This window comes from Mycolicibacterium monacense (assembly GCF_010731575.1).
Taxonomy (GTDB): Bacteria; Actinomycetota; Actinomycetes; order Mycobacteriales; family Mycobacteriaceae; genus Mycobacterium; species Mycobacterium monacense.
Genome location: NZ_AP022617.1, coordinates 3,946,514 through 4,004,184, shown reverse-complemented (window position 1 = coordinate 4,004,184; position 57,671 = coordinate 3,946,514). Strand labels below are relative to the sequence as shown.

Here is a 57,671-nt window from a genome sequence, read left to right as displayed (position 1 = left end):
TCGAAGCGCTGGTAGCCGTAAGTCACTGCGACATAACCGATCCCGCCCGCGCCGATGGTGCCGGCGATCGCGGAGTACTCGATCATCGCGATGATGTTGATGGTCAGGCCGCCCAGGATCGACGGCACGGCCTCGGTGAGCTGGGCGGTGCGGATGATCTGCACCCGCGATCCGCCCGCGGCGCGGGCCACCTGGACCACCGACGGCGGGACCGAGCGCAGCGAGTTCTCGACGATCCGGGTGAAGAACGCGATCCCGGCCAGCGACATCGGCACCACGGCGGCGGCGATCCCGATATTGGTGCCGGTGATGAAACGGGTGAACGGCATGATCGCGGCCATCAGGATCAGGAACGGCAGCGACCGTCCGATGCTGATGGCCCAGCTCAACGCCGTGTGCAACCCGGGGTTTTCGAACAGGCCACCGGGCGCCAGGTTGTGGACGAGCGCGCCGAGTGGGACGCCGACGAGCACCACGATGGCTCGTTGCAACCGACGCGGCAGGCGAAGGCCTGAATCTGCAGGCAGCACACCTCATGGTGAATTACGACCTCCCATGGAACCCGAATCGCATTGAGCAACGGTTCGGCCGTATACACCGGATCGGTCAGAAGAATGTCTGCCAACTCTGGAACATGGTCGCGCGGGACACTCGCGAAGGCGAAGTGTTCCGGCGTCTCCTCGACAAGATTCAAGAGCAACGAGCTGCGTACGGCGGCAAGGTCTTCGACGTCCTCGGAACCCCGATGGTGAACATCAAGCTCGCCGACCTCCTCCGAGATGCGATTCGCTACGGAGAGCGAGAAGAGGTGCGGCAGCGGATGCAGAAGACGATCGACGCAGGCATCGTCGAAGGCCTCCAAGAGCTCATCGCTGATCACGCCCTCACGCACGACGTTCTGCCGCCGGACGATCTTGACAAGCTCCGAGAGGAAATGGAGGAAGCACGCGCCCGACGCCTGCAGCCTCACTTCATCCGTGACGCATTCACGGAGGCGTTCCGACAACTGGGCGGACGAATCGACACCCGCGAAAAGGAACGGTATGAGATCACGCATGTGCCGCCGCGGATACGTGAGTCTACGAGAGCTCCTATCGCTCGCCGCTATCACCGCGTGAGCTTTGACCTGACAAAGCTCGAAGGGCCAGGCGTCGAGCGCGCCGAGCTCCTAGCGCCCGGTCACCCACTTCACGATGCGGTACTTCGCCTCACCGTCGACCGGCTCCAGGACGCGCTCGAGCACGGCACGGTTCTGGAAGCCGACAATATCGAAGAGCCGTCGCTTCTAGTGGGTGTGCTGAACGCCGTGCGGGACGCAACGGGCACGACGATCGCACGAGGCTTCGGATACGTAGTCACCGACGCCAAAGGGGCGGTTGTCGACGCTGGACCAGCCCCCTATCTGGATTACAAGTCTCCTGTGGGACCGAGGATCGAAGACGAGTCATGGCTTGCGCAGGCTGAAGCTACCGCTACTTCATGGGTGATCGCCCACCAGTTACCTTCATTCGCCGAACATGCCGTCTCACGTAGGACGACCGAGTACGAACGCCTCACTGCCGCAGTGAAGGAACGACTAGGGCGTGAGATCAGCCGTCTTGAAACAGAGGCGTCTCGCACCGACTCAGCCGCCGAGGACGGGAGGCGTGTCCGCACTTCTGGGGATGCATTACGCCGGCGGGCCGACGACTTGATTGCGCGCCTCGAGCTACGGCTTGCGCAGATCGATAGACAACTCCGAATGAACCCACTGCCGCCGAGAATCGTTTCGGCGGCGCTCGTCATGCCGGCACCCACGGCCAATTCAGGACCCTCGACGCCCGTCGACGCCGCAAACCGTAAAGCCATCGAGCGTAGAGGCATCGAGGCGGTACTCGCGGCGGAGCGTTCGCTCGGTCGCACTCCTGTCGAACAGCCTTTCAATAACCCCGGTTTCGACATACTGTCCGAACGCGCCGGGGACGTGAATCTGCGGATCGAAGTCAGAGCGCGCATTACGGGAGCCGACACGTTCACCATCACCCGTACCGAGGTTCTGCTCGCGCTCAACGCCGCTCCAAATCACCGACTTGCGCTGGTATCAGTACACCCGGACGGACCTCACCTCGATGAAGTACGCTACATCGCGAACGTGTTCTCCGGTTCAGAACCCGCCTGGCTCAACGAATTCGGCGTCGTGAGCCAAAACCTCTCTTGGACTCATTATTGGGAGACCGGATCTGCACCGTTCTAATTGCGCTGCAGTTCTGACGACTATTGTCAGCAGGCTTGACGGCATCCTGCGGTACCCACACCGATACGCATGATGGCGCCTGCACCGGCCGGCTCAGTTATCCGCCGATTAACCGATCGGTCTGACGCTAACCTGATCAGCGATACACGGCTCCGTTGGGGAGCCGTCGGGCAGGGGCGTCATGAACGGGCCGAAAGCAGACATCGCCTGGGCAGCCTCGGCCGAAGTGGCCAACAAACCGCGGTTAGTGTTCGTAGGCGACGAACTGCGGTACGCGCAAGGGGCTAACCAACGCGACGTCGAGCTTGATGGGTTCGTCAACTACCATTGGCTAACGAGTCCCGGAGGCTTGGGATTACCGAAGGTCATGCTCGAGGCGGGCATCAATGCACCAGCGGAAGTGGTCGGTCCGGACCGTTCCAGACGAGCTCTGATTGCCATCCGATCCAGCCCGTGGAAGGCCGGCCACGAGACGAATCCATGGCATGACGAGTTCGACCTTGATCACGGACACGTTCGATACTTCGGCGACCACAAGCCGTCTACCGTTGGGCTGCCCGGAGAGACCAAAGGCAACCGATTACTGCTTGAAGCGGCCCGCCTGCACGCGGGGACTACCCGAGAGGAGCGGCTGCTGGCGCCACCACTGTTCCTTTTTCGTGCGGTCACTGTCCATCGTGCCGGTCGAGCGGTAGTGAAAGGACATGTGGAATTCTGCGGAGCCGCGATCATTGAGCGCTTGGAGCACGTCGTTCAGCGCGATCCCGAGACGGGCCGCAGTTTTCCCAATCTCTCGCTCGATCTCGCTGTCGTATCGGGTGGCGAAATCGATGGCGTCGACTTCCGCTGGATCGATGACCGGAGAAACGCTGCCCTCGCCGCTGGCGAAACCCTCCGCCATGCGCCGGAGTCCTGGATTCGTTGGGTCAGACAAGGGCGGCTCGCCATCCCCGGGATCCGACGGCGAGTGCTTGCAAGCGCTGTCCAAAGCAGCAAAGAGCAGCAGCCCGCCAGCGGATCAGCAGAGGCGGCCACCTTACAAACGCTTTACAAGTTCTATGACGGTCGAAAGCACGCGTTCGAGCTGCTGGCATCGAGGGTCGCCGCAGAGGTCTTTCGAGAGTCCGGCGCTCGGTACAAGGAGGGGTGGTTGTCCAGATCGTCAGGCGACGGCGGTGTCGATTTCATCGGTCGAATCGATATGGGGTCTTTAAAGGCCAGTACGCCGGTCGTTGTCCTCGGACAGGCGAAGTGCATCCAGCCGACTTCGTCGGTGTCGCCCGAGCAGGTTGCCCGTGTTGTGGCCCGATTACGCCGTGGATGGATCGGCGTCTACGTGACGACGGGATCCTTCTCGCGTCAGGCTCAGGTGGAGATCATCGACGACCAGTATCCAGTCGTGCTGATCGCCGGGGGAACACTTGCTGCCACAGTGCGTCGGATGGTCCAAGCGAACTACGGCGGCGATCTGGACGCCCTGTTGGCGTCGACGGTCGACGAGTATGGGGCGGCTGTGACACACCGCCGTCCCGAGGAAGTGATTTCCTTATAGAACGGGCGGTCCTCGAGTTACTCGCCAGCGGTCATTGTGCGGTCAATGGTGATCGAGGCCCTTAGCCAGTTCCGCGTCTCGACTCACTACGTTCCACAACCACGTCTTGTATTCGGTGCGCAGCGACCAGGGGGTCCTCGTGTTCCCAGATCCGGACGGTCACCCACCCAGCGTCGGCCAGCTTGCGGTCGGTATCGCGGTCCCGGGCCCGGTTGGCTTCGACCTTCGCGGCCCAGAACTCTCCGTTCGTAACGGCGACGGTGTGGTGATCGGGACAGCCGTGCCAGAAACAGCCGTCGAGGAATACCGCGACCTTCGCGCGTGAGAACACGAGGTCGGCGGTACGCCGTATCTCCTTCACGGGGCGAGTCGACACGCGGTACCGCAGCCCCAACGCGTGCACGGCGGATCGCAGAGCGACCTCGGGCTTGGTATCCCTGCCCTTGTTCGACCGCATGCTCGCCCTTACGCCAGGCGAGGAGGCCCAAGAGTCGGCCATCCATCCACAGTAATCGGTGAGCCTAGCGGTGGTCTGTCGGTCCAGCTGCCTAGCATGTTGGCGTGGCGCAGTCCCTGAAGCTGATCGACCTATTCGCAGGTTGTGGGGGTATGACCGCCGGCTTCAAGCCGCAGGGCTTCGATCCGGTGTTCTCCGTCGAGTTGAACCTCCACGCCGCCGCGACCTACGCCGCCAACTTCGGCGAGGACCACATCTTCTGGGGAGACATCGACGAGGCTCTCAAGGGCGAGGTACCCCACGCGGATGTAGTCATCGGCGGTCCGCCATGTCAGGGTTTCTCGAACTTGGGCAGTAAGGACGTCAACGACCCTCGGAACAAGCTTTGGAAGCGTTATCTCGAGGTGGTCGAACGCGCGAACCCGCGGGTGTTCGTCATCGAGAATGTTCAGCGGTTCCGAAATAGTGCCGAATTCCAACTGCTGTTGGACGAGGCGGAGCACGGAATGATCAGTCGCTACGAATTGACCCACGGGGTGCTTCTCGCGGCCGACTACGGTGTGGCGCAGCGCCGTCCACGCACAATCGTCATCGGCTCTCGGGTCGGAAGAGTCGACCTGCCGCCTCCCACTCACTCGAAGACGCCGACGGTGGACCTCGAACCGTGGATGACTGTCCGCGACCGCATCGGGACGCTTCCTGAGCGGCCCTCGACGACCTCCCTACCCGACGCTCGAACCACCTTCTTCGGCGAAGTCGTACCCGGACCGTTCAAGTGGTTGGATCTACACTTCGGCCGTAGTCCGCGTGAACGGTCCCTCCAGCGTTACGACTGCATTCCCCCGGGCGGCGGAAGATTCGATCTACCCGATGAACTGCTGTCGGCTTGTTGGCGAAACAAGCCGACCGGAACGACCGACGTCATGGGCCGCATGCGTTGGGACGCGCCGTCTTTGACGATCCGCATTGAATTCTTCAAGCCGGAGAAGGGGCAATACCTGCACCCACAATGGGATCCGAGCGATCCGCGGCGACGGGTCAACCGCGTGATCACCCATCTTGAGGCGGCTCAACTACAGGATTTCCCCGAATCCTTTGTTTGGTGCGGCTCGAAGACCGAGATCGCTAGACAGATCGGCAACGCTGTACCTGTTGGTCTCGCAGCGGCGTTGGCACGCCACATTCGCGCAGCACTGGCATGAGACTGAGGGGTGCAGGGTCGGCGCCTATCGGGCGTTCAGCCGGAGTACGGCAAGAATCGCGTCGCGGTCCGCTGCGCTGAGCCCTCGAAGCTTCAGCTTCTTTGCGACGAGCGCCAAAATCTCCGCGTCTGGCAATGGCCGGCCTCCTGAGACCTTGTCGCAGAGGTGACGCAACTCCGCCGGTGGGACGATGTCCACCGTTCGTGGTCCGAGCTGCCGAACATTCGCGGGCACTTGTGTCGGGAGCCTGAACGATCTCGGCTTGTTCCCGGCCCGGTTGAAAAGATTGTCGGAGACGATCATTCCTTGCTTCTCCGCCGCGGAGATCGCACGGTTCAGTAGCCGCGAGAACTCCTCGTAGGTATCGCTTCCGGCGGAACACGACCGGTAGACGTCATGGATACGCCAGCCGGTCACGGGCCCCTCGACCGCCACGATCTTCACGACATTCTTCAGGATCTGATCCGGGGATTCTCGCGAGATGGGCGCCAGGCGCTCCTCGAACGCGAGGTAGGGAGCGAGCCCGTCGGCGTTGGCTGGGCCAGATGTGGCGACAGTCGATGGGGATGTGTGTCCACTGCGCTTCGCTTGCCCCTGAGACGAGGCGGTGCTCAACGGCGGCGCTGAGCGCGAATCATCTAATGGTTGAGCGACAAACGTAGGCGCGGTCGGCGTCGATGGAACAGGACGCGCACGCCTATCACTCACGGCCGACACCGCTGCTCCGGACGCGTTGACACCGTCGCCGTTCGACGCACGCGCCGACCCGCCTAGAAGGCGTTCGCGTTCAGCGGCGATGATGTCGCGCGCCAGTTCGGCTTCGGTGATGTCATAGGCCTCGGGAGCGCTTGCGGCCATGTCGCTCTCCCGCGCGAAGCTCTCGAACAGAAGTTTCTTCGTTGCGAGGATCTCCCGCACTCGTTGATCGACACCTTCATCGGAAAGAAGCCGGTGAACCTGCACGGATTCCAGCTGCCCCATGCGATGTGCGCGGGCGATGGCCTGCCACTCGGTGGTGGGCTTGAGTTGCGGTTCGCAGATCACGACGACGGATGCCGCTTGGATGTTCAAACCCACGCCGCCGGCGACGATCTGAGCCACCAATACAGCGCCCTTCTGTGCGGCGGAGAAGTCGTCGACCATCACCTGGCGTTGGCTGGCGGCTACGGAACCGGTGAGAGGGCCGACGACTCGACCGGGCATGTGCCGTGCCACATCGCTGAGGACGTCAAGGAAGTGCGAGAAGACGACGACGCGGCGGCCGTTATCCTCTGCCTCTTCGACGATCTCGATCAGACGTTGCATCTTCGATGACTTGAGTCCCTGCCTCATACTTGCTTGGCGCATCGCCATGAAGTTGCGTTGCTCCACCGCCGCGCGATACGCCGATGCATCCGCGCCCGACATCGGCACCCACTCCTCGACCTCGACGAGGTCGGGCAACTCGGTGAGTACGTCTTCTTGATTGCGGCGAAGGTAGGCAGGTGCGACTTGGCGACGGAACTTCTTCGGAGCGAACTCGTTGGCGTCCAGTATGAGATCAGGGCGAAGGTAACCGACGAGATTTCGGAACTCGTCCAGCCGATTCTCCAACGGTGTTCCCGTGAGCAGAATTGCTCGCTCGCAGGAACCGATCAGCTGCGAAGTCCTCTGTGTACGAAGCGCATCGGGGTTCTTGATGTAGTGCGCTTCGTCGACGACTACGCAGCCTAGTTGCGGTACTGCAACGTTATCGGTGAGCCAGCGCAGCGTCTCGAAAGTGGTCACGGCGACGCCGCCATTGCGTTGCCAGTTCTTGGCCGCCCACTGCCGGTCAGGCCCGTGTAAACGATGTGCGTTTAGTTTCGACTTGGCGGTTACTTCGCGAATCCAGTTCGTCACCACTGCCGCGGGACAGACAACGAGGAAGTTCTGCTCGCCCTTGGCTCGAAGGTGTGCCAAGGCGGCGATGGCTTCGACGGTCTTGCCCAGGCCCATCTCGTCGCCGATGATCACCTTCCGCTGAACGAGGGCGAACCGCGCCGCGAAGCTTTGGTAACCGCGCAGTGACGCTGTGAGGTGGTCGCACTTCAACTCCAGATCACGTACAGCTTCGATGATCTCCGTGGGTAAGTCGCCGTGGGCTTTCTCGTCGTCCTCAGTGATGAAGCCCAATTCGGCGAGCAGCGCGAAATAGTCTGCCGGGCGTGCGAGGAAGTCCTCCCACGGGTCCCCGCTTACGGCGGAGTCTCGGGCGTCGGCGATGGAACGTGCCACTCGAGCGACGATTTGAATGGCGTCTCGGAAGTCCTCGACGGTCGATGAGGCGGTCGGAATGACGATGGCATGGCTGACCGTCTTGTCGATTGCGGACGCAAGAGGAGCCAGTTCCTGAACGATCGCCATTTCAGCAGTCGAAGCGGAGGCGCGACGCGCGGCATCCCAGGCGCGAAGGCTGCGGAGGAATTCCGTGTGTTCGGAGGTACGGTTCTTAATGTCGATACGCATCGGCATTTCGTCGAATGTGTTCTGCCGCAGTGTTCGCGCCGCCGCCCGGATGCGGGTCGCGGAGGTCTGCCCGATACCGTCGAAGTATTCGAGGACTGCCTCGTTGGCCAACACGTCGAGCACGTTGGTGATGCCGTTGGCCGTCAGAGCGCCGACGCGGATCTTGTCGCGCGTCGCCTCACGGAGCCGTTCGACTGACATGTCAGCCAGCATTCGGTCAGTCTCTTTGTTCCGAACGTTATTGCCGGCGTCGACTGCGGACCTCCGTAGTAAGGCCTCCTCTGCCGCTGCGCGACGGATCACGGCAATGGCGTTCGGGAGTATGGCGAAAGTCTTCGAGTCTTCGATTGCTGCCGTTTCGCCGTTGCTGGGCAACTGGGCCTTGAAGCCCACCCAGTCGGCCAGTGCGTCGCGCGCCGTAAGGGCGCGGATTCGGTCGTCGTCGATCGGCCTCGCTTGTTCGATGGCCGGTCCTATACCGCTGGTCAGGAACCACCGGTGATAGTCGGTGAGGAAGCGAGCGGCCTGGTTAGCCTTGTCTCGTGTTCCTCCGAACAGCAGCAGCCGTCCGAAGCCGGTGACCTTGCGCAAGTCGTCGGTGGCGGCGGCGATCTCGGTGGTGAGGCGGTCAAGTTCACGCTGAACGTCGGGGTGAACCTGCGGGAGGCACGCGGCCCGCGCTAGGCACTGGACGAGCGCCTGGTCATCAAAACGCAGAGGGATGACGTGCCACAGGCCTAGATCGCCCCGCCGTGCCGTCACTGTGCGAGCGCGAAGCGCCGCCGACTGCGCGGCCGAAGAACCAGCAACTTCTTCCCGAGCCGACACCACCGCCTTCGCGGCGTCAACCCATGCGCGTACTTCATCACCGATCGCCGACGTCGACGGCTGTTCTTGGCTAACCATTGTCCCCAAAATCGACTCGCTTCTTGTCGGAGGTTAGCGGATCTAGCGATGTTCGCGAAGTGTCAGAAAATGTCGGTGTGGTCGACTAGCGTGGACCAGCTATCCACAGGGGAGGACGGAAGTGCTGCTGGAAGAGTTGAAGCCTGGGCTGCGCATCGACGGGCTGATTCCGGCCCAAGTGATCACGGTGATCTTCGCCCAGTGGCACGGCACCGACGCCCTCGAGCTGACTTACAAGACGAACGATGGTGCGCTGGGCCAGCAGGTGGTCTTCCGAAAAGATCAGGACAGCCTCACGGTCGCTCAGACCGGCAGCCGTGCGTTCGATGCCAATGCCACCGACTTCAAGATGGTCGCCGAGGCTCAGCGGATCACTCTGGCCGGGCTGTTCGACCCGATGCTTGCCGTGGCCACCAGTGATGTTCGGCCTCTTCCCCACCAGATCCGAGCGGTCTACGGCGAGCTTCTCCCCCGCACCCCGCTGCGCTTCCTGCTCGCCGACGACCCTGGCGCAGGCAAGACCATCATGGCCGGCCTCTACATCAAAGAGCTGCTCTTGCGCGACGACGTGCGGCAATGCTTGATCGTCGCGCCTGGCGGGCTGGTCGAGCAGTGGCAGGACGAACTGTTCTTCAAGTTCGGGCTGCGCTTCGACCTGCTGACCAACCAGCTCATCGATGCCAACGTCAACCTCAACGTCTTCGAAACCCACCCGCTGCTGATCGCCCGGATGGATCAATTATCGCGCAACGAGGAACTGCAGGCCCAGCTCAAGGACACCGAATGGGACCTGATCATCGTCGACGAGGCGCACCGCATGGGCGCCCACTACTTCGGCGGCAAACTCGAGAAGACCAAGCGCTTCCTCCTCGGCGAGCTGCTCGGCCGCATAACGCGGCATCTGTTGCTGATGACCGCGACCCCGCACTCCGGTAAGGAAGAGGACTTCCAGCTCTTCCTCACGCTGCTCGACCGCGATCGCTTCGAGGGCAAGAACACCAAGACCGCCAACACCGACGGCATCATGCGCCGCATGGTCAAAGAGGATCTCCTCACCTTCGAGGGTAGGAAACTCTTCCCGGAGCGTCGCGCCGAGACAGTGCCTTACGAGCTCACGGAACTGGAGTACTCGCTCTACGAGCAGGTCACCGCCTACGTTCGAGAGGGCATGAACCGCGCCGACCGGGTGGGTGGCAAACGCAAGAACACCGTGGGCTTCGCGCTGACCGTGCTGCAGCGCCGGCTGGCGTCCAGCCCGGAAGCCATCTACAAGAGCCTCGTTCGCCGTACCGAACGCCTCGAGCGCAAGAAGCAGGAGATCCTCGACGGGACCTACGCCGACAAGGAACCCACCATCGATCTCGAAAGTCTCGACGGTGACGATTACAACTCCGAACAGATCGAAGAGCTGGAGGAGGAACTCCTCGACGCCGCCACCGCCGCGCAGACGGTGGAGGAACTCGACGCAGAACTCCTCGAACTGGCAGACCTCGTGAAGGTTGCCAGACAGGTTCGCGACTCCGGGACCGACCGCAAGTGGTCGGAGCTGAGCCGCATACTTCAAGACGAGGCGCTGACCGTCGACGCCAACGGGTGGCCGCGCAAACTCATCATCTTCACCGAGCATCGCGACACACTCGACTACCTCGCCGGCCGCATCCGAACACTGATCGGCAAGCCTAACGCCGTCCAAGCCATCCACGGCGGGGTGCGCCGCAGAGAGCGGCGCATGATCACCGAGGAGTTCACAAAGAACCGCGACTGCCAGATCTTGCTCGCCACTGACGCAGCCGGCGAAGGGCTTAATCTGCAAGCCGCCCACCTCATGGTCAACTACGACTTGCCATGGAACCCCAACCGCATCGAACAGCGCTTCGGCCGCATCCACCGCATCGGCCAAGAAGAAGTTTGTCGTCTGTGGAATCTGGTCGCCAGCAACACGCGCGAAGGCGCGGTGTTCGAACGCCTGCTGCAAAAGATCGAAGAGCAGCGGAAGGCGTACGGCGGCAAGGTCTTCGACGTTCTCGGCGAGGCCTTTTCCGAGACACCGCTTCGCGAACTCCTGCTGGACGCGATTCGCTACGGGGAGCGCGATGATGTGAAGGCCAAGATGCACGAGGTCATCGACCATAAGGTGGCTGACGGACTCAAGGAGCTGCTCGACGAACGCGCCCTGGCGTCGGACCATCTCGCCGACGCCGACCTGGCCAAGCTGCGTGCGGCGATGGACGAGGCTCGTGCGCGCCGCCTGCAACCGCACTACATCGAACTCGCGTTCAAGGCGGCGTTCACCCGGCTGGGGGGCAGGATTGCCAAGCGCGAACGCGGCCGCTACGAGATCGCCAACGTGCCGGCGCAAATCAGAGCCAGCAAGTATCAGCCCATCGCGACCAAATACGACCGGATCACCTTCGACCTCGATCACGTGCACTCCGACGAACTCACACGCGCCGACCTACTCGCACCAGGACACCCGCTACACGACGCGGTAATGGACGAGGCGATCCGGCACTTCGGCGGGACGCTCAACAGCGGCACGGTGCTCGTGTCGGCGACGCTGGAGGAACCGCATCTGCTGGTTGGGGTTGTCGAAGAAGTCGCCGACGCCACCGGCGCCGCAGTGTCTCGTCGATTCGGCTACGCCTTCGTCGACAGCCTCGGCACCGTGACGCCCGCCGGCCCAGCACCGTATCTGGATTGTGTGGCGGCGCCCGATACTCCAGCGGTGGCGACAGCGCGCGAACTTCCCTGGCTGGCAGACGCCGAAGACCGCGCCACTAGCTGGATCATCACCACCCAACTACCTGAGTACCTCGCCGAGGTACAGCCAAGACGTGCCGCCGAACTAGCCAAGTGCCGCGACCTCGTTGTCAAAAGACTTGAGGGCGAACGCGACCGAATGCTCCTCGATGCCGCAGTGGCAGCAGAGAAAGAACGATCCGGCGAAAAGCCGAAAGAGTCGGCCGAAAGCCTCAACCGCAAGGCCGTCGAACTTGACGCGCGCCTACGCAATCGCCTCGAGTTGCTCGACAAGCAGTCGCTGATGTCGACCAAACCGCCGCGCATCATGACGGCCGCACTAGTGCTACCGGTTGCCATGGTGGATAGCGAGTTGCCGTCCTCTGCGCCGATCCACGCAAAGGAGACCAAGGAAGTCGAGCGTCGAGGTGTCGATCTAGTGATGGCGACGGAACGAACGCTTGGCCGCACACCGGTCGAACAAGCATTCAACAACAAGGGATTCGACATCCTGTCCTCGGATGCTGGCGGTGATACCTATCGCATCGAGGTCAAGGCCCGATTGGATGGTGCCACTGACTTCTTTGTTACGCACAACGAAGTGATGGTCGGCAAGAACGCGGCACCTCGCTACCGGCTGGCATTGGTCAAGGTTGATCCGCGCGGACCGGCCCATGACGAAGTGCGTTATCTAAACAATCCATTTGCCTCGACCGACCTCGGCGACTTCGACGCCACCGGCGTGCGTGGCGACTGGACCAAAATGTGGAACAGAGGAACTGAGCCATTTTGATGATTTCCGATATCCAGGCACCAAAGCGCAAGCTGATCGAAGTTGCTATGCCCCTCGTAGCAATCAACCGAGAGTCAGCACGGGAGAAATCGATTCGTCATGGCCATCCTTCGATGCTGCATATATGGTGGGCGCGTCGCCCCCTGGCGGCGTGTAGGGCGGTCGTATTCGCCCAGATGGTTGACGATCCGTCTTCGCACCCAGATTCCCGAGCACCGGTACCAACGGCGTGCCCATCGCCACCCCGTTGAGTCGGGTGAACTCGGTACAGTCCTCGTCGCGCACCACCGGGCGGATCAGCGCGGTAATCAGATCCCAAGTACCACTGCTGATCTCACCACTTGTGCAGCCGAGCGACGCCACCTCCCGCAGCGTGTTCCACAGCGCGGCATCCGGGCCGACCGGCAGGTTGTCGCCGTACTTCTCGAAATCGGACTGCAGCACATACAGCGGTCCGCCTCTCGGCCCGACCCGCTCACGGTGGGCGCGGATGAACGCCGCGAACGCCCGCATCGCGCCCACGTTCGTCACCCCCGGCAGATACGAGTACACCCCCGGCAGGCCGTAGCAGCGGGCGTTGTGCGACAACAGCTTGAACAGCGCCGACCCGACAATGTGGTCGACGAACCCCGGCATGTGCGCCGCGCGGCGCTTGCCGTCCCGCTCCAGGAACCACAGGTCGACCGGCTGCGGCTCGTAGCTGCCCTCGGCGATGCTCGCGGCGATGGCGCGAGACAACACCTTTCGATCGGCCGCCGCGTCGAAATACGTCACGCCGTCCGCCACGTCGTGGAAGCCCATGCCCCGCTCGTTGCGCTTGGCGTAGATCCGCAGGATGGTGGACTCGTAGGTCGCCGGGTCGACGAGGCATGCGTCGATGTCGACCGGGTCAAGCGCCATGGACGGCCGCCTCCCGCTCCCACTGGCCGAGCCGCCACGCCCGCAGCGTCCGCAGCCACCGCTGGAACTGCGCCGGCTCGGGATTTGGCGGCAGCAGGAAGATCATCCGCACCTTGTTCTCGTAAAAGATCGGGGACAGCCAGCGCCCGGCCACCGACACCACCAACGCGTCGTCGTCGAGGCTCTTCATCGCAGCCGGCAGGATCGCCGGCACCAGGTCCTCGTCGAGCGTGCGCATGGCCTGCGCGCCCGCGCGGGTGTCCAGATCGGCCACCATCCCGTCGGGGAAGCTGTCGAGGAACTCCGGCGCGAGGCATTCCGGGCTCTGCGGCTCCTGCGGCACGCCCGCAATCCCTTTGAGCCACTGCGCGGTCATGATGCGGTCCAGCGCCGCGCGTCCGTCCGGGGCCGGCTCCCGCCAGAACTGGCCGCGGTTGGCGGCGCCGCCGGTGGCGGTCTGCACCTCGAGATGGGGCTGCCAGTCCGGACCGAAAGACGAACGCACGTAGAACACCAGCGACGTCGCCGAACAGAACGCCAGACTTCCTCTGTCCGTCAACGTAGAACGCATCAGCTCGATCGCGGCGGCGCGCTGCCGCTCCGGGATCCACTCCGGGACGGTGATCGTCCCGGCGCGCACCGGTCCCGGCTCGGCGGCCAGCGTCCGGATCCAGTCGCCGAGCGGCAACTGGGTGGGCGAGGGCGGGATGCGGTCGCGCAGGTGCTGCCGGTTGATGTGCACGATCAGCAGCGTGATCATCGCCGCGGTGAGTTCGACGAGATCCGATGCCGGGTTCGCGTCGATCCACACCAGCGCGAACAGCACCGCCGAGAACGCGATGGTGAGGTTGAGCGCGCGGAACTGCCCCTCGGCGAACAGCCGGACCTGATAAGTGCCGATGAAGCTGCGCACGATGAACAGCGGCAGCAGCGCCAACAGGAAGGTGAACGGGATCCCGGGCAGCACGAACAGCCCCAGCACCACGGCGAGCCCCCAGAAGTACAGGGTGACCACCGGCGTGACAAGCAGCAAGCGGTGAAAGAACCACACCCGGTACTCGCGCAACGCCGGAATGCGCCGCAGCCGAACGAAATCGAAGTAGAAGACCGCGGTGGCCTCGTAGGCGCCGCGCAGCAGCGGCAGCACCAGGTAGAAGAACTGGAAGGCGTCGATGTCGCGCCATGCCTCGAATCCGGCGGTCAGGTCGAAGGACCGGGTGCTGGTGCCGTAGATGCCGGCGATCGCCAGGACGGCGATCGCGTCGAGCCGCAGGCCCAGTCCGGCCACCGCGGCCTCGGCGCCCTGCCGTACGGGGAACCGCGGCAACCGATCGCGCAGCGATCGCGCCGCCCGGGGGCGCGGGGAGACGCCGTTGAGGCGGTAGAGGCGCAGGGCGAAGTGGACGGTGATCCAGATCGACAGCGCGTTGGCGACGATGATCGCGACGACCACGGCGGCGGCGGGGTAGAAGAACACCCCGGCGCCGATGACCACGATCTGCACGGCGGTCGGGGCGAACAGCGTCCACAGCGGCCGGTAGATCCGTCGGGTGGCGTACATGCCGGAATGTAGGACCCGCACCGGCATTCGCAGCGCGAGTTCGAGGACGACCAGCAGCGCGTACAGCAGCCCGCGCGGATCGTCGGTGGAGGGTAGCAGCGACAACGCCACCGCCGCACCGGCGACCGCTACGCCCGTCGCCACAACCAGGGACAGCACCAGCCAGCTGCTGATCTCGCGCTCGACGGCGTCGCGGTCGCGGGTCAGCGAGAGTCCGCGCAGGCGTTCGCGCATCACCTCGAGCAGTCCCCACCAGGCGCCGGTGACGATGAGGCTGCCGACGCGCAGGATCATCACCGTGAACGCCGCGAGGCCACCGAGGCTGGTGAGGATGATCAGGAACTCGGCGACGTGGACGACGAACGTCGCGCCGTCGACGAGCAGCGCGTACCGCAGGCGGTACCGGAAGTACTCGAACATCTTGCCGGTCAGCAGGCACCCGTACAGGGACACCGTGCGGTGCTGGCGGCGGCCGGTGCGCTCGAACCAGCGGTCGATGTCATTCGCCCGGACATCCTTCACCACGGCGGCACCTCCACAACCCCTTTCGTCGACGATCACGCAACGCCGACGCATTGCTGTGGGAGGCTGGTGCGCGAAGAGAGCGTGGAACATCCTGCTCACCCTGGGTAGAAGGGTGCACCATGCGGCGAGGTGACGTAGCCGTATTGTCGATTTCCGCGGCGCTGACCGCGGTGGTCGTCGCCGCTGTGGTCTTCAGCGTGACGGTGCTCGACCGCACGCCGAACCCGGCTGCAATGGTCTCCGATGATTCCGCCTCGAGCTTGCTGGTGCTGACGTGGGCGCCCAGCTTCTGCACGGTCGAGGCGCAGAACCCGGCGTGCGGGTCCGGTGAGGTCGCGAAAAAAGGCCAGACGCTGGTGCTGCATGGTCTGTGGCCTCAGCCGCGCGACCGGCAGTACTGCGGCATGCCGCAAGATCTGCGCGACCGCGAATCCGTCTGGCCGCCAATGCAATTGTCCGACGAGGTGCGCAACCGGCTGCAGTCGGCGACGGTCGACAGTGCATCGCTGGCGCACACGAGTGGTACACCCATGGGACCTGCTCGGGTGTCTCGCCGGACGCCTACTTCGGCGACGCGGTGGCTCTGACCGAGGAGGCGCGCGAGGTCCTCGATCCCGTACTGCGTGATGCGGCCGGCGGGAGGTTGACGTTGGCCGCCGTCCGGGCGCGCATCGACGAGTCCTTCGGCGTGGGGGCCGGCGAGAGGGTGGGCCTCGGGTGCCGGACGGGGCCCGGGGAGGGCGCGGTCATCGTCGAGGTGCGGCTGTCTCTACCGCCGGTCATCGCGCTGCGCGACACCGATGGGACTGTGTCGCTTGCGAAGTCGCTTCCCGAAGGGCCGCCGGTGCCGATGCAGTGCCGGCACGGGAGCGTGCCGTAAGCGCCCCACGACGCTCGCGGCCGACAACTTACGGTGACGACCGCGGGGATCATGTGCGGAAGGTCGCCGACCCGCGAAACAGTGTGAGTAGTCGAACCGCGATTTCGGTGCAGAGAGGCGCCGTAGTAGGCGAAGAGCGGCCACGACCAATGACGGCAAGAACACCGCGCACGCTCGGGTCATCGGGCAACTCGCGAGCCTGGACAAGCGGCTCGGCTCGCATGTCACAGAGTCAGGGCGGCGGTCGGCTCCAGTGTTCGGCGAGCGCGCCGTCGACCAGCCTGCCGAGGTAGCCCGAATCGGCATACTTCTGTTGAATAGTGATGCGGAACATGACGGCGCCGAGCACAGTCGCGAGCAGTTCGTCGGTGTCGGGTCGACTGCTGAGCTCGCCGCTGGCGATCGCTCGGTCGAGCATGTGGTCGAGGACTACGCGGGTTCGGCGGTTCAAGTTCTCACGCAAGACCCGCGCGGCGGGGCTTTGATCGGCGTTTGCCACCATCATTGCGATGAACTGGGACATAACCGGTTGGGTGACCTGCTCGGCTGCGCGGATGAGTTCGCTGTGCAGCCATTGGCGAAGCGGGCCATCGCCTGAGTGCAATAACGGCTGATCAGCCCGCGTCAGGGCTTCAGTCACCAGATCCACTGTCTTAGGCCAGTGCCGATACACGGTGGCGCGCCCTACACCCGCGCGCGTTGCGACACGTTGATGGGTCAACCCCGACGCGCCTTCTTCTTCGAACAGCGACGCGACAGCATCCGCCACAGCCGCACGAGTGCGGCTCACGCGCGCGTCCTCGGCCGCTGTTTCGCTCATCGGCCCCTACATCCCGTCCCAGTTGAAGTCTCATGACATCGGACAAAGCAAGTGTAGTGCTGCCGGTGATGTCCTGACGTCGCACGAACTTTGCACCATACCAAGTTTCACGCACCCTGCTGGGGCCTGCGGTGCGATAGCGCTTCCGGTCAGCGGCCATGTTGACCAAGGCTTTGACGGTCACTCGACCGGCCTGCTTTTCGGTGATCGCCGGCTCCGCTGACGAGAACGCTGCTCGCGGTGGCGTTCGTTGTGGACCGCGGTGCATTTCGGGCAACGACAGCCCCAATACGAATAGCCGCTGACCGTGCCGTGCGCGTCGACTGGTGTGGGCTCGCTGCGCTTGCGTTCGCGCCGCTTCTGATACGTAAGGGCCCAGGCCCGCCGACAGCGCTCGCAGCGGCAGCCCAGATTGGAGTAGCCGTTACCACTGCCATGCCGTGGATCACCGTCGCCTGGACGGATGAGAGGAGTGGGCCGCTCTGATATATCCACCGTCGAACCTCCCGTAGTCTCGGCCTGCGCGAGTCCGCCAACCCGCTCAACGCGCCTTGCCAGGTGAACGATGTTGGGCGACAACACCAGCCGTTCGCCGAGCCGGTCGGCTCGCGCTCCCGACGAGTTCGCGCCCCCTGCGGCGGAATAACCAACGCGTCGAGCCGCGCTCGCTCGGTCGACGGATTGGAGACGTTCATGCTCTGTGCGCGCGAAGAGCAGATTGGCGGTCAGGTTTTTGCAGTTCCGCTGTCGCTGTCGTCGTTCGACGTATCCGTGGATGAGTCGCAGGGGCACTGTGCGTCGGCCTCCCGCTTCGCGGCTGGGCGGTCGATTCGAAGAGTCGGCGGCGCTCAAGTCCCCTGCCGCCCTCGCCGGCAGGCACCGGCGCGTGGTGCGGTGGCCATCGCAGGTGGCGCCACCTGCTCGACGAAGGAGGTCATCGCGTCCCGCCCGGGACGGCTTATCGCCGTTCCGATAATGGAACGACTCGGAGCCGTCGGCTGCTGCGGCGCAGCAACCCACCGCGTGGACGATCAAACTTCCGGCCAAATCCTGCGCAACCCGGTTGACCACTCGAACGCCGATCACACGCGGGGGGTGGCCGCGATCAAATCGGCGGCATCGCGGTGATAGGTGACCAGCACATCAAAAATTTCCCGATCGCGTTGCCGCGCTGAGGCCTCCAGATTCGGGCGAATCGGGGTGAACGACAACGCCGAGCGGTGACCGGAAGACTTCGTTGTCCGCGGCACATCTCCGTTGAACGACGCATGTGTTGAATATTCGGCCAGGGCCGTCACGCCGGATTCGACGAAGTCTGCTTCGAAACGAGAGATGAGCTGCCCGATCGCTCCTGTACTGGTACACAGAACGCGGTGAACGTACGTGGGTGGCTTGTCCCGGTCCACGTTCGTGACCGTGCCGTCGAAATCCGAGGGCTCCCCTGCAGCTTGCAGCCCGGGTGCGCTACCTTCTAGAACCGCCGGACTGTCAGAGCCGCGCGTCAACGCCACACCACCGCGAACCGGGAAAGCTGGTCCGCGGAATCGGCCCCACGGGAGGGACGTACGAAGTTCGCCATCGTCATTCGTGCATACCTTTCAGTGGTGGGCGCTTACCCGCAGAGAGCTTCCTAATCACCGAGAAAAAGTTTGCTGCCACTCGTCACATGTCCCGGTCGGGGGTCTGACGACGTCTTTGGCCGTCACCCATGCGAAGGTCATCTGGACAGCCACAGCGAAGTGTCAGATCCGCGGAAACGAGTTTGCAGGCGGGCGGCAAGGACCGCGGTCGGACCTTCGCAGATCCCGCCAGTTCGTTCGTCGATGCCGGTCCAACGGTGAAGGCCGCCTGTTCGACCCGGTGGTAGCGAATAAACAAGGCGGCGACCAGATTCAGAACCTCGCCGTTGTCATGACGCGACTCGAGCCGGCCCGGGGATAGCCTGGCATCCAGCGCAGACATCAAAGAGGCAGCGGCAGAACATCTCTCATTGACACGGCCTAACCCAGGGCGGCCTTAGGCCCCGGTTCCAGGCAGGCCGCCAAAGCCACGGCAGATACCGCCGTCTTCATGCTGGCAACCTCGCGCCTCCTACACGTCGTGTGGTTGTGAGACATCATGCACCACATCTAGTTATGGGTCAAGTTGTCTCATCCGAAGATGACCGGTTGGCTGGGACAGCTGCCGCACGCCGGCGTTTCTCCACGGGTCAAGGCGCACGCTTGCCAAACGGAAAGTGGCGCTCTACGGTAATCCATCATATGTTTAGCGAGTTTGCTCACAGTGTTGTGGCCTCTGTGAGGGGCAGCGCAATCTCTCGCGAAGGTGCCAACAGGGAGGACGTTTGTTGATGAAGCCGTGGGCTCTGATCGGATCCACTGCTGGAAGGTCCGGCGCGCCAGGCGACCCACACCTCCCAAACGGCGGCTGGCGCCAGGAGTCGACACGTCGACCCCGGGCCGCCTCAGGCCTTATCGACGCGTCGCGCCGGTCTTGCCGCGCTGCGCAGTCCGGGCCTGTATTCCCTGCAACCGCTTTTCCCATGCCGGCTAGCGTGCCGCCTCCGATACCGGTCGCCGTGCCACGCCGGAGTGCACGCGCCCTCGCAAGCGTTCTGACGGTGGTTCATGACCACTCGCGTTGACCACGATCAACCGCAGGGTGAATTGAGTTCGGGCTCAGGCAACGTGCGCCGGTCACGCCTCAAGGCGTACCCGTTCAGCGCAGCCCGGCACGTGGGCATGATTCCAAGGCGCACCGCGGCCACGACAGGTCGTGGTGTCCAGTTGTTCGCGGACGTGCTGCGCTACGTCGTCACCGATGCCATCACCATGAGGCTCGCGGTCGGCGAGGTGTTCGTGCAGGCATGGACCTTGCTGAAGGTGACGACCATGCCCGCACTGCTGATGGCCATTCCGATCGGCGCAATCACCACCATCGTGACGTCTGGGCTCGTCAATCAACTGGGGGCGACCTCGCTGCTTGGCGCCGCGGCCGGTGTGGGTGTCATTCGGCAGGGGGCGCCGCTGACTGCGGGGCTGCTGATGGGTGCCGCAGCGGCTTCGACCATCGCCGCCGACTTCGGGGCCCGCGCGATCCGTGAAGAACTCGACGCAATGCGAGTGATGGGTGTCGACCCGGTGCGCCAGCTGGTAGTGCCGCGTTTCCTCGCACTGCTATTGATATCCCCCCTTCTGTGCATCTTCATCGTCGCGTCGGGAACTGCGTCGGCGTTCTTGATGGCAGTGGGGGCTTCCGATGTTGCACCGGGAAGTTTCTGGATGTCGTTTGGGACGTTCACGAAGGTGGTGGACGTATGGTTCGCCATCGCTAAGACGGTCGTCTTCGGGGCGATCGTGGCAATAGTCTCATCGCTTCGTGGAATGGAGGCGAAGGGGGGCCCGCGCGGTGTCGCAGATGCCGTGAACTCGTCGGTGGTGGTCAATGTCGTTCTAATTGTCTTCGCAAACCTGGCAATAACGCAACTGCAGTCGATGTTCGTTCCGATGGAGGTGGCGTAGTGACTTCGGGAGCTCACGCCCTGGTGCCGAGCCGGTATGGCACGCGCTTGTTCGAAGCGACGGTGGGGATGGTCGGCGGGGTATTCCGTGAGGTCGGGCTGTGGGTGGTCTTCATTGCCAAAGCCTTCAGTTCGGTTCCGGTCGCGGTCTTCAAATATCGACGACAAACACTGCAGCAAATGAACAGCCTCGCTTGGGGTCGCGGTTCGCTCATCGTGGACGGCGGTGCGATAAGCGTATTACTACTCCTCGGCATTGCTGTCGGCGCCTCGTTGGCAGTTGAGGCGTTTGCCGTATTGAACATCATTGGGTTCGGTGGCTTGTCGGGGATCATCGGCGGTATCGGCGGGGTTCGAGAGCTTGGGCCGATCGTGAGCGCTGTCGCGTTCGCCGGACAAGCAGGGTGCCGAATGACCGCCGAGATCGGCGCCATGCGCATCGCCGAAGAGATAGATGCCCTGGAAGCAATAGGCCTGCGGCCCATCCCGTTTGTGGTTGGTACGCGCCTGATTGGCGCGATGATCCTGGTCGTGCCGGGATACCTGGTGGCCCTGATAGCCAATTTCTTCGTCATGGACACCGTCATCCGGGTATTTCACAATCAGCCGGGCGGGACATATAACCACTATTTTGCCCAGTTCGTGACGCCGACAGATCTCGCGTACTCCGTGATCAAGGTAGCTGTCTTCTGCATGGCGGTGACGTTGATCCATTGCTACTACGGATACTTTGCTTCCGGCGGACCGGTTGGTGTCGGTCGAGCGTCCGGCCGCGCAGTGCGGACCAGTCTGATCACGATCATCTTTTTGGATTTGATACTGACCGTGGCGATGTGGGGCCTCCATCCAGTGTTCGTGTTCAAGGGTTAGGTGAGAAGACATGCTCCTGCATGGCTCGGAGGCATCTGAGAAGCGAACATTGACCATCGTCGGCACAGCTGTCGTGCTCTGCGCCGTGGCGATGACAGGCATATTCGTCGGATTCAAGCCATTCGGCGGCCGACCGGACGATGAAATCTCGGTGGCGATCGAGACGCCATACGTCGGACCGGGCGTCGCCAAGGGCACGCAGCTGGTCATGCACGGGGTGAAGGTCGGGGAGGTCACCGCCGTGTCCAGGTTGTCCGGAGGCGGTGTTCTGCTGGATACCAATCTGCAGAAAACGCCGACGAAGGGCTTGACTGACGCAATGGGCATCGATTTCCGGACCATCAACTATTTTGGTGTGACCGGTATCGATCTAGTCGCCGGTACGGGTGGCCGGCCGCTCGCCGATGGAACCCGCTTGACGATCACGCCGAGAGGTAACTCGACACTTCAGGCATTGCTGTCCCGCCTTGGAAAACTCGCCACCGGGGCGCTGACCAACCAGCTCATCCAGGTGGTCGAGAAGGCCACTCGATACACCGATGCGTTGAATCCGCTGGCTGAGACACTGGTGATCTCCGCGAATGCGCTGGCTGAAACTCAAACAGTGAGTACCGCGCAACTATTGACAAATGCGACTGGAATCAGCGTCGCGTTCCCCGGCTTCGCCAATGCGATGCTCGACGCCGGTTACTTCGCAACACACGGTACTAATAAGCTCAACAAAGGTACTTGGAATGCCAGCGAGGAGGAATATCAGACTGTCATTCTTCCGTTCATGCAGTATGTATCCGATAACCTCTTCGGGGCTATCGGTAGGCTGGAATATACGCATATCGACGATCTGACGCCTGTCATCGACAGTGTCCGGGCGATGACTGATGTGGTCCCACCGTTGATGAGACCCCAAGGCATGTCGGAGATGCTCGTGGAATTGCGTACCCGACTCGAGAAGATGTACGCGGGGACCCCTGAGCAGCGCGCGCTTCAAGTTCGCATTCTTCTCGACAGCATGCCGGGTGTGGCGGCGCCAATTGCTGCCGTGGGCGGTGCCCGATGAAGACTGGTGCGGCATTGTGGCGGCTCGCGATCAGCGGCATAGTCGCCATTACCCTGTTCATCTTGTTGGCGAACGTGATCAAGCAGCCCACAGCAGCGGAAACGCGAGCGTATACGGCCGAGTTCACTGACGCATCGGGCTTACATGCGGACGCCGACGTGCGGGTCCGCGGGGTTCGCGTCGGGAAGGTGCAGTCGGTCGACCTCGAGCGAAGGAACGGTCAAAGCATCGCCGTTGTCAGGTTGACGTGCGACCAACGCTATGGCGTGGTGTCCGGCACCCGACTCGCCATCAAGTTCGAGGCGCTCACCGGACTGCGTTACGTCGATGTCGTCGACCCGGCGGAAAATTATTCCAAGGCCGATCTCGTTACTGACGTAACTACGACGATGACGCAACCGTCTTTCGACGTCACCGAATTGTTCAACGGGCTACAACCAGTGATCGCCACCCTGGATCCCGACGAACTGAACACCTTTACAGCGAACGCGGCAACGTATCTCTCGGGTGATGGCGGTGGCTTGGCGCCGATGCTGGAGAGTATCCACAAGCTCACCAGGTTCGTAGCGGACCGTCAGCAAGTCATCGCCACGTTGATGCGTAATCTGAAGGACATCTCCGACACCATGGGCGGACACGGAAAAGATCTGATCCAAATAGTGGATTGGCTCAACAAGGGTCCGGTCGACGGCATGCTTGGGATTCTGGACGAGTTTCGAAAAGCCCACCTCTACGGCGAATTTATGGACGATGCGGCGCAAGTGGTGAAGAACTTGGGATTCCCGCCCGATGGCAACAATGGCGACTATTTCGTCTACGGCCCGGAATCCAACAAGAACACAACCGACGTGGACGACGCCTTGGACCGTGCGTTCACCGTGTTTGACGACTATACGGAGGCCTTCAAGCTGGTTCCGGTCATGTGGGAGAACATTCCGCCGCCGCCTGAAGCTGGTGCGCCCCTGGCGTGTTCCCGGGGGCGGGCTCAGTTACCGGCAGAAATGGACGTATTTCTCAATGGACGAAAAGTGGTGTTGTGCAACCGATGAAAGTGTTACGTAACCCGACTGTCTGGGGTGCCGGCGCCCTCGCGCTCATGACCATCATCGCGCTGGTCATCGCCATGGTTTATGTCAGTCCGCCCGGGCAGAAGACCGTCATCTTCTATACCGACGACGCGGCGGCGATCCGCCCTGGAGACCCAGTACGAATTGCCGGCATCAACGTTGGCAAGGTGAAGGATCTCTCACTGGAGTCGAACCAAATCCGGGTCGAAGCACGGGTCGACAACAGTGCATTCGTCGGTGACCGTTCGCAGGTGCAGGTCCGCATGCTCACCGTGGTGGGGGGCTATTACGTAAGCATCTCGCCAATAGGTGACGCGCCTTTAGGGAACAAACCTATTCCGGTGGAACGGGTGACCATGCCTTACAGTTTGATCCGGACGCTCACGGATGCGACGAAGATCACCGACAATGTCGCCCCACAGCCCATCAACGAATCACTGGACCAGGTGCAGCGGGGGCTTACCGGTACCAACCTGGAATCGGTCTCCGCGGTCATCGATGCGGGCAACAACGTCATGTCGACCATTGAGAAGCAACGCGGGCAGGTGAGCGCCATGCTCAACCTGTCCAATGAGTACCTGCAGGATGTAAACAATTACAAAGATGAGCTCAAAGATTTGATACGCAAAATTTCGATCATTGAGCAGTCACTGACGTTGTACAGCAAGGGGCTCGCCCGCGCCATGGCTGGTTTCGGTGACATCATGGATGGTCTTTCACCGGTCTTCATCTTTTATCAGAATCACCGCGACAAAGCTCTTGTGAAAATTCGCGATTGGTTGGAGAAATCACGAATGTGGTCGGAACGCAACGGTGTAGTCGTTCGGGCGCTGCACCTGGCGCGGGTGAAGATCGAACGGATCCTGGGCGCACAGCAGGCGGCACCAGAGCTTTTGGCCACCGACCTGTGTATGCCAGTACCCGGAAGTCCGTGCTGATGCCCGGGTCAGGTTCGCCTCACCGTCGCCGGGTCGTGGCAATCGCGCTCGCAGCGGCGGCAGTGGTGACGGTTGGCACGTCGTGCGGTGGGCCGCGTGAAGAACGGTCCAATGCCCAATACTGCGCGGTCCTGCCCGACAGCATCGGTCTATACGTGGGCAATCCGGTGACGCAGATGGGCTATCAGATCGGTGAGGTCACCAGTATCACCCCCGGCACGACCGACGTACGCGTCGACTTCAGCGTCACTGAACGGCGTTTGTTTCCCAGTGACGTCAAAGCAATTGTCCGGTCGACGTCGATTCTTGCTGATCGGTCGCTGGAACTCGTTGGCAACGCTGATTCGGGATCCCACCTCGGTGCGGGCGAGTGCATTCCGCTTTCCCGTTCGTGGACCCCGAAAAGCGTGTCGGCGGTGATAGGTTCGGCGACCGATTTCGTCAACGGAATCAATCCGGCTGAATCGACGAATGTCGGCGATGTCGTAAGTCAGCTCGATCAAGCGTTGCACAACAATGGCGCCGGCGTAAACAAGCTCCTAACGACGTCATCGGCTGTAGTCGATAGTCCTGATCAGGTGATCAGCGACATCGGGTCCGTGATCACCAACCTCGCCGAACTGACCTCAGCAGTCAGCGAGATCAGAGGACCGCTGAAAGAAGCTCTGCTGAATGCGGAACAGAACATGTCGGACGTCGCCGTGACCTTGGATGGTGGCAACCGTATGGTCGGAGGATTCATGGGAGCTGTGAAAGCCGTTGTGGACATAGAAGAGAACCTCGGCCCGGAGTTTCAGTTCACGCTTGATGCGACATCGGTTGCGCTGCGGAAACTGAGTGCACACGCGCCGTGGGTGGCAAGTCTCCTGAACCCGGTTCCATGGTGGGTCAATACGCTGGCGGGCCATTTCAACAACCGTGAATTCAATATCAATTACCGTCCGCCGTTGTATCGCATCAGAACCCCCGACGGGTGGGCGCTGTGTGGCATCATGAATTCTTCGACGCCGGGGAGCTGCGCGAACGTTGCCGGGCAGCCATATGCGGTTGATGTTGCGCTGCTTCAGTACGTACTCACCCAGGCGAACCGATGAACCGCCGGATATGGCGGTTGGTCGGGGCGGTCGGCACCGTCATTACGGTGTCCTCGTGTGCTTCGCTCAATGTGAGCTCGTTGCCTGCGCCGGGAAGTACCTATAGCGGTGGGTACGACATCGTCATCGAATTCGCCAATGCACTTAATCTGCCGGATAGCGCCAAGGTGGTCTTGGACGGCACCACCGTCGGGGTCGTTTCACATGTGGCACTCTCCAGCAACGCGGTGGACGTCACCTCGACTATTGAGCGAGGCGTCGCGGTGCCCTCTGACATCCGAGCGGTTCTGCAGCAGGACACGGTCTTGGGCGACATCTATGTCGCTCTCGAGCGACCGGAAACCGATCAGGCGCCGGCGCCCGCGTTGAGTCCGGGTGCCCGCATCCCGCTGGCACAGACCACGTCTCCACCGCAACTCGAGGACACCATCGCCCACCTGGCGAATTTTGTGTCGAGCGGTTCCATCCAACGCGTTCAAGAGTCGATCGCGCGTATCAACCGAATCCAGCCGCCGGGGGGCGAGGAGGGGATCCGCAAAATGGCTTCCCAAGTGGCAGCCGACCTCGGGGACCTGTCGAACAACATGAATCTCGTTGACCTGTGGCTCAACGGCGTGTCCGAGACCATAGATGTCGCACATCGTAAGATCCCGGTTTTGCAGGAGATGTTCTCCGAGGAAGGCATGACCGCTTTTCGTCGGTTCTTGGAGATATTTTCATATGTGGGAACCATCCTCCCCTCTACCGGGAGTATCTACGCCGGTGGTTTCTGGCTGGTGCCGCTACTGAATTCACTGCGAGATGCGGCAGGCGCTACTCAGCAATCCAAGCGGATGTTCGAAGCGGAGGCGCCTGCGTGGCGCCGGCTACTCACTGATTTCTTCCTCCCGCAGGATAAATATCCCGCGATCAACATCACGTCGATAATGAGTCCGGACGGCCGGGAAATTTCGGGGAACGTTCAGGACGTACTGCGGATCTTGGGTGGGACACCATGAAGGGCCGAAATTTCCTGTCGTTTCTGGCGTTTGCTGCGATGATTGTGTTTGCGGTGGGCTACATCGGCTCGCTCGGTGTGCGGCTCAAGCCGCCTGATAACCGAGTCAATCTCTCCATGACGGTGGCTGATATCAATGGCATCGTCGTTGATTCGAATATTCTGTTGCGTGGCGTACCGGTCGGCAAAGTCAGCCATATCGCGACATCTGTCAGCGGAGCCACCATCGACTTCTACGTCGACGACCGCTTCCGTATCCCCGCCGACTGCGATGTGCGGCTCGATAACCTGTCCGCCCTCGGTGAAAGCTATATCGGACTGTTCCCGCGGCGCCAGGACGGTCCTATGTTGCGCGACGGCCAGCACATCTCGACCGAGATGGTGGAGCAACCACCATCGATAACCGAATTGGCGGCAAGTGTCACGCGGCTACTCAATCAGGTCGACCCCGATGCCCTCGCACGCATCATCAGCGAAGCAGATACAGCGTTGCCGGATCCAAACTCGGCACTGCCCAACTTGGCGCACGCCAGCGAGATGCTGAGAAACACCGCAGCGAATATGCACGGCCAGGGCCGGGTCTTGTTGAGCAATTTTCAAACACTGTTACGCAACGCTGGATGGGTTGGGCCCACGCTCGCTGCCACGGCGCCCGATCTCCGAGAGAGCGCCCAAAATGCCTCCAAGACCCTGCAAGGGTTTTCGGTGGGTGCCCTCGAGATAGGCCCGGACGGTATGAAGAAATTCGGCTTCTTCATCAACCGAATCCAGAAGTTGTTGGATGCCAACGGCGGTGACCTCAAAGTGCTGGGCGAAGCATTTCGGCCACGCGTCAGGGCTATCGCCGGTGCACTGTTGAACTTCGACCCCAGTCAAATCTTGACCAACATCCTGGAGACCGTACCCGAGGACGGCGCAATTACTCTGCGCGTAACCGTCCCCCCGAAGTAAATGGGCAGGTATGACTGCCCTAGATCACGAATTGAGGAATACTAATGACGGTCGATAGCGAACGAGACGCGGCCGTGCCGGATTCGGCCGAAATAGATGCTGCCGGATCTGAGCCCGCGGGCGAAAGCACCATCGGAGAGTCGTCGGTGGGCAAAGACGAACCTCAGCGTGAGAAGTCCAGACGAGTGCAACTCTCGGTCTCGCTACGTAGCGCGGTGACCTCCGTGGTGATCGTCGTCCTTGTCGGCGCGGTCGGCGTGCTGTCTTGGCTCTACGTTGGAGCGCGCGGCCAACTCGACGAGGAGGCCCGTCAATCCGAGAACTACGTGCACGCCGAGAAGATAGCCCTGCAGTACGCGGGTGAAGCGGCAGCAATGAACTACCAAGACCTCAACGCCTGGAAGGACAGGCTTGTCGCGGGCACCAGTCCTGAGCTGAAGGACAAGTTGTCGAAGGCCGCCACGTCAATGGAACAGATTTTGGTACCACTTCAATGGAGTTCCACCGCCCACCCGTTGGCGGCAAAGGTTCGGACAGTCACCGGCGGGGCCTATGTCGTCGACGCTTTCGTAAGCGTCCTTACCAAGACTGCGCAAGCGCCGGAGCCACTGCAGTCGACCGCGACATATAGCGTCACAATCGACAGTAACAAGGATTGGCAAATCACAGATGTTGGCGGAGTTGGCGACGCGCTAGCACCAAAGTAGACCTCCGAAAAGGTGATTCATGATGGGTCGAGACAGGCGGCGAGGCTCAGGTGGCGGCTTTCAGGGCCGTCGCCGGGCGGATGGGGCTTCTGCGGCGCAGGACAAGGCGATGCGGAGCCGCCTCAGTCGCGCCGTCGGCTCTTTCACATGCGTTTTCATTGTGTTATCCGGCGTGTCAGTGGCGGCGGGGCCGGCTTCGCGAGCCGATCCGTCCGATTACGACCGGCCTCCCGTGCCATTACCAGTGATCAATCCAACACCTTCGGGCTGGGTGCCGAAATTTCCCTTTCCGTTTGACCAAACCAAAAACAGGGTCACCGAGGCGGACATCAACGCGGAACGGGAGATGTGTCAATGGTTCAACGCACAATATGACGAGCTGATGCGCCAGATCAATAGGCTGCAGTTCCACCGGATCACACCTAATGGACCCGGGGTCTACATGGGTTCGGGTTCCGACTGGGACTACAGCATTGGCGGCCTTCAGCAGCAAGTCGACATAGTCACAAAGAATATCGACCAATCGGTGGGCTTCCTCGCCCCCCGCGCCCAAGCACTTACTCAGTCAACCGACCACGCGGGGGATGTCTACTTCCCCATCTATCAAGGTGAGAGTTTCTACCTACTGTGGCAGCACCTGTCTAATGTCAATGCCGGCATCAAGAGTCATCAACCCGACTGGTTCACAGGTCCATCGGTGCACAGAGTGTTGCGTTGGGGTAGCAGAATCCATCGTTCAAACGTATGCGAGTGAGAGTGCGTCCGGTCACTGACGGTGAGACGGCGAGCGTCCAATTCAGCTCGATCCGTAGCGGAGTCCACGGAATCGAGCGCAGGCGATGAACGATTCTCGACCTCGATTGGCGGGGTCACCACCGGTCGTCATCGCGCTGGCGGCGCCGGGTCCGCTGGGCTTCATTAGTTGAATAAAGGGATTTGGGGAGTGTGGGATGGGCCGACGTCGTTGCCTTTCGCAGCTTGTGGGCTGCTCAAAGGAGGAGCGATTGCATCACCGTGTGCGCCCTTGGAGGTGGTTGGCGGGCATTGCGTCGGCAATCGTATTGATGTTCAGCACCGTGGTTCCGGGACACGCGGAGCCGGCTGGCGATGCCCCAGCGGATCCATTCCCAGACCTGATGCATGTTTTCGCGTGGTATGACCGATTTGAGCCAGACCGGTTCTTCCTCGCTGACCGTCCCGGTGTCTGGTTCCTGTCACCCACTGGACTCAACTGCGGAATCTGGGACAAGGGAAGCTTTGGTTGCAGTGGCAATATCCCGGGCGCGCCCGCGGGGAGCAATCACATCGCGTGGTTCAACGGAAATCGGTCCGTCCACCACGGCTGGACCGCCGCCATTCAATTCCCCCCCGGACAAGCTCATATGACCCTGCCGCCGCGCAGCTACGTCACCTACAACTCAACGACCTGCGCTATACAGCCGGATAGCAGCCTTTATTGCGGGCACGGCGAGTTCAAGTTTTTGATGACGGCGACCGGGACATGGTTCAAGGGCTACGACGAGAGGGCCACGCGTGTGTGCCTGAGCTACGGGTCTTGTTGACGGGAATGTCTCGTTGACGATTCAGGCCGGTTAGCTTCACGGTGCATTGGGTGCAATAAGTAAATGGTTCTGCACGGCTGCGGTGTCCATTTCTGGTTTTGAGGAAGGATATGTAAATGAGACGGCAATCACCTGCTCCGGCCCTACGCCGCGAAGCGACGCCGATACCGTCCAACCGCAGGACGCCGTTCCGATTGGTAGTCGCATGCGCGCTGCTTTTTTCTGGTGGCATGGTGGTGACACCGTCAGCTCTCGCGGATCCGGTGGCCAACGTAAGGGATGCGATAGTGGCTGCGCGCGGTGGAACGTCATGCCCGCCGTTCACCTTCAACCCGATTGCCGAGAAAGCGGCCGCGATCGTCAATCAGTCGACCGACGACTATATCGACCACATTTCAACATACCAACCGATCACCGACCCAATGCCCGGCCTGAAGGATCTCGGCTACGGCGGCAACAAGGCCGTGTTGCTTCAGGGTGCCCTGAGCAACGAAGCCGACGCGATAAAGGGTGCGTTGTTGCAAGGGCATGCGGCAATCCCCGATTGCTCTTACACGGACCTAGGAATAGACGTGCGACGAAACGAGGCGACTAATAACCTATTGATCGTGTACCTGCTAGCCGGTGCCTAGCAGCAGTGCAACGGGCGCGACATCGACAGGCATTCAACCACCTTGGCGCGAGGGGAGGGTCGTCCGCTCGCGTTCAGCTCGGCAATCGTACGTGCGGGAAGGGCCCTAATGATCCACATGAAGTTTGCGATTATTTTCTCGGTTATATGCCTATTTTCCGGCGTGATGTCGCCGGGTGCTCGCGCGGCGGATACCGTTACGTATGAGGTCGTCTCACACAATGTCGCCACAGCAAACATCCAGTATTTTGACTCCTCCGAGCGAAAAGTCCTCTATGCCGTGCCGCTGCCATGGCGAATGAGCGTAACGGTGGTGAACGCTCGCATTCCGTCAGTCGACGGGGCAGAGGTTCGTGCCGACTGGCGGCCTCGCGTGTGTGACGGGCGCGCCTGGTGCCCAGAGGCCAGGCCCAATAATTGGGTAACAGTACGAATCTCTCTTGGCGGAAAGGTCATCTGCGAAAGCACTCTGGATGTGGGCAATGCCGCCTGCTACGGGAGTACGTCGTTTCGATCCTGACTGCAGATTGGCCCGTGACGCCATGTAGTGGAAACGGGATGCGGCTGTGCGGGTCTCGCGTGGGCGCCGCGAATGAGTCATCTCGCGGATCGAAAAAAGGGAACCGGTGGCTTCGCTGCACTGTTGACACTGCTCGCCCAGACCGGCGACCCCGCGGACTCGAAATCGTAAGTTTCCGTTGGTGCAGCCACATGATCACCGTCGCGAACCCGACGAACCTGATGACCTGGCCGAAGGGGCACAGGGCGTGATGGGATTTCGCTGGTAGCCTGATGCCATGGAGGCTGTTATCGATTCCGGCGGTCGAATCGTCCTGCCCAAGCAGCTGCGCGATGCGCTGGGTCTGACTCCCGGGTCCAAGGTCGATATTTCTGCGTACGGCGGCGGACTGCACGTCGTTCCCGGAGGGCGAACCGCTCGACTCGAGCGGGATGAGGACGGGCGCCTGGTCGCAAGAGCGGATACGGTCGTCACCGATGAGATGATGTTCGCCCTCATCGATTCGGGACGGCGTTGACGCCGGTGCCACTCACGGCGGTCGATACCAGCGTCGCGGTGCCTCTCCTCGTGACCTCGCACCGGCAACACACCATGGTCGCGAAGTGGGCGAAGGCGCGGCCGCTTGGGCTCAGCGGACACGCGCTGGCCGAAACATACTCAGTACTCACGCGCCTGCCTGGCGACGCTCGCGTCACCGCTGCTGACGCGGTCGCATTGATCGACGAGAACTTTCCCGAATCCTTCCAGCTCGGCGCGCGGGCCGCGCGCGCCGCCCACCGCGAGTTCGCCCGACGGGGAATCGCCGGGGGTGCAACCTATGACGGGCTGGTTGCCTTGGCGGCTCGTGAGCGCGGTGCCGTGCTGTTCACCCGAGATGCGCGCGCGAGATCGACCTACGAAGCACTCGGGGTGAGTACCGAAGTGTTGGCCGAACCATGACGATGGCTCCGCCGTAACTCACTCCTTGACCGGCATCCGAGCTCCGTGCGCATCGGCGACGTTCCACCGCCACACGTCCGCTCGGGTTCTCATGAGTGGTCAAACGGTGTCGGCCAGGGCGCTCAGGGGACCCTCATGCGTGCCATTGCGGGCTTTTCGTAGCACTCCCTCGCTACCATCCACAACGGAACCGCGGGTATGGGGGAGGTCGGCATGCCGCTCAGGTTTGGACAGGGGAGTCCGGTCTCGTGACGATCACGCCCGATGAGCACCCTCGTCTCAAAAGCTCCGAGCGCAGCACCTACCAAGCACTGATCGACCAGCTCGAGCCCAACGACCTCGTCGTGCCGGGGCAGCGCGTCACCGACCACCTCAAGGATCACGAGGTCGACTTCGTCGTCGCCATCGAGGGCGCCGGCATCGTCTGCATCGAGGTCAAGGGCGGGGAGGTCTGGCACGACGGCGAGGGCTGGCGCCAGATCCGCGGCGGCCGCGAGTTCCCGATCGAGCCCGTCCGCCAGGCCCGCGAAGCCTGTTACGCGCTGCGCGACTTCATCGAGAAGGACCCCCGCTGGACGCAGGGCCGCCTGCGGTGGGACCACGTCATAGTCCTGCCCAACACTGAGTTGCCCGCCGACTTCGGCCTACCAGACTGTCCCCGTTGGAAAGTCATCGACCGCACCGACCTCCCGAAGCTCGTCGACAAGCTGCGCTACGTCCTCGTCCGCCAGGAGCTCGACCGTCCGTTGCTCACCAAGGACGCCCTCGACCAGCTCACCACCGCTCTGAGTGGTCGTGGCCTCCCACAACGTGATGTCGTCGCCCGCGCGCTGGCCAACGAGGATGCCTCCGACGCGCTCACCGAACACCAGGCCGTCATCCTCGATGCCATCCGACAGCTCAATCGCGTCGAGGTCCGCGGTGGCGCCGGCAGCGGCAAGACCTTCCTCGCCATGGAGCAGGCCCGCCGCCTCGCCCAGCGGGGTCAGCGCGTCGCGCTGGTCTGCTACTCCCACGGCCTGGCGTCCTATCTGGAGCGTATCGCCGAAACGTGGCCGCGCCGTCAACAGCCCGCGTACGTGGGGGAGTTCCACGCCCTGGGAGTGCAGTGGGGCGCCCCGGAAGGCCCCGATGAAGCCGTGCGCACCGAGGAGACCGTCCGGTTCTGGGAACACGACCTTCCCCTGCAAATGGCCGATCTGGCAGCGCAACTGGAACCTGGCCACCGCTTCGATTCAATCGTGGTCGACGAGGCGCAGGACTTCGCCGACGCCTGGTGGGATCCGCTGCTCGCCGCGCTCAGGGATCCGGTCGACGGCGGCCTCTACGTGTTCACCGACGAGGGTCAACGGGTCTTCGACAGGTACGGCGCACCGCCGGTGCCGCTCGTCCCGCTGATCCTGGACCACAACCTGCGCAACACCCGCCAGATCGCCAACGCCTTTCAACCGCTTGTCGATCATCCGATGCGCTACCTGGGCGGTGAAGGGCCTGCGGTCACTTTCGTGGCCTGTTGCCGTGAGGATGCCCTCGACGCCGGTGATGACCAGATCGACCTGCTGCTCGAACAGGGTTGGCGGCCTGAGGATCTCGCGCTGCTCACCACCGGCAGTCGCCATCCCGAGCAGGCCGAGCGGCAGAAGGAAGGCCACAAGGCGTACTGGGATTCGTTCTGGGACACCGATCAGGTGTTCTACGGCCATGTCCTCGGGTTCAAGGGCCTGGAACGCCGATGCGTCGTCCTCGTAGTCAACGAGGAAGGCAAGTTCGAACGCTCGCGCGAGCGCCTCTACGTCGGCCTGTCCCGCGCGCGCGACCAACTCGTCGTCTGCGGCGACCCCGACTTCATCAGCGAGGTCGGCGGACCTGACTTGGCGCGGCGGCTCAACGTGCCGTAGCTGAAGAACTGGGTCCTTTGCGCCACAGTCCCTTCGCGAAGAAGTTGGGGGCCGAACAGTAAGCCCCAGATGTTGGAGGTGAGGCGGACCTTCGCGCCCAGCGGTAGGCGACGATCGGGTCTCACCCCACCGCCCAGCCGTTGTTCGCGAACGACCTATGGTCGCGCCAACGGGAAGTCCGGTCCGATCAAGCGGGCGAAGGCGTCCCGAGACGCGAGCCGGCTCGGCGGCCATTCCTGCTGCCACAGTCGGAGGGGGATATCCGCCAGAGGATCGAAGCTTCTGGCTAGCCGCTGGTATTCGCGCCGGCGCCAAGCACGTAGTCGGTCGTCGCCTCTCCCGAACTCGGCCAGCCGCGCGATCTGTCGAGCTCGGACGTCAGGCTGCGCACTGCTGCGCACGCCGATTCCGTTCATCAGACTGTGGCGTCCGAGGGCAAATGAGCGAAAGCCCCACACGTTCTCGATCGCGGCGTTCACCGAGCGGCAGTCGCCGCAAGCCAACCACGACCAGCGGGAGCGACCCCCGGCCGTGCCCCGGAAGCAGATGATGCACAGATCGTGCTCCCTTGAGACATCGGCGTCCTCCCATCGCACGGGGTGGTCCTCGTCCCCGCACGACTGCCACCGCACCGGCCGGTCCGGTTGTGACGGACTTCGTCGCTGCAGCGGGCCACGTAGACCGCCGCACCGGATGTGCACCGAAAGCTCGGTGATACGCTCGCGCAGAGCCGCATCGGCTGCGCTCAGAGGGTGCTGTGTCATCATTCGCCTTTTCCGGCGACGCCACCGACGGACGTCCACCACTTGCACGTAAGCCGCGCCCGCTCTTCCCCTGGGGCACCGTGCGGTGGTCGCGCGGTTGCCGGGACGACGGGCCAGGTACCCAAACTGCCGTCCGCTCGTGAGCTGGTCTCAGAATAACGGAGCGCGCCGACACGTTGGCGGTTCAGGCGCGCGCACGCAGTTCCCCGCGCAATTCGCGCTCGCCCAACATGCCCGCGCCTAGTTTCCCTTGTAGACCGGGATGGCACCCGCGGTCGTGATCCGGTGCCACTGACCGGAGTAACCCATGCGGCTCCAGGTACCCACGTACACGCCGTCGTCCTGCAGTGAGATGTGGAAGGCGCCGTACATATCGGGCACCGAGAACCACAACGCTCGCCGAGGCAATTCGTGCAGGATGCCCACCGACGGATACCTCAGCACCGACTGGGGATCGCTGTACAACCTTCGAAGCCTGTCATTGATCACCTCGGCGAGGCGCTCATCGAAGACGTCTATTGTGTTCCGCGACAGCGGGGATAGCGGCGGCCGCAGGCAGTGCCGCCCGCGCCCATGCCGTTCCAAAGACACCTCGTACGGCGTGCGCCCTTTCGCATCCTTCAGCGACCGCACCGCACCTCGCTCGACAAGCCCATTCACCACTTCGGTCGACGCGTCATACCACGCCGCCTGGTGCAACACCGTGAACCACGCCGTACCCCCTGGCCGCCACCAGTTGATGTCGACACGCTGCCGCGGGCCGTCCAGCATGGCGAACACCGTCGGCCAATCGCCCGCCTTCGCCGCGTCGGCGAACTGATGCCCTACCGAAACCTTCGCCGGCGAAAGCCGATTCACATCCAGCACACCACGCCATCTGAACTTGCGCTCAGCTGCATCGCGCTTCGGAGTCGCTTCATGCAACCGCCGCAACGCTTCCCGGAACGCCGGGTTCGGATGCGCGTCGGGTAACACGAGCTGAATATCAGCCAGAACGCGATCGGCGCCGACACCCCGCAATCGTGCCCCGTACAACGCACCCACCGTCGGCGTGCGACTGTACGCACCGACGCAGTGCACCAACACCGTTCGTCCCTCTCGACGGAGTTCCTCAACCGCACGCACCGCGTCCAGCAGGACGAAGTCCAGGTGCGGGTTCTCATCCGCATCAACCCGGTCGACCAGCCGCACCTCGACGTGCGGCATGCCCACCGGAACGTCGTCCTCGGCCACCCGACACAGCGACACCACCGCATCGACATCCGCCGGCAGCCGGCGCAGGACACCGATACCGCCCAACACCACGCCGTCGTCGTACGGATGACGCGCGACCGTGTCCACCGGCGAACCGGGATAGGAGAAGTCGAACGGATCCGGCTCACCCCGGCGCTGGATCGCCGACCCCAGCCCCACCAGACCGTGCGCCGTCATCCCCGGCCACCCGTGCAGCAGCGCCCGCCATCGCACCGGCACCGCCGACGCCCCGTACGCCGCGCCGAGCAACCCTCCGGCGATTGCCGCGACGGTGTCGGTGTCATCACCCGCCCGGACTGCCGCGTCGAGCGCGAGCCGCAGATGATCGGCGCGGAACACCCCGGATGCCGGGTCGTCGACAGGCACGGCCGTCGTGGCGATGGCCGACCACGCCGCCTGCAGCGCGGCCACCACCCAGCCGTTGTTCGCGAACGACGACGGCCGCCCCGACTCCGCCGCATCCACCCGCTCCTGCCACATCTTGCGACGACTTCCCGCGATGTGCCGCAATCCGATTCGGACGTCGAGTTGGCCGGTGAGCACGGCGTGCCGGATCGCGCAGCACCACAGCACGCACGCGTCGCCGGCGTCCGGATCGGCGTGGGTGAGCCCGCTGACCGCCCGTGCCGCCTCGACCATCGCGTCCTCGTCGTCGAGGTAGGCCAGCGCCGCCGGCGCCGTGCGCATCAGCGAGCCGTTGCCTGCCGTGCGCCCGGTGCGTTCATGCAGTCTGGCCGACTCCGCACGGGCGCGCGAGGCGGTGACGTCACCCGACCTTGCCGCGGCGCTGAGCACCGACCGGGTCTGGATGCCGACATCCTTGGCGCGCAGTGACCATTCATGCCACCGGGCGACGATCTTGTCCTGCGCCGCAGGGTCACGCAGGTCCGCGCCGGTCGCGGCGACCTCGGCGATGGCGATCGCCATCGAGGTGTCGTCGGTCCATTCGCCGGGCTCCCACACGCCGCCGCCGACCATCTCGACCGGCAGCTCCGGCCCGCGGGCCGGCCCGAACTCGTACGGCGCGCCGAGCGCGTCCCCCGCCGCCGTCGCCAGCAGCACCCCTTCGATGCGATCGTGCAAAGACGTCATGACATCCCCCTCGGATCTCATTTTGCGCGTTTCTGCGCTAATTGAGGTTCACTGTACGCTGAGGCACCGACATGGACCACACCTTTCGAGACGGCAGCGGGCGGGCGCTCACCGACTACCCCCGCCCGTCGGTCGCCGTGGACACCGCCGTCCTCACGCTCGACGGCGACCTTGGGCTGGTGGTGTTGGAGGTCCGACGGCCCAACAGGCCGGGCTGGGCACTGCCCGGCACCTTCCTTCACGAAGGAGAGCGGCTCGCCGACGCCGTCGACCGGTCACTGCGCGGCAAGGCCAACGTCCGCGGTCTGCAACCCCGTCAGCTACAGGTGTTCGACGACCCCGCCCGCGACGACCGCGGCTGGGTGCTGTCCGTCGCGCACGTGCAGGTGGTGCGGGTCGATCAACTCGACTCGCGTTTCCCGGATTCGACGCGGCTGGTCCCGGTCGCCCGCCCCGGGCGGCTGCCGTACGACCACGCCGACATAATCGTGCGGGCCGTCGAGCGCATCCGGTCCCGCTACGCCGACCTGCCCGACCCCGACGGCCTGCTGGGGGAGGAGTTCACGCTGCGCGAGCTGCGGCTGGCGCACGAGGCGGTGGCGGGAAAGCCGTTGCAGCGGGACAGTTTCCGCCGTGCAATGGAGCGCAGGCTCGAGGCGACGGGGGTCACCACGAGCGGGTCACGCGGTCGTCCGGCCGAGTTGTTCCGTCGCGCCGGAGCGTGAATCACGCTGAGGGCCAACCCCTCAACGCCAGGTCGGCGACGACGTGCAGATCGGCGCGGCTGGCTCCGCTGCGGGCCTGTATCGCGATCCCCTGGCACACGGCGGCGACCCAGCGGGCCAGCAGTAGTGTGTCCACGCCGGACAATTCGCCGTCGGCCACCGCTTTGTCGAAGCGTTCGGCGAGCCGGTGCACCGTGGCGTCGCGCCACTCGGCCAGGCCGGGTGCCTCGCCGACGGTCAGGCAGCCGTGCACATCGCCGCTGACCGTGTCGGCCGCACCGTGCACCATCGCCTCGGCAACCTCGCGGGCGGTCGGACACGTCAGCGCTTCGGCCGTGTACGCGCTGGGGCCGGCGAGGTAACGCCGCAGGGCGCGGTCGAACAGATTCTCCTTCGACCCGAACTCGGCGTAAATGCTGCGCCGGTTGACCCCGGTCGCGGCCGTCACGTCCGAGATCGAGACGCCGCCGAAGCCCCGCTCCCAGAACAGCTTCATCGCCACATCCTCGACCTGATCGGGGTCGAACTCCCGCGGCCGCCCGACGGTCATCGCGGACCACCTCCTGTGATGCCGGTCACATCGGGAATGCTGCCCCACGAATACCGGCTTGACCTCAGCGTACTAAGTAACACATCGGTTCGTAAATATGAGGAGGCCATCGAGATGAGCACAGCACCCCTGACCGGACGGCGGGCACTGGTGACCGGAGGGTCGCGCGGGATCGGCGCGGAGATCGTGCGGCGACTGGCCGCCGACGGTGCCGCGGTGGCGTTCACCTACTCGGCGTCCGGCACGAACGCGGAGAAACTCGTGGCCGAGGTGGCTGCGGACGGTGGCACGGCGGTGGCCATTCAGGCGGATGCAGCCGATCCGGCGCAGACTGCGGCCGCCGTCGACCGTGCGGTCGCCGAACTCGGCGGCCTGGACATCGTGGTGAACAACGCCGCCGTCGCGCACATCGCGCCATTCGACGAGTTCCCGGCCGAACAGTTCGACCGTCTGGTGGCCATCAACATCGGTGGCATGTACTGGACCACCCGCACCGCGATCAAGCACCTGGGTGAGGGTGGGCGGATCATCAACATCGGCAGCATCAACGCCGACCGCATTCCCGGGCCCGGACTGTCGGTCTACGGCATGACCAAGGGGGCGGTGGCCTCGTTCACCCGCGGGCTGGCCCGCGACCTCGGCGCGAGCGGCATCACCGTCAACAACGTGCAGCCCGGGCCGATCGACACCGACGCCAACCCCGACAGCGGCGACTTCGCCGAGAGCCTCAAGCAGGTCACCACCCAGGGCCGCTACGGGCACACCACCGACGTCGCCTCGTTCGTGAGCTTCCTGGCCGGCCCGCAGTCCGGATACATCACGGGCGCGAACCTGAACGTCGACGGCGGATTCACCGTCTGACGGCGGTTGGGTTTCGGCGAAAAGCGCTGCGTATCCGGCGATTTGACATCCGTGTTAGCGGGTCCGAACCCCACCGGTGACACGCGTCGCAATGTGTGTCCCGGTGGGCGTTCTGGGTACGGTCGTGATCATGGACGTCTACACACTCGCTTTCGAATGGACGGACACCAACAAACATTGGTTCATCGAGGTCCCCATCCGGATCGTCGCGTACACCGTCGTCGCCCTGATCGCCCGCTACGTACTGCACCGGATGATCGACCGTGCCGCCACCGGCCGCAGCAAGTCCCGCGGCACGTCTGACCTGGAACAGTCCAAGAAGCCGCCGCTGCTGCGCCACCTGCGTGATCGCGCCCCGTCCTCGGTGACCGGCGTGAAGACCGCCGAACGGCGCCAGCAGCGCGCACAGACCATCGGATCGGTGCTCAAGTCGACCGTGTCGATCGTGCTGCTGATCTGGGTGGTGCTGGCCGTGCTCAACGTGGTCGGCGTGAACATCGCACCGTTCATCGCCTCGGCCGGCGTCGTCGGCCTGGCCATCGGCTTCGGCGCGCAGAACCTGGTCCGCGACTTCGTGACCGGCGTGTTCATGCTGCTCGAGGACCAGTACGGCGTCGGTGACACCGTCGACCTCGGCGAAGCGGTCGGCGAGGTGGAAAGCGTCGGCCTGCGGGTCACCACGGTCCGTGACATCGACGGCACGCTCTGGTACGTCCGCAACGGTGAGATCGCCCGGGTCGGCAACATGAGCCAGGACTACGCCGTTGCCCGCATCGAGATGCCTGTTGCGCTGACCGCCGATGTTGCGCAGGCCGAACGGGTGGCGGTCGAGGCCGCCGAGGAGGCCCTCGAAGACCCGGCATTGGCCGCGAAGGTGCTGGGCAAGCCGGAGATGCTCGGTGTGCAGGAGCTCTCGCCCGACCTGTTGACGTTGCGGATGACCCTCAAGACACGTCCGAACGCGCAGTGGTCGGTGCAGCGACGGCTGCGGCGGGAGATTCTGCGCGCCTACGACGAGAACGGCATCGAGCTGCCGTACCGGCAGGGGCGGGTCTACGCGATGGCCGAGGAGTAGGCGCGCCTCGCGTCGTTCAGCGAACCCTCGCTCCCGTCGAAATGTCATACCTGCCTGGAATAATGGGTAGGTGACGCAAACTTCCATCGACCGTCTGCACATAGTCGAATCGACCGACTGGCTGCTCGGTGTGATCGCGCTGCTCGAGTCCCGCTCGCGGTGCCGGCCGTGGCGCTATGGCTTCGGAGAGGCGCGGCGCGGCGACCCCGTGGCGATCGTTCTGAACACCGAACCGGCGTCCATCCTCACCACGCTCGGCAGCATCGGCGCCGATGAAGGTTTGGGCAGGGCGGTCGTCGACTGGACCTTCGTCGAGCCGAAGCTGCTCGACCTGGCCACCCTGGTGCATACCGTCGGCTTCGGGTGGGATCCGCGCCGTGCGTGGCGGCTGGAGGGCGACGACGCAGTCCGCATGGAGCTGGCGCTGACGGAGTCTCACGACCACATGGATCCGTCATTGCGGTTCGGCCACACCTCGGTGGTGCGCGCCCGCGTCCTCCTGCATTCGCGCGGACGGTGCACCGGCTGTGATGACGACATCGACCTGGTCGGGGACGACGCGCGCGACAACTTCGTCTTCCACACCGTCGACGAACCCGCCCGTGAGGCGCCCGAGGTGCTGATCATGGACGACCGTCACGCTTGCAGTTACCTCGAGGACCCCATACCCGCCAGCTGCTGGCGGCCGGAGTTGCCGGAGGACTGGCCGGGTGTGCTGTGCCGGCGCTGCCAGGACCGGATGCGCGAGGGCGGATACACCAACCTGCTCGACTTCCGGTTCTCCCAGCACCCGAAGTGCCTCGCCTGCGGTGCCGGGCGCACCCAACGCGCGCTGTTCGGCATGTTGATGACCTGGGACATCCCGCCGTGGCTGGATGCCCGCGGATGCGTCAGGACAGAACAACACTGGACATGCACCGCATGCACGCGCACGTGGTGAAAGACCCTCAGTGGCCGGTCATCCGGCGCTACAGTCACGCGAGTGGGCCATCTCTTCGTCGCCCAGGGTGACCTGACCAAGCTGGCGTGCGACGCCATCATGATTCCCTGCGATTCGGCCGGGAACGTCAACGCCGTGTGGCGGGACCTGTTGCCCGCAGCGCTACCGGCCTCGCAGTTCGATCCCGGTTGGCTGGTACTTCCGGGCGAACCGAACGAGGCTGGCGTCATCGCCCCAGCGGTCAAGGGCCGTCCGGTGTGGGCATTTGTGACGGTGGACGTCCATCACGGCGCCACCCCGCAGGAGGTAGTCGACCGCACGTGGACGGCGCTCGAATATGTGGCCGAGAAGGCGACCAAACGAGGGGGCCACGCGGCACCTTTGATCGGCCTCCCGCTACCCGGCACCGGTCAAGGTGGATTGGACACCCAACGGGCTGAGGTCATCAACGCCCTCTTGGAACGTTATCGGGCGACGACTCTGACCGCTGACGTGGCACTCATACTCTTCGACCGACGTGACTTCGCAGCCGTGCAGGAGCGCAGAAGCTCTGAGAACTGGAGTGAACTGTCCGACGAACTCCGTAACCATGCAGACCGGTTGGGGCAGTTCGCTGCACACGGCGAGCTCTCGCTCTTTCTCGGTGCAGGTATATCCAAGCCGGTCGGTCTGCCCGACTGGTCGGAGTTGCTCAAGGCTCTCGCCAAGGAGGCGGGCGCCGATGCACCGGTCGGCGACGACCCGTATCGAGCTGCCGAACCGATCATCGAGAAGCTCGGAGGTTATCGGCATGAAGCCGTCCGGCGGCTCTTGGACAAGCATCTCCATGGCGTCGGCCACGCGCTTCTGGCGAGTATCGACGTCCGACGCATGGTGACCACCAACTTCGACTCCTGCATGGAAGAAGCGCTCAAAGCTCCTGCGGGTGAACGATTCAGGGTGCTCACGCGTCAACTGGCGGCAGGCGGGTCGCGGTGGTTGCTCAAGATCAACGGTGACGTCGACCAGCCCGACTCCATCGTGCTGACCGAGGGTGACCTCGAGCGTTACCCCGACGAGCGGCGCGCGCTCGAAGGCGTCGTGCAGACGCTCTTGTTGACGAGCCACCTGCTGTTCGTGGGGTTCAGCCTGACGGACAAGAACTTCCTCGCGATGGCCGAAGCCGTCTCGAAAGTGCGTGCCAGAGCGCAAGACCGGGAGTCGTCGAAACCCGGCACTGCGCTGGCGCTCACGGCGGAAGGACTGGAGCGGGCGCAGTACAAGGACCTCGAGATGCTGTCCATGGGAGCTGCGTCCTCGGCCGAAGGTGCGCGGATTCTCGAGATCTTCCTCGACCGCCTGGTGTGGGCGGCCTCGACGGAAAGCGAACTCGCGACCGAGTATCTGCTCGACGGCCGCTATGCGAGTGGCCTGTCGGAACGCGACGGGGCCCTTCGGGACCTGCTCATCGGCATGGTCGAAACCGCTTCACCGCAGGCGAAGTCGAGTAGCGGCTGGAAGCGGGTCGAGGAGTGCCTGCGAAGCCTCGGCTACGCCGAAACTGCTGGGGGATCGCCGATTCGCGCGAAAGCGTGATCTCCGAGCAGTCTCGGCGACTGGTTCTTACGGCTTGGTCGTCGGCTTGCCCGCGACCGGCTCCACGGTCAGCGTCATCGGCTTGCCTTCACGCAGGATCTCGACCGGCGTGCCCTCACCGATCTCGAGTTGGCGCACCGCGACGACGAACGAGTCGAGGTCACCGATCTGACGGTCACCGATCTTGACGACGACGTCGCCGTCCTTGATCCCGGCCTTCTCCGCCGGCTCGCCCTGCTTGACCTCGGTCACCTTCGCCCCGGCCGCCGCGGTATCGCTGACCGACTGCGCCGTCAAACCCAGTGTGGGATGGGCGATCACGCCGTCTCGCATCAGCGTCTCGACGACGTGTTTCATCTCGTTGACCGGGATCGCGAAGCCCAGACCGCTGGCGCTGTCCGACAGCGACTTGCCCGCCGCGTTGATACCGATCACCTCGGCGTTCATGTTGATCAACGGGCCGCCGGAGTTGCCGTGATTGATCGCCGCATCGGTCTGCACCGCCGAGATCACGATGTCCTCACCCGAACGCTCCGCCGACAGGCGCACCGCGCGGTTGAGCGCGCTGATGATGCCCACGGTGTCGGTGCTGCGCAGCCCCAGCGGCGCACCCGCGGCGATCACCTCCTGCCCGACGCGCAGGCGATTCGAATCGCCCAGCCGCGCCACGGTCAGGTGGTCGACGTTGTTGACCTTCAGCACCGCCAGATCCGTCACCGGATCGCGGCCGACGACATGCGCGGGCACCGTCTTGCCGTCGTTGAAGATCACCGACAGCTTCCACTTCTTCGCATCGCTGGCGGCCTCTTCGACGACGTGGTTGTTGGTGACGATGTAACCGCGGCCGTCGACCACCACCCCGGAGCCCTGCGAGCCGGCCTGCTCGCTGATCGCCTCGATCGTGACCACCGAGTCGGCGACCGCGCGGGCCACCTTAGTGAACCGACCTTCGGCCTCGTCGTCGCGCGCGGTGCTCGACACGTTGACCTTCGGAATCGAGAACGCCTCGATGATCGACGCCGTCTTGCTGCCCATCCACCCGCCGGCCAGGCCCACCGCGAGCGCCAGCACACCGAGCAGGGCGAGCGCCGGACGCGACACCTTCCCGCTGAACAACACGTCGACCAGCCCAAGTTTGGGGCCGGCCGGGGCGGGCGCGGGCGCCGCAGCCGCGGGCGCAGGAGGCGGGGCCTCGTCTTCGGCCTGCGGCGGCCAGGGCTCCGACACCGGTTCGTCACCGCGATCGGGTTGACCGAAGACGTTGTCGAGCAGAGGCCCGGGGGGCTGGTTGGTCGGCGTGTATTCGCCCTGGTCACGGCGGCGGTCGGGGGAGGCGAACGCCCCCTCGATGCCGTCCGGGCGGCCGAAGGCGCGCTGCGTCGCCGGATCGACCGCCGGGGAGTCGCCGGCAGGCGGTGTCGACCGGCCTTCGGCGGGCTGGTTTCGCTCGGTCACGCGCCTCCCTCTGTCGACGTCCCGGCGTGCTCACCCTCCATCATGCCCGTCACCGCCGCGGCGCTTCGGCGCACGCGCGGGATCTACGATGGCGGCACACCACAGACCACCGGTGCGGGCCGCCGACCGGGAGTGGATGAACAGCGTCGCCACCATGATGCTGGCGGCCTTCCAGGCGTTCGAGCCGATGTTCAGCCGGCTCACGGTCCTGCAGTGCCTCCTCGCCGTCGAGACCCTCGAGCCGCTCTTCCAGTACGCCTACACCGACGACGTCAGCGGCTACGGATGCTCATCATCAGGTACTCAGCCCGCGATCGCGTCTCGGACGTCGAGAGTCGCCATGTCCGCCGCCGAGCGCCCGGCGCCCAGGCCGACGGAGTCGTAGGCGGCCAGCGGAGTAGCCACCACTCCCGGGAAGAGCCGAGCGAATTCCGCCTCGGCCGCCCGGTTCTGCGCGACCAGTACCGGCAGCAACCGCCGGTTGTCGCGTTGCAGTTCCTCGGTAACAGAGGAATTGGTGGCGGTGAGCCGTTCGCCGATGCGGCTGGCATAGGCGACCAGGAAGGAGAACCGGAACGACTTCGTGTTCGACTGACCCCGAACACCGTTCTGGCGTCCTCCGGTCAACATCGCGCGGGTCGCCTGCACCAGCAGCGACGTGGTGAGCAGTTCGACGAGGTTCAGGTCGGTCTCCGAACCCACGGCCACGACGCAACCAAGGTCTTTGATCCACACGGTGCGGCACCGATTTGCCTGGGCGACGGTCTGCACCAGCGCCACCTTGGCAGCCACATAGGGATTGTCGATCCAGATTCGGCGTGAACTGACGACGGGTGCTCGCCCATCGTCGTGATCGGCTACCGCTCCCTGCAACGAGTGTCGGATCATGAGTGCCTGCGCCTTGGCCGACAGCGCCTCGGCCTCGTCGGGGTACTCGGTGGACTCGGCCTTGGCCAGCAGCGCGCGCACCCGGGCGAGGATCTTCTCGTCGACCTCGCCCACTCCATCGGTCAGCTGATTGCGTGAGCCCGGCAGCGGAAGCAGTGCGTCGATCCGAGGAATCGTGCCTAGCAGGTGCAACACCTGAAGAACGACGGTCAGGGCAGTGCGGTGATCCACCGAACGCGAAGCCGCCCAACGCCACATCTGTGGCGCGGACGGCGCCGGCCCGGTCGAGATGTCGGCGAGCTCGGCGCGCCACCGTGGGTGCAGCGTCGCCACCGAGTACCGCAGTGACTCGAGCGCGATGGCCTCGTCGAGGTAGCACACGGCGGGCGCCTCCACTCGGCGGCGCGCAACCTCGTGCAGATCCGTCGGCGACCACCCGCGCTCCCAGGCTGCTCGGATCGCCGCCTGTACGGCGAGGTCGGCGGCGACGTCGAGTTCGCGCTCGTAACCGCGGGACTGCTCCAAGAGTTCGTTTGCGCGCCACGGTGTGGGCATACCCGCAGCCGTACTCACTGCAATGACGAGGCGTTCGAGCAACTGCGCGCGATCTGGCTCCGGGTCAGGCCGGCTGTATTCGCTTCTCGGTGTCGACCGGCGCCGGTGCTTCTGCTTGGCCGTCCGCCGCTGGCGGTTGCGCTTGCCCATGCCCAGAAGTCTGGCGCAGGGGTCCGACAGCACTCGGCGGCCGAACGCGGAGCACCGCTGGGAGACCCCGATGCTGACGACGTTCGGCCTCGACGAGTACGTCGACTCAGCGCCGGCTGCCTGCCTTTCGTGCCGTCGGTCCTGGTCGCGGTGCAGGCGCTGCGCGGATTCGCCGGGCTCGATGGAGATGATCTGCGTCAGCATCAGCTGAAATGCACTGGCGTGGCTGAGGAATTGCTCGACGACCCCGAGGATCGTCGGATTCTGGATGAGGGTCCGGCACGACGGAGAGCGCGCGATGAGCGCCCCCGTGCGGCGGGTCCGCTTGCCCAGGATCGCGTTGTATCCGATGGGGGTCTTGGTCGAGGCGTTACCGTCCGGAGGGTCCGCGCCGCTTCCGTGTCTTACCCTCGTCGGCCGGCGGTTCCTCCCTCGGCGTGAGCCCGGTGATCCGCCCGAAGGTGCCCACCCCGGGAAGGTCGCCCACCGCACGGAACGCGGCGTCACTGGTCGCCGCCAGCGCCTGCAACTGCGGCAGGACCCGGTCCATCGCCTGCAGCGTCGGATCGGCCAACGCCATGTATCTCTCGAATCTGTCCAGCGTCGCGTTGAGTCGTTCCGTCGCCCTGGCGAGGTTCTCGATCAGTTCGGGCAACTGCCCGACGATCTGCGCGGACGCCGTCGGCACCCGCATCGCCCCCGCGGCCGCATCCTGCGCCGCGTGCAGCGCAGCCTGGGCGGCCGCCAGGACGTCGTTGGACTGCGATTTCTTCGAATCGGCCATACCTCAACTGTGTGCCCGCGTCAGGCTGCTGTCCACGTGCACAGCCCAAGCGTTACCCAACCGCCACCGGGGAACGCGCCCGCACCGCGACCAGGCCGCCGCCGATCACCAACGCCATCCCGAGATACATGTACAGCGTCGGGGGATGGTGCCAGACGATCCAGTCGATCAGCGCGGTGAACACGATGACGCAGTAGATGAACGGTCCGACCTTCTCCGCCGACGCGTACCGGTAGGCCACCACGATGAGGATCTGCGAGAACAGCTGCGCGAAACCGAGGGCGATCAACCACCCCCACGCCCGCGGCGGAAACGCCTGCCAGTCGAAAGCCGCGATGGGAACGGACAATACGGTCGACAGCAGGAAGTAGTAGAACAGCACCCGGGTCATCGGCTCGGTCGCCCCGAGCCAGCGCACCGTCATCATCGCGACGGCCAGCAGGACCGCGCCCGCCAGCGCAGACACTTCGCCGATGTGGAAGCTGCGGGCCTGCGGCTGCAGCACCAGCATCACTCCCGCGAACCCGATGCCGGCGCCGATCCACGTCGCCCTCGCCACCGGTTGCCGGGTGACCACCCACGCCACCAACGGCATCCACAGCGGAGCGCTGTAGGTCAGCAGCGTCGCGTTGGCCAACGGGATCTGGGAGATCGCGAAGAACAGCGCATACCAGCACGCCGTGCCGGTGACCGCCCGCGTCACGTGCAGACCGATTTTGGAGGTCCGCAGCGACGACCACCCGTCGCGCGCCACGACCGGAACGATGAACAACAGGCAGATCAGGTTCTGGAACAACAACAGCACCCCGGTCGAGGTGTATTGGCCTGCCACCTTCGCCAGCGTGCCGACCAGCGCCACGCAGAAGAACGCCGCCGTCGTCAGCGCCGCGCCCAGGGCCAGGTTCTCGGGCCGGTGCCCCACCGACGCTTTCACTAATGCCCCTGAGCGGCAGCCGCTTTGATGGCATTGCGGTTCATCCGGTTGGTCTCGCGCTCGAAAATGTTGTTGAGCGCGCGCGGGGCCACGACGTCGAGCGCCCGCAGCGCCAGCGCCTTGCGGGGCGCGATGCGGATCGGCCGGGTGCGCGCCGCGGTGACCATCCACTGTGCGGCCTCGTCGGCGGACAGGGCTGCGAGGCCGCTGTAGGCCTGCGTCGGTGCGATCATCGGCGTCGACACCAACGGGTAGTACACGGTCGTCGCGTGCACGCCCGCGTGGCCCCATTCGGTGTCGATGACGCGGCTGACGGCGCTCAGCGCCGCCTTGGATGCGTTGTAGGCGGCGAACATCGGCGACGACTCCGGCAGCACCCGCCAGCTGGCGATGTTGATGATGTGGCCGTCGCCGCGTTCGATCATCCCGGGTGCCAGTCCGCGGATGAGCCGCAGCGGCGCGTAGTAGTTGAGCTGCATGACCCGTTCGACGTCGTGCCAGCGATCCAGTGACTGGGCCAACGGCCTGCGGATCGACCGCGCGGCATTGTTGATCAGAACATCAACGGGGCCAACTCTTTCCATCAACGCATCGACCTCGTCGAGGTTCGCCAGGTTGGCCGGGATGGCGCTGGCGGAGCCGCCGGCCGCGGTGATGCGTTCGACCACCTCGGCCAACAGCGCCTCTCGGCGCGCGACCGCGATGACGAAAGCGCCTTCGGCGGCGAGCTTCTGCGCGGCGACGGCACCGATCCCCGAGGATGCTCCGGTCAGCAGGATCCGCTTACCGCGCAGATCGACCGTCGGGCGCGCCGGCCACCGTGGAACAGGACGCATCCCGGCCAGCCGCAACGACCTCTTGATGCTCGGAATCATCGGCGCCACTCCCGTCCGCTGACAATGTAGGCGCAGGCCGACGGCGATGCGACGCATTCACCGAATGGTCAGGGACCCGCTTCCTCGAGGGCGGTCTTGACGTCTTCCTGCGTCTCGGCGAGGAAGGTCTGGAACTCGTCACCGGTCATGAAGGTGGTGGTGAAGTGGCTGCGCGCGGCGATCTGCTGCCAGGTCGGTGACCGCACCATCTCGCCGAGGGCCGTCTGCCAGTAAGCGACCGCGAACTGCGGCATGTCCGGTGGGCCGTAGAGGCCGCGCCAGTTGGACAGCGTGACGTCGAGTCCCTGCTCGCGGGCGGTGGGCACGTCGAGGTTCGGCAGCCGCTCCTCGGAGAGCACACCGAGGGCGGTGAACTCTCCGGACTTCACCTGGTCGACGACTTCGCTGATCCCCGTGATCGCCACGGGGATCTCGCCGTTGCGCAGGGCGGTGCTTTGGTCGCCGCCGCCCTCGAAGGGCACGTAGTTGATCGTCGACGGGTCTCCACCCGCCGCGGCGACGAGCAGGTCGAAGGGGGCCTGATCGTCGGTGGCGGCGCCGATCGGGACGGCGGGGTCGGCCTTCACGGCGGCCATCACGTCGGTCAGGTTCTTGTACGGGCTCCCCGCGCCGGTGACGACGACGTAGTACTCCGTCATCAGGCGCGCGATCATCGTGACGTCGGTGTAGCCGTACTCCGAGAGGCCGCGCAGTTCGTTCATCATCATCGACAGCGAGGTGACCGACACCTGGTCGTCCTTGCCCCGGCACTGCTCGACCATGGTGGCGAGGAATTGCGCTCCGATACCGCCCGGCCGATTCTGCACCGGCAGCGGGACGTCGACGAGGCGCTCCTTCTGCAGTGCCTCGACGACCGCGCGGATCGTGATGTCGAACCCGCTGCCGGGATTGGCGCCCGCCGTCATCGTCACCGGCCCCGAGGGGTAGTCCTGCGTGGCGGCAGCCGGTTTCGAGTCCTGGCAACCGGTGAGCACGAGCGTGGCAGCCAGCAACGCGCCCAGCGCGGATTTGATCACCAGGAAGCTCTACACCGATTTCGCCGCCGGTGGGGGAGCTTTGGCCGTTAAGTGATCAGGCGGCGATGCGCTCGTCCTCGCGCCGCGACGGCGCGCCCCTGGTGATCGACGCGATGTCCCGCACGTCGTCGGCGCGGACCTGAGCGCCGCGGTAGGTCAGGAGGTAGCGGTCGATCTCATCCCGCTTCAGCGGCGTCGCGAAGATGTTCACCCCGGGGATCTCGATGCCGCTCTCGTTCTCTTCGGCCCTCCTGCGGGCTCCGGCGCGGAACAACACGACGGTCGCGATCATGGAGGCAACGAGGCCCGCGCCGATGATGCCGGCCAGGACGCTCCCGGCGGCCAACGCGTAGACGAACAGTCCCAGCGCGATGAATCCGACCAGGAAACCCACGTACGCGACGTATGTGATCGCTTCGCCTCGCATCTTCTTCAACACGCCTATCACTCCTCCGGTCTTACGCTTCGCTACGCGTATCGTAGCGCTACGTTTAGTGTAGCGTAATTCCGGTCGCCGGTATTCCCGGTGGAGCGAGACCGGGGGAGGGCCGATGGTGCAGCGACGGGACGTCGACGCCGGGATCACCGAAGCCACCCTGGACCTGCTGCGCACGAAGGGGCCGCGGTCGGTGACCGTCGAGGCGGTGACCGCACGCTCGGGGATCGCGAAGACGACGATCTACCGCAGGCACAGCGACCGACGGGACATGCTGGCCGTCGCACTCTCGCGGGTGACCGCGCCGGAACCGCTCGCTCCGGACACCGACGCGCCGGACCGGCTGCGGTGGGTGATCGGGGAGGCGGTCAAGGCGATCGAGGACGGCATCGGCTTCGGCGGCTTCGCGGCGCTGCTCACCGACGACGACCCGGAGTTCACCGCGCTCTTCCGTCAGATCCTCGTCGACCAGCGGGCCGAGATCGAGGCGGTGATCGACGCGGGCAGCGCCGACGGCTCGTTTCGCGAGGACGTCGACGGTGCGGCGCTGATCGACGCCATCGTCGGTGCGCACATCGCCGAGCGCGCGCGGACGGGAACCGTGGCAGAGGGGTGGGAGGAGCGGTTGTTCGAGCTCTTCTGGCCGGTCGTGCGTGCGTGAGTAACGAGTCTCTGCGCTCGCGGTTTGGCCGATCTGCCCGCGGGGGTACTGCAGGCGGATGGAGCGGTTGAGCGGCCTCGATGCGGGTCTTCTGTACAGCGAATCATCCGCGGTGCCCCTCAACGTGTGCTCGGTCGTCGAATTGGACACCTCGACGGTTCCCGGCGGCTACACCTTCGAGCGCTTCAGCAGTGACCTGGCGTCCCGCATGAGTGCGCTGCCGGAGCTGCGGGCGAAGCTCGCCGACAGCCAGCTGAACCTGGACCATCCGGTCTGGGTGGAGGACAGGGATTTCGACCTGTCCCGTCACCTGAAACGGATCAGCCTTCCGTCGCCGGGAGGGCGTCAGGAACTGGTCGACATCTGCGCACACATCGCGGCGGTTCCGCTGGACCGCAGCAAGCCGCTGTGGGAGATGTGGGTGATCGAGGGCGTCGGCGAAACCGACCCGCGGGAAGGCGGCCGGCTGGCGCTGATGCTGCGGCTCCACCACGCTGTGGTCGACGGGGTCTCGGCAGCCAACCTGCTCAATCAACTGTGCGATCCCGAGCCCGTGGGCACGCCTCGCGATCCCGTCGAAGGACCGGGCGACGCGACACCTCTGGGGATCGCAGCGGACGGACTGCGGCGGTTCGTCACCCGCCCGTTGCAGCTGACCAGGGTGATTCCGGAGACGACGTCGACGCTCGTCACGACGGTGCGTCGTGCGGTCAGCGGCACCGCCATGGCCCCACCGTTCAAAGCTCCCCACACCCCCTTCAACGCCGAACTGACCGCGGAGCGCAATATCGCCCTGGCGCAACTCGATTTGAAAGACGTCAAACGTGTGAAGAACCGGTACGACGTCAAGGTCAATGACGTGGTGATGGCGTTGTGCGCGGGCGCGTTGCGCGGATTCCTGAACAAGCGTGCCGAACTGCCGGACAGGCCGATGATCGCCATGGTGCCGTCGTCGGTGCGTGACAAGTCCGACCGTCCGGGCCGCAATCAGCTCTCGGGCATGTTCTGCAACTTGCACACCGACATCGACGACCCGGTGCAGCGCCTTCATGCGATCGCCGAATCCGATTCGCACGCAAAGGAACACAGCTCGGCGCTGGGCCCGACGCTGTTGGTCGACCTGGCCGAGATCATCTCTCGCGGGACGTTCGGGCTGCTCGTGAACGTGATGTCCCGTACGCCGTTGACGCACACGGCCATTCACAACGTGATCATCTCCAATGTCGCCGGGCCGCCGCATACGCTGTACTCGTGCGGCGCCGAGGTCAAGGCGCTGTATCCGCTCGGCCCGATCTTCCACGGCTCGGGACTGAACATCACGGTGATGTCGCTCGGGGACAAGTTGAACGTGGGCATCATCTCGTGCCCGAAGCTGGTGGACGACCTCTGGGACCTGGCCGACCGCTTCGAGGACGAGCTGAAGGAGTTGCTCAGCCGGTCGTGACGGCGGGCGTTGAGCGCGTTGACTCTGCGCTCGGGGCGCACGCCACTCGCACGTTGTGACCGTGGGCGCAGAGTCAATGCCCTGGCGACAGCGCGTCTTTGCCGACCTCACCACACCTAATAGTTGATTTGCCAACGAAGCGCTGACGAGCGTGTTAATTATATTTGGCAAATTCAACAAGGGGGGACGGCATGGCCGGTCAGCGCAGTGGACAGGGGAAATCAAGGGCGAACGGACGTCACCGCAGGGGTGGCGGCGTGGAGCCCTACAAGTGGCTCGGCGCCGGTGCGGTGGCCCTCGGGTTGGGCGTCGCAGTCGCCAACGGGTCAGGCATCGCCCATGCCGACGAGGGCGCAGGGTCGGCGCCTTCGGCGTCCGCGTCTCAGGACGATCGTGGGGGTAGCCAGGAGTCGACGAACGACGACGACAACCAGAACAACAAGAACGACGAAGACAACGAACCCACCGAAGACAACGGACCCACCGGAGACGGCGACACCGACGAGGACGACACCGACGAGGACGACGAAACACCGGACCTCGATGACACCGACGAACTCGACGACGACACCGAACTCGACGCCGAGGACGACCTCGGCACCGGCGACGAGCTCGGCGCAGGCGATTTCACGGCAACACACACCGCCGAGTCGCAGCGCGCGCTCACCTTCGTCGACGAAGAGCCGGCCGCGGAGCCGGAGCCGATCGCCGAGGTCGACCCTATAGTTCCCGAAAGTCCGGTCTCTGCGGTGCTTCCCGAGCTCGTGGCGCCCGTCGGTGTGAACACCGACCCTGAGGTACCTCCGCCGCCCGTCGCTCCGACGCTGAACGAACTCGTCGTCGCCGCCTATCGGCCGGCCAACCAACGCGGGACGGGTGCGGCACCAGCGTCCGCGCAGACCACCAGCGAGTCGGCCCCCTCGACGACCCAACCGCTCGCAGCGGCCGCCGCGCCCTCAGGGGTCATCGACCGAGTCTCACTCGGTGACGCCCTGCCGCACACCGTCGTCGTCAGTCCCGACGGGCGCACGGTCTACGTGATCACCACGACGATTTCGGCCGACGGCGGATCGGTGCCCACCAGCACGGTGTACGGCATCGACACGAGGACCAACCGCCCAGTCGGGGATCCACTCGCGGTGGGATACGTTCCGCAGACGGGATTTTCGACGACAGCGAAGCCTCTGGCGTTCAGCCCCGACGGGAAGCGCGTGTACGTCTCGTCGATGAGCCAGGGTGCGGATGGACAGCTCTCCGGTCGGATCGACGTGATCGACGCCGCCAGCGGCCAAGCGGCTGGTGCCCCAGTCGAGTTGGTCAACACGGCGGCGACGGGGCTGGTCGTCAGTCCGGACGGACGCCGCCTGTATACCGCGAACGCCGACAGTACCGTGACGGTGATCGACCTGCAGCACAACAACACGCCGGTCGCCACGGTCCCGATCGGGATATTCTCCGGCCCGGGCTCGCCGGGCGGCGGCCCGCTCGACATCGTCATCAGCCAGAACGACGCCCAGACGGTGTACGTCTTCGACTACGCCGAGAGGGCGGTGTACGTACTGGACCCGGCGACCAGCACGACTGACCCCGATCCGGTCCTGGTCGACGGTTATCCGCTCGCGATGGCGCTGTCCCCGGATGGTTCGCGGCTCTTCGTCAACACCATGACATTCGCCGACCCCAGCGGTTCCACGACTAGTCAGGCCGGCCTGGTTGTCATCGACACGGCGACCAAATCCGTTATCGGACAGCCGATTCTGTATGGATCGCCGACCGAGGGGCCCGCGACCAACGGTGTGATCCTCGCGAGTCCCGATGGCAGGTACGTCTACACCGAGACCTTCGCCTCCGGGTCCGGCGGCGTTCCCACCGGGACGCTGTGGAAGATCGACACCGTGGTCGGGACGGTGCAGGCGGTGGCGAGCGGGCTGTACCCGTCGGCGCCGGTGCTGAGCCCGGACGGTACTCGGCTCTACGTGCCCGCGGTCGCGGTCGTCGACGGCCAACCGCAGCTGGCCATCGGGGCCGTGAGCACGGCCGACGGAACGATGCTCACCCGGATTCCGATTGACACCGGCTCTCCGACGGCGGTGGCGGTGAGCCCGGACGGCACGCGCCTCTACCTGGGACAGCTGTTGGGGGAGGCGGGACAGGACCCCGCGAGTTTGACCGGCCAGCTGGCGGTGATCGACACCGGGACGAGTAACGCGGTGACGCCGCCGCGAGCGGTCAACCCGATCACGCTCATCATTCGCACAGTGACCAATGCGGTGCGGGCCTCGGTGCAGACCATCGCGCATGCGATCAACCAGAATGTCGCCTCAGTCTCCAGACTGCTCGGCACCGTGGCCGGTTTCGCCGGTTCAGCGATCTTCGAGACAGGGCTCGCTTGGGTCAGTGCCGCCCAAGCCCTTTCCCAGATCGGGGGTAAGGCCCTCGGCAACATCCTGACCGCGGTGAACGTCGCAGCCGCGGCGGTCAGCGGGCAGTTCGCCAAGATCCCGTTCATTCTCACCGGAGCCGTTGGCGACCTCTATTCGTATTTGGCGATCAGGAACTGGAATGCCGTGGGATTCCTGGTCGGCCAAGCCGTGAGCATCTGGTCCTACGTCTTCGAGCAAGCCACAAAGATCGATCCACGGGACATTCCGGGGACGCTTCAGTATGCGGCGCAGAATCCGGGGGTGGTGATTCGCGAACTTGCCGGCGCCACCTTGACGGTGGGTGTCAAAGTTGCCACCTCGGTCGGCGGCGCGGTCGGAGGAGTCCGCCGGGAAGCAGTCGCGCTCGCGGGGGCCGTTCGGAACGTCACGGTCGACGCTGCGAGGGCGGTGGTTACTCGCGTGACGTCCGCGGGGAACGCCGTCGTCCAGGGAGCGCGGACCACCGTCGGTGTGGCGGCTCGAGCGGCGACGGATGTGGTGAACACCGTCGGCCGCGCAGCGACCAAGACCGTCGACGCGGTGGTCGGCAATGCACGAAATGCCCTGAACGCCATCAGCAAATGGCGGCCATGGCCATTCGGCTGATTTAGGGTGCACTCACGCGTCGAGCGGCGTGACACCGTCGCGCCACGCGCTGAGCACGCTCTCCACGCGGTCCCACACCTTGGCCCGAGCCGTATCGCGATACTCGCCGGCCATCAGCAGCTCGTCATAGTCGGTGTCGACATGTCGGACGGAGGCCTCGACGGCGAGGCGCACCGCGTCGGGATCCCACTCCCGGTCGGCGGCGCCTCGCCCGACGCACGCGGCGTGGATCGCGATCGCCTCGGCGCGCTCGGGCGGACACCCTGGGAACAGCTCACGGATCGCCGCGACGAACTTGCCCTCGAAACGCAGATTCTCGACCGCGCGGTGGGTCCTCGGAGAGCGGCGGCGCGCCAGAAACGCGTTGTCCGACAGGCACTCGCGCGCCGCCTGCTCGATCGCCGCAGGCTCGGCGAGGATGCCGTGGCGCTCATAGCGGCCGCGACGCAGGTTCCAGCGCACCACGACCGCGGATAACCGGCTGGCCGCCCGTGCGCGCCGGCTCAGCGCCGCCTCGCCCGAGGGCAGGAACTCGAGGTGACCGAGATCGGCGCAGTCGAGACACACCCCACTGGTCCTGCCCCGCAGGAAGAAGTCACCGGCTGCCCCGCACAACTCGCATTCCCGGGCGTGTTCGGCCGACACCACCGTCCGGCCGCGTTGCGTGCTGACGTTCTTCATGAACCGACGCTACGTCGGGGGTGCGACACCGCTCAGCCAGGCGAAGAACTCCTCGGCGGTGAACACCGGCTTGCCGTACTCCTGCGCTTTGCGCGCTTTCCCCGACTGCGTGCCCGCCTCGGCCGTCACCAGCACCTCGCACCGCGTCTTGGTCACCGACCGCACCGGTTTCAACCCCGCCGCCTCGGCCATCCGCTCGATCTCCTCGCGCTCCACCACCCGCCCCGACGGGTCCAGCGCCGTCCCGGTGAAACAGATCCGCGCGCCCGGTGCCAACGCCTCACCGATGTCGTGGCGCACCACCAGTTCCGCGTCGCTCACCACGTCGACACCGAGCAGCGACGACGCCTCGTGTAGCCGCGCCACCACCTCGTCGGGCAGCAGCGCGCGGCTCGCCGCCGCACGCAACTGATCGGCCACTGCCAGCCGCGCCGCCGCATCCCACGACGAGTCGAGGTCTCGGTGCGCCGACGCACCCAGCAGCACCGCCCCCACGTCGCGGCTGATCCGCAACAGCGCCGACAGCCCAGGCAGATGTTCGGCCTTCGGCGTCGGCACCGAAGGGTCCCGGCTGACCAGCAGCCCCGAAACCGATTCGGCGAGTTCGGGTTCCTCGAACGCCGACGAGCCCTCCTCGACCGTCGTCGACGCCAGGGCCGCGAGCGCCGACCGTGCCCGCTCCAGCGCTGTGCGCCCCGAGGCCCGCGCTCCACGCAGTTCGACGCCCAACGGCATCACCGCCACATGGCCGAGCCGTTTGAGCTCGAAATCGATCAGTCCCAGCGTCTCGTCGACGCCGGGCCCCACCGGCGTGCAACCCGCCAGCATCGGCGCGATCACCGCCCACACGTCACGTAGCGTGGGCGCCAACAACACGTCGGACACGCTGATGCCGTACGCCTTTCGCGCATCGGCGAGATCGCGCTGCGGGTTCACCAGGGTCGAGACGGCGGTGCCGTCGTCGAACGCCACCGCCAGCTCCACCGGCCGCGGCCGGGACATCCGGCCCTCGTCGCCGACGGTGAGCATCCCGATCGCGCAGTACCTGCGCGCCCCCGCACCGCTGACCGAGGTGCGCAGGAATCGCGCGATCCGCCGGTCGGTCTTCAAATCCTTCGGCAGCACAGGGCGTTTGAGCACCAGCCCGGCCAATGACGTGCAGCGGCTCAACGCGACGTACAGCTGACCCGTCGAGAACATGCCACCGGTGAGGTCGACGACCACCCGCTCCAGCGTCTGCCCCTGGCTCTTGTGGATGGTGATCGCCCACGCCAGCTTGAACGGCAGTTGCGTGAACGTCCCGATGACCTCACGCCGCAGTGCGCCGCCGTCGACCACCGGTCGCGTCGCCTCCCACGTGAACGGTGTGACCTCCGCGCACGACCCGTCGGCGAACTCGACCTCCACGACCACGCCGTAGCGGTCGTAGCCCACGCCGACGACACGCCCGATCGACCCGTTGACCCACCGGTCACCCTGATCGTTGTTGAGCATCATCACCTGCGCGCCGATCTTGAACCGCAGCTCGTCCTCGATCGGCTTGTCGAACAGCGACAGGTCGCCGGACTCGCGGGCACGGTGCATCAACTCGTCGCCGGGCAGCCGCTCGAGGTGCTGACGGTTGCGCGCGGTCACCAGCCGATTGGTCGGCGCCAACGTCAGCCAGAACTCGTCGTCGGGCGGGACGAAATCCTTGTCGGCGCGCGCGTTGAGCTGCTCCTGCGCGTGGCCCAGCAGCACACCTTCGCGAATCTCGTTGAGGATCCCTGTCATTCGGTCGTCGCCGAGCTGGCGGAACACCGTCGTCAACGAGATGGTGGGGAAGTGGGCGCGCTCGAACTTGCGGGCCGAGAAGAAGTACGGCGTCTCGTAGACCGACGAGAAGTAGCCCTCCTCGCCGTCGCCGACGACCGGCGGCAACTGGTAGAGGTCGCCGACCAGCACGACCTGGACCCCGCCGAACGGCACGCCCGGCTCCGGGCCGAACTTCTCCAGCGCCGTGGCGACCATGTCGAAGACGTCGGCGCGGACCATGGACGCCTCGTCGATGATCAGCGTCTGCAGCGACGCCAGTGTCTTGGCGAACCGGCCCGGCCGGTA

General features: G+C 64.6%; 48 protein-coding genes, 1 pseudogene and 1 riboswitch (2 of these 50 running past the window's edge). Of the genes and pseudogenes, 30 read left to right on the top strand and 19 right to left on the bottom strand.

Going from position 1 to position 57,671, the window contains the following annotated elements; translation table 11 throughout:
• Positions 1 to 491, bottom strand: partial view of a methionine ABC transporter permease gene (locus G6N49_RS19175; protein ID WP_011854639.1) — the 5' portion only. The gene continues 127 nt to the left of window position 1, outside the view; 491 of the gene's 618 nt are visible here — the first part of the coding sequence; its start codon is at positions 489 to 491; its stop codon lies off the left edge, out of view.
• Positions 492 to 535: 44 nt separating this feature from the next.
• On the opposite strand from G6N49_RS19175, the gene G6N49_RS19170 reads away from it, so the two are divergent.
• On the top strand, positions 536 to 2,233 hold the full coding sequence (locus tag G6N49_RS19170; protein WP_011854640.1) for a protein NO VEIN domain-containing protein: 1,698 nt from the start codon (positions 536 to 538) through the stop codon (positions 2,231 to 2,233).
• Positions 2,234 to 2,414: 181 nt separating this feature from the next.
• The gene (locus tag G6N49_RS19165; RefSeq protein ID WP_011854641.1) at positions 2,415 to 3,785 is read left to right on the top strand and encodes a restriction endonuclease; all 1,371 of its coding nucleotides are present in this window, start codon (positions 2,415 to 2,417) and stop codon (positions 3,783 to 3,785) included.
• A gap of 61 nt (positions 3,786 to 3,846) precedes the next feature.
• On the opposite strand, the gene G6N49_RS19160 is transcribed toward G6N49_RS19165, so the two are convergent.
• Positions 3,847 to 4,284: a very short patch repair endonuclease gene (locus G6N49_RS19160; protein ID WP_179967769.1), complete on the bottom strand. Its 438-nt coding sequence runs from the start codon at positions 4,282 to 4,284 to the stop codon at positions 3,847 to 3,849.
• Between the two features lie 62 nt (positions 4,285 to 4,346).
• Here G6N49_RS19160 and G6N49_RS19155 point away from each other — a divergent pair, with 62 nt between their 5' ends.
• Positions 4,347 to 5,444 carry a DNA cytosine methyltransferase gene (locus G6N49_RS19155; RefSeq protein WP_083044882.1) on the top strand — a complete coding sequence of 366 codons (1,098 nt, stop codon included), beginning with the start codon at positions 4,347 to 4,349 and terminating at the stop codon, positions 5,442 to 5,444.
• Between the two features lie 24 nt (positions 5,445 to 5,468).
• On the opposite strand, the gene G6N49_RS19150 is transcribed toward G6N49_RS19155, so the two are convergent.
• The gene (locus tag G6N49_RS19150; protein WP_083044883.1) at positions 5,469 to 8,837 is read right to left on the bottom strand and encodes a DEAD/DEAH box helicase; all 3,369 of its coding nucleotides are present in this window, start codon (positions 8,835 to 8,837) and stop codon (positions 5,469 to 5,471) included.
• Between the two features lie 121 nt (positions 8,838 to 8,958).
• On the opposite strand from G6N49_RS19150, the gene G6N49_RS19145 reads away from it, so the two are divergent.
• Positions 8,959 to 12,369, top strand: coding sequence for a helicase-related protein (locus G6N49_RS19145; RefSeq protein WP_011854645.1), 3,411 nt, complete (start codon positions 8,959 to 8,961; stop codon positions 12,367 to 12,369).
• Positions 12,369 to 12,575: pseudogene (locus tag G6N49_RS19140) on the top strand (DUF1156 domain-containing protein); the annotation flags it as partial. The gene G6N49_RS19145 and the pseudogene G6N49_RS19140, both read left to right, overlap by 1 nt.
• A 683-nt stretch (positions 12,576 to 13,258) precedes the next feature.
• Here the strand turns inward: G6N49_RS19140 and G6N49_RS19130 are convergent.
• Positions 13,259 to 15,355 carry a hypothetical protein gene (locus tag G6N49_RS19130; protein WP_235679545.1) on the bottom strand — a complete coding sequence of 699 codons (2,097 nt, stop codon included), beginning with the start codon at positions 15,353 to 15,355 and terminating at the stop codon, positions 13,259 to 13,261.
• Positions 15,356 to 15,552: 197 nt separating this feature from the next.
• On the opposite strand from G6N49_RS19130, the gene G6N49_RS29580 reads away from it, so the two are divergent.
• Positions 15,553 to 15,942, top strand: coding sequence for a ribonuclease T2 family protein (locus tag G6N49_RS29580; RefSeq protein ID WP_235679544.1), 390 nt, complete (start codon positions 15,553 to 15,555; stop codon positions 15,940 to 15,942).
• Entirely contained in the window at positions 15,933 to 16,235 is a 303-nt protein-coding gene (locus G6N49_RS29575) for a hypothetical protein (RefSeq protein ID WP_235679543.1), read from the top strand. Before G6N49_RS29580 ends, G6N49_RS29575 begins: the two co-directional genes overlap by 10 nt.
• A 232-nt stretch (positions 16,236 to 16,467) precedes the next feature.
• Here the strand turns inward: G6N49_RS29575 and G6N49_RS19120 are convergent, their stop codons facing one another.
• Both G6N49_RS19120 and G6N49_RS19115 read right to left on the bottom strand, forming a co-directional pair.
• Positions 16,468 to 17,055, bottom strand: coding sequence for a TetR/AcrR family transcriptional regulator (locus tag G6N49_RS19120; protein ID WP_011854648.1), 588 nt, complete (start codon positions 17,053 to 17,055; stop codon positions 16,468 to 16,470).
• A 1,082-nt stretch (positions 17,056 to 18,137) separates the two neighbouring features.
• Positions 18,138 to 18,461 (bottom strand): hypothetical protein, encoded by a 324-nt coding sequence (locus G6N49_RS19115; RefSeq protein ID WP_133056644.1) that lies wholly within the window; start codon positions 18,459 to 18,461, stop codon positions 18,138 to 18,140.
• Positions 18,462 to 19,682: 1,221 nt separating this feature from the next.
• Between G6N49_RS19115 and G6N49_RS19110 the strand changes: the two genes are divergently transcribed.
• From G6N49_RS19110 to G6N49_RS19040, 15 genes are all read left to right on the top strand, one after another.
• The gene (locus tag G6N49_RS19110) at positions 19,683 to 20,576 is read left to right on the top strand and encodes an ABC transporter permease (RefSeq protein ID WP_011854651.1); all 894 of its coding nucleotides are present in this window, start codon (positions 19,683 to 19,685) and stop codon (positions 20,574 to 20,576) included.
• A gap of 68 nt (positions 20,577 to 20,644) precedes the next feature.
• Positions 20,645 to 21,445 (top strand): MlaE family ABC transporter permease, encoded by an 801-nt coding sequence (locus G6N49_RS19105; RefSeq protein WP_083044943.1) that lies wholly within the window; start codon positions 20,645 to 20,647, stop codon positions 21,443 to 21,445.
• Positions 21,446 to 21,455: 10 nt separating this feature from the next.
• Positions 21,456 to 22,502, top strand: a complete 1,047-nt coding sequence (locus tag G6N49_RS19100) for an MlaD family protein (RefSeq protein ID WP_011854653.1) — start codon at positions 21,456 to 21,458, stop codon at positions 22,500 to 22,502.
• A complete protein-coding gene (locus G6N49_RS19095; protein WP_011854654.1) occupies positions 22,499 to 23,551 on the top strand; it encodes an MlaD family protein in 1,053 nt (350 codons plus the stop codon). The genes G6N49_RS19100 and G6N49_RS19095 overlap by 4 nt, the downstream gene beginning before the upstream one ends.
• Positions 23,548 to 24,507 (top strand): MlaD family protein, encoded by a 960-nt coding sequence (locus G6N49_RS19090; RefSeq protein WP_011854655.1) that lies wholly within the window; start codon positions 23,548 to 23,550, stop codon positions 24,505 to 24,507. The genes G6N49_RS19095 and G6N49_RS19090 overlap by 4 nt, the downstream gene beginning before the upstream one ends.
• Positions 24,507 to 25,601, top strand: a complete 1,095-nt coding sequence (locus G6N49_RS19085) for an MlaD family protein (protein WP_011854656.1) — start codon at positions 24,507 to 24,509, stop codon at positions 25,599 to 25,601. The genes G6N49_RS19090 and G6N49_RS19085 overlap by 1 nt, the downstream gene beginning before the upstream one ends.
• Complete coding sequence (locus G6N49_RS19080) at positions 25,598 to 26,599, top strand: MlaD family protein (RefSeq protein ID WP_011854657.1); 1,002 nt, start codon at positions 25,598 to 25,600, stop codon at positions 26,597 to 26,599. Before G6N49_RS19085 ends, G6N49_RS19080 begins: the two co-directional genes overlap by 4 nt.
• Positions 26,596 to 27,549: an MlaD family protein gene (locus G6N49_RS19075; protein WP_011854658.1), complete on the top strand. Its 954-nt coding sequence runs from the start codon at positions 26,596 to 26,598 to the stop codon at positions 27,547 to 27,549. The genes G6N49_RS19080 and G6N49_RS19075 overlap by 4 nt, the downstream gene beginning before the upstream one ends.
• 44 nt (positions 27,550 to 27,593) lie before the next feature.
• Positions 27,594 to 28,256, top strand: a complete 663-nt coding sequence (locus tag G6N49_RS19070) for a hypothetical protein (protein ID WP_011854659.1) — start codon at positions 27,594 to 27,596, stop codon at positions 28,254 to 28,256.
• Between the two features lie 109 nt (positions 28,257 to 28,365).
• The gene (locus G6N49_RS19065) at positions 28,366 to 29,010 is read left to right on the top strand and encodes a hypothetical protein (protein WP_049771749.1); all 645 of its coding nucleotides are present in this window, start codon (positions 28,366 to 28,368) and stop codon (positions 29,008 to 29,010) included.
• A 310-nt stretch (positions 29,011 to 29,320) separates the two neighbouring features.
• The gene (locus G6N49_RS19060; protein ID WP_133056645.1) at positions 29,321 to 29,818 is read left to right on the top strand and encodes a hypothetical protein; all 498 of its coding nucleotides are present in this window, start codon (positions 29,321 to 29,323) and stop codon (positions 29,816 to 29,818) included.
• Between the two features lie 116 nt (positions 29,819 to 29,934).
• On the top strand, positions 29,935 to 30,450 hold the full coding sequence (locus tag G6N49_RS19055; protein WP_011854661.1) for a hypothetical protein: 516 nt from the start codon (positions 29,935 to 29,937) through the stop codon (positions 30,448 to 30,450).
• A gap of 796 nt (positions 30,451 to 31,246) precedes the next feature.
• Positions 31,247 to 31,486 carry an AbrB/MazE/SpoVT family DNA-binding domain-containing protein gene (locus G6N49_RS19050; protein WP_011854663.1) on the top strand — a complete coding sequence of 80 codons (240 nt, stop codon included), beginning with the start codon at positions 31,247 to 31,249 and terminating at the stop codon, positions 31,484 to 31,486.
• Positions 31,483 to 31,908, top strand: a complete 426-nt coding sequence (locus G6N49_RS19045; RefSeq protein WP_011854664.1) for a type II toxin-antitoxin system VapC family toxin — start codon at positions 31,483 to 31,485, stop codon at positions 31,906 to 31,908. Before G6N49_RS19050 ends, G6N49_RS19045 begins: the two co-directional genes overlap by 4 nt.
• 248 nt (positions 31,909 to 32,156) lie before the next feature.
• Positions 32,157 to 33,806 (top strand): nuclease-related domain-containing DEAD/DEAH box helicase, encoded by a 1,650-nt coding sequence (locus G6N49_RS19040; RefSeq protein ID WP_011854665.1) that lies wholly within the window; start codon positions 32,157 to 32,159, stop codon positions 33,804 to 33,806.
• A 797-nt stretch (positions 33,807 to 34,603) separates the two neighbouring features.
• Positions 34,604 to 34,715: riboswitch (SAM riboswitch) on the bottom strand.
• Positions 34,716 to 34,810: 95 nt separating this feature from the next.
• Here G6N49_RS19040 and G6N49_RS19030 read toward each other — a convergent pair.
• Positions 34,811 to 36,916: an ADP-ribosylglycohydrolase family protein gene (locus G6N49_RS19030; protein WP_011854667.1), complete on the bottom strand. Its 2,106-nt coding sequence runs from the start codon at positions 36,914 to 36,916 to the stop codon at positions 34,811 to 34,813.
• Positions 36,917 to 36,987: 71 nt separating this feature from the next.
• Here G6N49_RS19030 and G6N49_RS19025 point away from each other — a divergent pair, with 71 nt between their 5' ends.
• Complete coding sequence (locus G6N49_RS19025) at positions 36,988 to 37,641, top strand: NUDIX hydrolase (protein ID WP_011854668.1); 654 nt, start codon at positions 36,988 to 36,990, stop codon at positions 37,639 to 37,641.
• Position 37,642: 1 nt separating this feature from the next.
• Here G6N49_RS19025 and G6N49_RS19020 read toward each other — a convergent pair whose 3' ends face one another.
• Positions 37,643 to 38,191, bottom strand: a complete 549-nt coding sequence (locus G6N49_RS19020; protein WP_011854669.1) for a TetR/AcrR family transcriptional regulator — start codon at positions 38,189 to 38,191, stop codon at positions 37,643 to 37,645.
• A gap of 114 nt (positions 38,192 to 38,305) precedes the next feature.
• Here G6N49_RS19020 and G6N49_RS19015 point away from each other — a divergent pair, with 114 nt between their 5' ends.
• The 4 genes from G6N49_RS19015 (at position 38,306) to G6N49_RS19000 (ending at position 42,642) form a co-directional block, all read left to right on the top strand.
• Positions 38,306 to 39,052, top strand: a complete 747-nt coding sequence (locus G6N49_RS19015) for an SDR family oxidoreductase (protein ID WP_011854670.1) — start codon at positions 38,306 to 38,308, stop codon at positions 39,050 to 39,052.
• Between the two features lie 130 nt (positions 39,053 to 39,182).
• A complete protein-coding gene (locus tag G6N49_RS19010) occupies positions 39,183 to 40,127 on the top strand; it encodes a mechanosensitive ion channel family protein (protein ID WP_041925226.1) in 945 nt (314 codons plus the stop codon).
• A 70-nt stretch (positions 40,128 to 40,197) separates the two neighbouring features.
• Positions 40,198 to 41,067, top strand: a complete 870-nt coding sequence (locus G6N49_RS19005; protein ID WP_083044885.1) for a hypothetical protein — start codon at positions 40,198 to 40,200, stop codon at positions 41,065 to 41,067.
• Between the two features lie 42 nt (positions 41,068 to 41,109).
• On the top strand, positions 41,110 to 42,642 hold the full coding sequence (locus G6N49_RS19000) for an SIR2 family protein (RefSeq protein WP_083044886.1): 1,533 nt from the start codon (positions 41,110 to 41,112) through the stop codon (positions 42,640 to 42,642).
• Between the two features lie 27 nt (positions 42,643 to 42,669).
• On the opposite strand, the gene G6N49_RS18995 is transcribed toward G6N49_RS19000, so the two are convergent.
• From G6N49_RS18995 to G6N49_RS18960, 8 genes are all read right to left on the bottom strand, one after another.
• On the bottom strand, positions 42,670 to 44,097 hold the full coding sequence (locus G6N49_RS18995) for a S1C family serine protease (RefSeq protein ID WP_011558270.1): 1,428 nt from the start codon (positions 44,095 to 44,097) through the stop codon (positions 42,670 to 42,672).
• Positions 44,098 to 44,127: 30 nt separating this feature from the next.
• A complete protein-coding gene (locus G6N49_RS18990) occupies positions 44,128 to 44,301 on the bottom strand; it encodes a hypothetical protein (RefSeq protein ID WP_163647422.1) in 174 nt (57 codons plus the stop codon).
• A 99-nt stretch (positions 44,302 to 44,400) separates the two neighbouring features.
• A complete protein-coding gene (locus tag G6N49_RS18985) occupies positions 44,401 to 45,894 on the bottom strand; it encodes a DUF2786 domain-containing protein (protein ID WP_064873699.1) in 1,494 nt (497 codons plus the stop codon).
• A 166-nt stretch (positions 45,895 to 46,060) separates the two neighbouring features.
• On the bottom strand, positions 46,061 to 46,474 hold the full coding sequence (locus G6N49_RS18980; RefSeq protein ID WP_083044887.1) for a hypothetical protein: 414 nt from the start codon (positions 46,472 to 46,474) through the stop codon (positions 46,061 to 46,063).
• A 52-nt stretch (positions 46,475 to 46,526) separates the two neighbouring features.
• Complete coding sequence (locus G6N49_RS18975; protein WP_083044888.1) at positions 46,527 to 47,408, bottom strand: DMT family transporter; 882 nt, start codon at positions 47,406 to 47,408, stop codon at positions 46,527 to 46,529.
• On the bottom strand, positions 47,408 to 48,283 hold the full coding sequence (locus G6N49_RS18970; RefSeq protein ID WP_064917306.1) for an SDR family oxidoreductase: 876 nt from the start codon (positions 48,281 to 48,283) through the stop codon (positions 47,408 to 47,410). The genes G6N49_RS18975 and G6N49_RS18970 overlap by 1 nt, the downstream gene beginning before the upstream one ends.
• A gap of 68 nt (positions 48,284 to 48,351) precedes the next feature.
• Positions 48,352 to 49,320, bottom strand: coding sequence for a Bug family tripartite tricarboxylate transporter substrate binding protein (locus G6N49_RS18965; RefSeq protein WP_083044889.1), 969 nt, complete (start codon positions 49,318 to 49,320; stop codon positions 48,352 to 48,354).
• A gap of 55 nt (positions 49,321 to 49,375) precedes the next feature.
• Positions 49,376 to 49,759, bottom strand: coding sequence for a hypothetical protein (locus G6N49_RS18960; protein WP_041924973.1), 384 nt, complete (start codon positions 49,757 to 49,759; stop codon positions 49,376 to 49,378).
• 112 nt (positions 49,760 to 49,871) lie between these two features.
• Between G6N49_RS18960 and G6N49_RS18955 the strand changes: the two genes are divergently transcribed.
• Both G6N49_RS18955 and G6N49_RS18950 read left to right on the top strand, forming a co-directional pair.
• Positions 49,872 to 50,417, top strand: a complete 546-nt coding sequence (locus tag G6N49_RS18955) for a TetR/AcrR family transcriptional regulator (protein ID WP_011854678.1) — start codon at positions 49,872 to 49,874, stop codon at positions 50,415 to 50,417.
• Positions 50,418 to 50,475: 58 nt separating this feature from the next.
• Positions 50,476 to 51,861 carry a WS/DGAT/MGAT family O-acyltransferase gene (locus G6N49_RS18950; RefSeq protein ID WP_064917259.1) on the top strand — a complete coding sequence of 462 codons (1,386 nt, stop codon included), beginning with the start codon at positions 50,476 to 50,478 and terminating at the stop codon, positions 51,859 to 51,861.
• A 326-nt stretch (positions 51,862 to 52,187) separates the two neighbouring features.
• Here G6N49_RS18950 and G6N49_RS29560 read toward each other — a convergent pair whose 3' ends face one another.
• Positions 52,188 to 52,727, bottom strand: a complete 540-nt coding sequence (locus tag G6N49_RS29560; protein ID WP_234789281.1) for a hypothetical protein — start codon at positions 52,725 to 52,727, stop codon at positions 52,188 to 52,190.
• Positions 52,728 to 52,898: 171 nt separating this feature from the next.
• Between G6N49_RS29560 and G6N49_RS18945 the strand changes: the two genes are divergently transcribed.
• Positions 52,899 to 54,890 carry a YncE family protein gene (locus tag G6N49_RS18945; RefSeq protein WP_235679541.1) on the top strand — a complete coding sequence of 664 codons (1,992 nt, stop codon included), beginning with the start codon at positions 52,899 to 52,901 and terminating at the stop codon, positions 54,888 to 54,890.
• Positions 54,891 to 54,902: 12 nt separating this feature from the next.
• Here the strand turns inward: G6N49_RS18945 and G6N49_RS18940 are convergent, their stop codons facing one another.
• Together G6N49_RS18940 and G6N49_RS18935 are read right to left on the bottom strand one after the other, a co-directional pair.
• On the bottom strand, positions 54,903 to 55,571 hold the full coding sequence (locus tag G6N49_RS18940) for a DUF2293 domain-containing protein (RefSeq protein ID WP_083044891.1): 669 nt from the start codon (positions 55,569 to 55,571) through the stop codon (positions 54,903 to 54,905).
• A gap of 9 nt (positions 55,572 to 55,580) precedes the next feature.
• Positions 55,581 to 57,671, bottom strand: partial view of an AAA family ATPase gene (locus G6N49_RS18935; RefSeq protein ID WP_083044892.1) — the 3' portion only. Its footprint extends 258 nt past the window's final position; 2,091 of the gene's 2,349 nt are visible here — the last part of the coding sequence; its start codon lies beyond the right edge, outside the window; it ends in the stop codon at positions 55,581 to 55,583.

Bases quoted from the DNA above. Each gene is read 5' to 3' on its own strand.
- G6N49_RS19100 (WP_011854653.1), top strand. From the start codon at position 21,456: ATGCTCCTGCATGGCTCGGAGGCATCTGAGAAGCGAACATTGACCATC.
- G6N49_RS19090 (WP_011854655.1), top strand. From the start codon at position 23,548: ATGAAAGTGTTACGTAACCCGACTGTCTGGGGTGCCGGCGCCCTCGCG.
- G6N49_RS19165 (WP_011854641.1), top strand. From the start codon at position 2,415: ATGAACGGGCCGAAAGCAGACATCGCCTGGGCAGCCTCGGCCGAAGTG.
- G6N49_RS19105 (WP_083044943.1), top strand. From the start codon at position 20,645: ATGGTCGGCGGGGTATTCCGTGAGGTCGGGCTGTGGGTGGTCTTCATT.
- G6N49_RS18980 (WP_083044887.1), bottom strand. From the start codon at position 46,474: ATGGCCGATTCGAAGAAATCGCAGTCCAACGACGTCCTGGCGGCCGCC.
- G6N49_RS19055 (WP_011854661.1), top strand. From the start codon at position 29,935: ATGAGACGGCAATCACCTGCTCCGGCCCTACGCCGCGAAGCGACGCCG.
- G6N49_RS19085 (WP_011854656.1), top strand. From the start codon at position 24,507: ATGCCCGGGTCAGGTTCGCCTCACCGTCGCCGGGTCGTGGCAATCGCG.
- G6N49_RS19170 (WP_011854640.1), top strand. From the start codon at position 536: ATGGTGAATTACGACCTCCCATGGAACCCGAATCGCATTGAGCAACGG.
- G6N49_RS19070 (WP_011854659.1), top strand. From the start codon at position 27,594: ATGACGGTCGATAGCGAACGAGACGCGGCCGTGCCGGATTCGGCCGAA.
- G6N49_RS19025 (WP_011854668.1), top strand. From the start codon at position 36,988: ATGGACCACACCTTTCGAGACGGCAGCGGGCGGGCGCTCACCGACTAC.
- G6N49_RS19120 (WP_011854648.1), bottom strand. From the start codon at position 17,055: ATGAGCGAAACAGCGGCCGAGGACGCGCGCGTGAGCCGCACTCGTGCG.
- G6N49_RS19015 (WP_011854670.1), top strand. From the start codon at position 38,306: ATGAGCACAGCACCCCTGACCGGACGGCGGGCACTGGTGACCGGAGGG.
- G6N49_RS19160 (WP_179967769.1), bottom strand. From the start codon at position 4,284: ATGGCCGACTCTTGGGCCTCCTCGCCTGGCGTAAGGGCGAGCATGCGG.
- G6N49_RS19075 (WP_011854658.1), top strand. From the start codon at position 26,596: ATGAAGGGCCGAAATTTCCTGTCGTTTCTGGCGTTTGCTGCGATGATT.
- G6N49_RS19020 (WP_011854669.1), bottom strand. From the start codon at position 38,191: ATGACCGTCGGGCGGCCGCGGGAGTTCGACCCCGATCAGGTCGAGGAT.
- G6N49_RS19050 (WP_011854663.1), top strand. From the start codon at position 31,247: ATGGAGGCTGTTATCGATTCCGGCGGTCGAATCGTCCTGCCCAAGCAG.
- G6N49_RS18970 (WP_064917306.1), bottom strand. From the start codon at position 48,283: ATGATTCCGAGCATCAAGAGGTCGTTGCGGCTGGCCGGGATGCGTCCT.
- G6N49_RS19030 (WP_011854667.1), bottom strand. From the start codon at position 36,916: ATGACGTCTTTGCACGATCGCATCGAAGGGGTGCTGCTGGCGACGGCG.
- G6N49_RS19110 (WP_011854651.1), top strand. From the start codon at position 19,683: ATGACCACTCGCGTTGACCACGATCAACCGCAGGGTGAATTGAGTTCG.
- G6N49_RS19095 (WP_011854654.1), top strand. From the start codon at position 22,499: ATGAAGACTGGTGCGGCATTGTGGCGGCTCGCGATCAGCGGCATAGTC.
- G6N49_RS18955 (WP_011854678.1), top strand. From the start codon at position 49,872: ATGGTGCAGCGACGGGACGTCGACGCCGGGATCACCGAAGCCACCCTG.
- G6N49_RS19060 (WP_133056645.1), top strand. From the start codon at position 29,321: ATGTTCAGCACCGTGGTTCCGGGACACGCGGAGCCGGCTGGCGATGCC.
- G6N49_RS18950 (WP_064917259.1), top strand. From the start codon at position 50,476: ATGGAGCGGTTGAGCGGCCTCGATGCGGGTCTTCTGTACAGCGAATCA.
- G6N49_RS19150 (WP_083044883.1), bottom strand. From the start codon at position 8,837: ATGGTTAGCCAAGAACAGCCGTCGACGTCGGCGATCGGTGATGAAGTA.
- G6N49_RS19080 (WP_011854657.1), top strand. From the start codon at position 25,598: ATGAACCGCCGGATATGGCGGTTGGTCGGGGCGGTCGGCACCGTCATT.
- G6N49_RS19010 (WP_041925226.1), top strand. From the start codon at position 39,183: ATGGACGTCTACACACTCGCTTTCGAATGGACGGACACCAACAAACAT.
- G6N49_RS18985 (WP_064873699.1), bottom strand. From the start codon at position 45,894: ATGCTGACGCAGATCATCTCCATCGAGCCCGGCGAATCCGCGCAGCGC.
- G6N49_RS19065 (WP_049771749.1), top strand. From the start codon at position 28,366: ATGCGGAGCCGCCTCAGTCGCGCCGTCGGCTCTTTCACATGCGTTTTC.
- G6N49_RS18940 (WP_083044891.1), bottom strand. From the start codon at position 55,571: ATGAAGAACGTCAGCACGCAACGCGGCCGGACGGTGGTGTCGGCCGAA.